The sequence below is a fragment of the Peribacillus sp. FSL K6-5616 genome (assembly GCF_038008245.1).
Classification (GTDB): Bacteria; Bacillota; Bacilli; order Bacillales; family DSM-1321; genus Peribacillus; species Peribacillus frigoritolerans.
In genome coordinates this window covers 3,678,704-3,736,374 of sequence record NZ_JBBOYT010000001.1, presented here as the reverse complement: position 1 = coordinate 3,736,374, position 57,671 = coordinate 3,678,704, and the positions used below count along the sequence as shown (strand labels likewise).

The following is a 57,671-nucleotide window of genomic DNA, read 5'->3' as shown; positions in this document are numbered from 1 at the left end:
TAAAAGGCACGGGTTTCTGTGCCTTTTAAGAATATCATGATCATATACAGGGGAGGCGAACCGATGTTGAACAAGATGAAGACGGACTATATGGGATGGATACTTCTCATCGGAGTCGTCCTGCTTTTTTTAGAGATTTCATTTACGGGTGGGGGTCTCCTTTTTTCCATCGCTTTTTCAATAGGATGTATCTATTTAGGCAGGAAATTCACAAAACGGACAATCGGGAAAATCCTATTTTTTATAGGGCTGATTTCCCTTATCATCACAGTCTTGAATATGTTCGTCTTTAGATTTTTCCTAATGGCGATCCTCATTTATCTTTTGCTTTTATATTATCAGTCCAAAAAAAATCCTGATTGGGTCAGTCCCATTTTAACCAATGATGATTCGGACGAAGAAAAGATCAATAAGGAACGACTGCTGAAAACCGATTATCTATTTAAAAATAAGTTGTTTGGTCATCAACAAACGACCGAACATGTATATGAATGGAATTCCGTGAATGTTCAGGGCGGGGTCGGTGATACGGTTATCGATTTAAGCAAAACGATTTTAACGAAAGGCGATGCTGTCATTTCCATCAGGAATATCATTGGCAATATCACTGTCCTTGTACCGTATGGCATCGAAATCAGGGTCCATCATTCTGTCATTGCAGGCAGAGCGCGGATTTTTGAAAATAAGCCTGAATCCAGGGTCTTTAATCAAATTTATTCCTACCAAACGGAAGGGTTCAATGAAACGGATCACAAGGTTCATATCATCACTTCAATCTTAGTTGGCGATTTAGAGGTGAAGCGGATATGAGCATACTGACACGGCAGATATTGACTGCCCTTGGTGTTGCTTTCGTTCTTTCCCTTGCTTTGCCGGCGATGGTTTTCTTCATCTTTCCTTTATCCGATTGGAGTTTATTGTGGGAGAAAGTGGTCATGGGATTACCCTTCGTCATATTTTTGCCAAGCCTGGTCATGACGGTAGGGCTGATTTATGGAGTCGTTTCGGGTATGTTTTGGAAGAGACAGCTTGAAAGGGTGGATGAAGGTCTGCATTTCCTTGAACAGGGCCGCTTACCCTCGCAACAGGAAACGTATCCAATTCAAGAGATGGCTAAAATGGCGGAACGGATGCAACTGATCCATAAGCAAATCAATGAGCAGACAAAATTATCGCAAAAAATGGCGAATGAAAAGGCCGTTGATCAGGAGAAACAGATCCAGGAAATCGTTTCCCAGGAACGAAACCGTTTAGCGCGGGAGCTGCATGATTCGGTGAGCCAGCAATTGTTTGCCGCTTCGATGTTCATGTCGGCCATCACCGAATCACAATCCGATATGGAAAAAACGGAAATGAAACAATTCAAGGTAGTGGAAGAAATGATTCATCAATCCCAGCTTGAGATGAGGGCGTTATTGCTTCACTTGAGACCTGTTGCCTTAAAGGGAAAATCTTTACATGAAGGAATGAAGGAGCTTCTTTTGGAATTGGCCCAAAAAGTGACGATGGATATAAATTGGAAGATGGAGCCTGTCACTCTGGATAAGGGGATTGAGGACCATCTGTTTCGGATTTTACAAGAATCGATTTCCAATACGCTGAGACATGCAAAAGCGAATTCGCTTGAAGTGCTATTGATCGTTCGTGATGGATTGATCATTTTACGAATAACGGATGACGGCATCGGTTTTAACGTCGAGGAGTCGAAAACGGGATCATATGGTCTCCAAAACATGCATGAACGGGCTGTTGAATTAGGCGGGACGATGCAAATTGTAAGTGTTCCGAATAAAGGAACGAAACTTGAAGTGAAAATCCCATTATTAAATGCTGGAGGTGATCATGATGATTAAAGTATTATTTGTCGATGACCATGAAATGGTAAGGATAGGGGTATCGGCTTATTTATCCGCACAGTCTGATATCGAAGTGATCGGGGAAGCGGACAATGGTTTGAAAGCTGTAGAACTGGCAATGGAATTGCGTCCGGATATCATTTTGATGGATTTGGTGATGCCGGAAATGGACGGCATAGAAGCGACGAAACGAATTATTGAAAAATGGCCAGAAGCAAAGATCATCATTGTGACAAGCTTCCTGGATGATGAAAAAGTGTACCCGGCATTGGAAGCCGGAGCGACGAGCTATATGCTGAAAACATCAAAGGCCAGCGAGATTGCGAAAGCCGTCCGTTCCACTTTCCAGGGTCAAAGCGTACTTGAACCTGAAGTGACGGGAAAAATGATGGAAAAGCTGCGTCGCCCAAAAATCACCCAGCTTCATGATCAATTGACAAACCGTGAAATGGAAATTTTACTGCTGATGACACAAGGGAAAACGAATCAGGAAATTGCCGATGAACTATACATAGCCCTGAAAACCGCCAAAGTGCATGTCAGCAATATATTAAGCAAGCTTGCCGTGCAGGACCGCACGCAAGCAGTGATTTACGCATTTAAGCATTCGCTCGTTCAAGAAGAAGAGTAAAGAGCGTCTATTTACCAATAGAGGAAAGTTTGTTATATTTAGGGAAATATCCCATCCTGTAAAGTTCATTCAAGGTTGCTGATTGCAGCCTTTTTTACGGATTGCAGGAAAAAAGTAGGTGAAATGATGTTAAGAGTGATTTTAGAATTATTTCGTATAATCACCATTATTTTCGTTATTGGAATGATAATGGGGCTCATCATTCATTCAATCTATGCGATTTTTGGAATAACCGTAGAGAATACCACGGGCGGATGGATCGTTGGTATGGCAATTTTTCCATTACTTTATGTACTCTATAAAAATCGGCTTCAATTTTCAGGTTTCTATAAAAATGGCAAACAAGTAAAACTCTCAAACAGGACAACTACTATACTGCTTTGCTCCTCTGTGTTAATGTTGACGGTTGCCCCTTTATTTCGCTAACGGAATGTAAAAAGAGCATGTTTTAATCAAAACATGCTCTTTTTTATACCGTTTTTTTAGATTATACAGCTTCCTCTGCGGTATCGAGCCTCGTTCCGTATATCCGATAAAGAACCAAAGCGAATACCATTCCTATAAAGGAGATGGAGGAAATGAACAAGTAAAGGGTCTTCCCGCCATATGCTCCATATATGGCGCCGCCTATATAAGAAGCGATGATTCCCGAAACCCCGAAGAATAGCAGCGCCAGTACGGTCTGGCCTGTGGCACGCCATTCCACCGGAACGATCCGATACAGATATTGGATGGCCGCCGAGTAGAAAATCGGGAAAGTCAATAGCTGCATGACTTGCAAATAAGCTAATAGCTGTGGATCGGTAATCCACGCAGAGACGAAATAACGGATAAAGAAAAACGCTGCTGCAAACGAAATGATGATGATTTCCTTACCTTTGCGCAGCCACCAAAAGCTTAGGGCGAATACAACGATTTCACTTCCCGCCGCCAAGAACCAGGTCAAGCCTACAAGCTTGGCACTTCCCCCAAGTTCACGGATATATACTCCAAGGAAGGTATCGTTCATCCTTGCTGGAACAGCACAGATAAAGACCAATAACAGAAAGAGAAGCGTCTCTTTATTGCTGAAAAAATGCTTAAGGCTGCTTAAGGTGACAGGTTTCCCTGAAACGGGAGCATCAGGCATCATCCAGCTGACAATGAAGCTGATCAAACCTATTCCTGCAAAAAGGAACGCAAGGCTGTTCGCTCCGAAATATGACATAACATAGCCGGTGATCAGCGATATGACCGCATAACCCAATGCACCATATGTCCGGATGGAGCCGTAGCTGATCCCGGATTTCTCTGCCATCGTAAAATTGAGGCTTTCCGTCAGGGGATCGATCGGCATCAGAAAGAAATATAGCAGCATGGCAAACAGGATAAGCTGAAGATAACTGCTTGAATCATAGAGGAAATAACCGATTACGCTCGAGAAAAAGATGAGTAACAACAGGACTTTTCGTATAGTCCTTGTTTTGTCGCTGATCATTCCCCATAAAGGCTGGGTAATGAGGGTGACAAAACCTCCTGTACCGATGATGAATCCGATTTGGGCTGGACGCAAACCTTGATCAGCCAGATAGACTGGGAGAAACGGAATGAAAATGGCAAGCAGTCCAAAATATAAAAAGTTAAAACCCTTTAATAATCGTATTGCTTTCATAAAAAATATGATACCTCACGTGTTCTATAGAGTGGATTGATTTCAGACCATGTTATTGTATCATTGATGACAAAATTTGAAAAAATAGTTTTAAAATAGATTCGGTTTCGAGGTTAAATCTCACTTTTAAAAAATGGATGTAAATGATAGAATTAACACTTATTGTTAATTAAAGAGGGTGGTAATCCATGGACCAGGACACAAAAGTGATTCAAGAGTTGCAGCAATTGAAGCAAAAAGTCGGTCATCTTGAAGACTTATTGACGCAGCAACATAATAAAAAGGAAAAAGCAGGACCATTTCGAATCTTCCTGGACGCAGTGGGCTCACTGCTATTTGGATTAATTGTTGTAGGGCCGGTTATAGTGATTGTCGTTGGGGTTCTGATGGTGGCTGCATCATGGTTAGGGATGGAGTTTTAAACGTTTAGGAGATTATGAATATATTGATTTGATTAGGTGACCAGTGGGAATGGATAGGGAAATGTTTTTTTCTATATATTGTAATTTTATTTGCATCGAATGCACGATTTAAGTATTGCATCTTTTCTTAAAAGGGGGATTTTTAAAGTGAAAGTGGTGCTACCTTTTGCAATAGCCATGATTGCACTTACAGGGTGTTCTGCAATAGCCGATAACGGAACCAGTGAATTGAAATGGTATAAAACCAAAGAAGAAACGATTAATCATGGCATTAAAGAAGAAAAGATAAAAAAAGAAGACATCATTGGAGAAGTTAGTGAAAACGGAGAAACATTTGTTATTTATAAGAAACAATTTGAAGAAGGCTTGGGAGTAGGGGTATCAAGCATTAGTGAGCAAGAAGGAAAGTTTGCTTGGTATGACCCTGATCAAGATGTTCTTGTTAAAAACGATAAAGTCAAAAAGTATTCCTCCCAGATCAGTTGGGGAACAACAACACAATCAGGAAAGGATTTTACAATTTACACTGGATTAAGTGATGATCAAAGTCCTATCGTTAAAACACGAACTAGTGAAGTAAGCCCTGCAATAGACAAGAAAAGTGGGATTTATTTCTATATAGAACCTGCTAAATAAGTCATAAGAACATTTGTAGAATTTACGAAACCACTGGTAAATTGAGGGTATCCATAAAGGGCACTCTTTGTCTTTAGGAAACCTTGCATATACGCTTCGGTTCTTCATTTTCATCTTATAAGACTATCTAACACTTGATTCTGCAGCCGCAGGATGTTCCTTAAGTGCTATTGAATTTGTATATTATTTGTCCGCCAGTATCCTCTAATTGGGTCAAGTGCTTTCACGATTTCCCCTAATTTGTTTCTTTTGAAAATATTATCCTAAGAAAGTTATTGACAAATTTACCTTGAGTCCGTATAGTATGGGATATTATTAAAAATATTCAGATATAATTTTTCAAACGCAATGAACAGGAGTAGTAAAAGCTCATTATTCGGTGAAGAGAGCTGCGGGTTGGTGCAACGCAGTCCAATGATACTTTGAACTTGCCTGGGAGTGGTAAAGCGAAAGATAGGAATGATTCCATTCTTTTGTTTTAACGATTAACCTTCGTTACAAGGTTTTAAAGCAGGGCTCTTTAAAGAGCCAATAAGAGTGGTACCGCGGTAAGCTTAAGGCATATCGTCTCTTTCTTCATTTGATTATGAAGGAAGAGACGATATGCTTTTTTTGATTTTTGGGAGGTAAGGATATGGAAACGGACAAACGGAATTTACAGAGGACAATGACTTCAAGGCATATTACGATGATGGCATTAGGCGGTGCCATAGGGGCAGGTTTATTTAAAGGAAGCAGTTCAGCCATCGATATGGCAGGCCCTTCCGTAATCATTGCGTACTTGATAGGTGGAATCATCCTATTATTCATCATGCAAGGTTTAGCTGAAATGGCGGTCCGCAATAGCGGTGCACGAACATTCAGGGATTTGGTCCAATCGATCTTAGGAAAGTATCCTGCCTATTTCCTGGATTGGATTTATTGGAAAATGTGGGTGTTGAATATAGCGGCCGAATCAGTGGTTGCGGCGATTTTCCTTCAATATTGGCTGCCCGGATATCCAATCTGGATATTGGCATTAGCTGTTTCGGTTTTGGTTACTGCGGTTAACTTGCTGTCAGTAAAGGTTTTTGCTGAAACGGAGTACTGGCTTGCTTTAATTAAGATTACGGTCATCATTGTGTTCATCATGGCTGGATTATTGTTGCTGCTCGTTACTTTTGGTGATCATACCGCGGTCGGTTTTTCTAACTTGACCGAACATGGCGGTTTCTTTCCGAATGGATCGACAGGTTTGATCACGGCGATGCTGGTGGTAATCTATTCATATGGCGGTACGGAAATCATCGGGGTCACATTAGCTGAAACGAAAAATCCTGAAAAGGTGGTTCCAAAGGCCGTTCGCAGCACATTGGTCAGGATCATTTCTTTCTATATCATTCCTTTTTTCATCATCGTTAGCTTAATTCCTTGGAACGAAGTAAACGGGGTGAAGGAAAGTCCATTTGTAATGGTCTTTCAAATGATCGGGATTCCAGGTGCCGACCATATCATGAATGCCGTTGTTCTATTAGCGATCATATCATCGATGAACTCCGGGTTGTATGGTTCATCCCGCGTTCTGTATACACAAGCCGTGGATGGTCGCGTTCCGAAAATCTTTTCCCGTCTATCCAAGAAGAAAGTACCTGTTCCCGCAATATTGATGTGTACTTCCGCTTTATATGGCGGTGTATTGATTTCCTTATTCGCTGGAAGCAAGACCTTCGATTTCCTAATGGGTTCGCTTGGATATACCGTATTATTCATCTGGTTGATCATTGCTTTCGCCCATTTGAAATCACGTAAACAACAGTCCGGAAAAACAAGTGCCTATTCGGTAAAATGGTTCCCGTATACGACTTGGGCTGCGATCATCGCTTTAATAACGATCCTGATCGGAATCATTTTCACGACATCCATAGTCGTTACGATCATTACACTTTGCATCTACATCTTCATTTCCTTAACGTATATATGGAAAAAACGCCATAACAAAATCTAGAGATGGCGGAGTGATCACTTTTGCCTTCCCGCATATAAGTTTCATATTGAGCCGTGGTATATGCCATGGCTTTCGTTATGTATTCTTAGTCGGATGAAAAGTAAGAGATATCCATTTTACTAGTTCATGGGAATCATTAACTTTAGCGATTAACGAGTTAATCTAGTGAAAAATGTAGTATAATAATCTTTGGAAAAAAACCAATATATTGAAAGCCGGAGCGAGCTATGAAAAACAATTCCATACTATCCTTTCACCCGTTATATTATTTATTACTTTTGATGATTACTAGTTCCATCTATTCAATCATCAATCAATCTTCAGGTCATGCTGTCGATGTTACGACTATAATAGATGGGGAGATTCCCTTTATTAAAGAATTTGCCGTTCCTTATTTACTTTGGTATCCGTATATTTATGGATTGCTGATTTACTATTGCTTCGTTGACCGAAAGCGCTATTTCGTCGGATTAGGCAGTTTGATATCGGGGAAACTTCTCTGTTTTCTTGTATATTGCCTTTGGCAAACGACAGTTCCGCGTCCAGAAGTCGTGGGCAACGATATCTTTGCCCAGTTAATGCTGTTCATCTATAGTCATGATCAACCTGTCAACTGCCTCCCCAGCATACATGTACTGACCACATTCATCATGATGATTGTCGCCCATAAGCGGAAAGAAGAGCACAAATGGGAGTATGCCAGTGTCACTGCATTCGGAACACTGATCATCCTTTCCACGCTATTTACGAAACAGCATGCTGTATTGGATGTACTCGCAGGAACCCTCCTTGCATGCGGGGTATATGCAGCCGTCCAGTATACGTTCCATGCGCTACCTGGTTTTCAGGCCAATCATTACGCAGCGAGGCAAATTAAAAAGTGACCACAGGAAAAGCCACTGTAAGAATATTCGCTCCCGTGAGTTGATATATTACAGCGGCTTTTTTTATTGAATGGTTGGGCATTTATGTAAATTATATATGGTATTATGTTTTTAATCGAATGGAAACAGTGGAGGGAGGAAAAGAATGCCGCACCATCTTGATCGAATGGCTGAAGACTTGGTTAAAGCAAAGTTGGAAAATTATTGGCCGGGTTTTGAACTTGTTGCCTATGCAATATATGACAGGAGTAATGTTTATCTATTCAATCATCCTAAATTCAGTAACAATTCACCATGTACATATCATATTTTAAAGTGGGATACCGAGTTTACTGCTGACACAATCATTATGTATGAAGAATATCCCACAGCAATTGTTAATATGGATCACTATAAGGAATATGAAGATTTGTTTTCAATAACGGTTCATGAATTGTTTCACGGCTATCAATATATAAAGGATGAAAAACGGTTTCCCGATGAAATGCTGGGAATCACATATCCGCTGTCAAAAGAAAATGTGGAATTACGAAATCAGGAACGTACAAATCTTTATTGTGCAATGTTGGAAAATAACATAATAAAGAAGAAACAATACCTTAATGCCTTCATTGCCATAAGGGAAAAAAGAGCAGCCAAGATTGAAGAGTACCTGACATATGAAAATTTGATTGAAACCATCGAGGGACCTGCGTGGTATGTCGAATTGAAGGCTTACTCGGAAAAAAGCCCGCTTGATTACGATTCGGTTTTAAAAAAGTATGCACAACAACTAACAAACAAATATGAATCTACTTCTCGGATTAGAAGAAGTTGTTATAGTTCCGGTTTATTTATGTGTTTGTTACTGGAGGAGCTTTCACCAGGCTGGATGGAAAGTTTTTTTGATAGAGAAGAAACATTATATGACCTATTAAAACAGCAGTGCGGTGACTATATGGAGCATTCAATGGCTGATGTGAAAATAAGTCCTGAAACAGAGGAAGTCATTAGCTTTGCTATGGAAAAGAGAATGAAAGCATTTGAAGAGTTTAATGAACAAGCAGGCATTCATTTATATATTGAAGGGAAAATAACTGCTGATTCTTATGACCCGATGAATATGATCCCATTAGAAGATAGACTGTTACATAAGAGCTTTATAAAAGTAAGGATGAACAATGAGGATTTTCTTATTCAACAACCGGTTATTGCCCATGTTGATCATGGAATTCAAAATATAAATAAATTACATCTGATAATGGAGAATGAACCCTCTGAAACCAATGATTCGCTAACCATTGATGGCATTGGAGAAATAAAGGGAAGATATAAGAAACAAGAAAATGTCTGGCATGTACTTATTTAAAATGAATTTTATCTTAACTGGGTTTCAAGCATCAATCCCTTATTACTCCTATGTAAAAAAAGCATCGAACCTCCAATGGCAGGAAGTCCGATGCTTTTTTTTTACATTTCAGCTTCAATTTTCAAAGATGATTCTTCGCTGAACTGTTCTTTATCCAGGTCGCCCGTTATTTTACTAGTCAGAATACCGGAAGTCATGCTTCCGCTGACATTCACGGCCGTTCTTCCCATATCGATCAATGGCTCGACGGAAATCAACAGGCCGGCCAAAGCGATTGGCAGGTTCATTGCAGATAATACAAGGATGGCAGCGAATGTTGCTCCTCCGCCTACACCTGCAACCCCGAAAGAACTAATGGCCACGATGGCAATCAACATGGCGATAAAGGAAGGATCTAGCGGGTTGATCCCAACCGTTGGAGCGATCATGACCGCTAACATGGCCGGATAGATTCCGGCACAGCCGTTTTGACCGATCGACAAGCCGAAGGATCCGGCAAAGTTGGCAATACCTTCGGACACCCCTAGTTGTTTCTGTGTTTGGATGTTCAATGGCAGAGCGCCAGCACTTGTTCTTGAAGTGAAGGCAAACGATAATACTGGGAAAGCTTTTCTCAAATATACGATTGGATTCAATCCTGCAAGCATCAGCAATAGCAAATGGATGAGGAACATGACAATCAGGGCGACATAAGAGGCACCTACGAATTTCCCTAATTTCAGGATGGCATCCAAATCACTCGTAGCTACCGTCTTCGTCATGATCGCCAAGATCCCGTAAGGTGTTAAACGCAGGATCAATGTTACTACGCGCATGATGATGCTGTGCAATGTATCTACTATTTTAGCAAAAAATTCAGCGTGTTCAGGCTGTTTCCTTTTGACTCCTAAATAGGCAATCCCAAGAAATGCAGCAAAAATTACAACGGAAATGGTTGATGTCGGACGTGCACCCGTTAAATCAAGGAACGGATTGGACGGAATCAATTCAAGAATTTGCTGCGGCATCGTTTTATCCTGAATCGTACCGTATGTTTCCGATATTTGATCCCCGCGGCTTAGCTCCGCTTCCCCTTGCTCAATTTGAACGGCTTCCAAATTGAAAACAGTTGCCGATGTGATCCCGACAGCTGCTGCAATCGCAGTCGTTCCAAGCAGGATTCCGATGATCAGGACACTGATCTTTCCAATATTGCTAGTCAGTTTCAATCTTGTGAATGCGGATAAGATTGAAATGAAGACAAGCGGCATGACGATCATTTGCAGGAACTTGACATAGCCGGAACCTACAATGTTAAACCAATCGACCGATTTAACGATCGCCTCTGACTGAGGTTCATAGAAATACTGCAAAAGAAGTCCGAATACAATTCCTAAACCAAGTCCAGTAAAGACCCTTTTTGTAAAGGAAATATGCTTCTTATTCATGTAAAATAAAACGCCTAAAAGAACGAGCATTATGGCAAGATTTAAAAACACATAACCAATCATATATATTCCTCCTAATTCCGATTAACCAAATGAGAATAATAAATATCTGAAGCCTATGATACATCATCCGTTGATTTTTTACCAGAAGAAAATAATTTATTTTTGACTTTTCAAGTAATTCATGTATTTATCTTTATTCAGGAACTGGATTTGAGGGAACAATAAAGGGATGCTGGATCAAGCTAGGGTATAAATCTTCATCTATCTATTTATCAGGAAGGATAAGCCCTTTGTTTTCTTGAATGATAGATTAGGCCGCATAGGCTTAGCGTTTTTTTTGAAAGGGTGGAAGAATGATGGATATATACATTGACAGGCTTAATGAACGGGATGCACAAGCGTTATTTGCATATGAATGCAATAATAGAAGGTTTTTCGAACAAACGGTCCCAGGACGGGGTGATGATTATTATAGCTTTGGAACGTTTGGAATCAGGCATAAGGAATTATTAAAAGAACAAGAAGAGGCCATCTCCTCTTTTTATTTGATTAAGGATGGTTCAGGCATAATCGTCGGCAGGATTAATCTTGTGGATATCGACCCCGTCAATGGTACGGCTCATGTCGGTTATAGAATCGGTGAAGCGTTTACGCAAAAAGGGATTGCGAATGAAGCTTTAAAGCTATTGGTGAAGCTGGCGCCGGATTTGAATGTGACGCAAATACAGGCCAAAACGACAAGTGACAATATCGCCTCCCAAAAGGTTTTGGTGAAAAACGGTTTTGAACGGATTTCGATTAATGAGGAAATTAGTGCGGATTCGGGTCAAAAGCTAACATTCTTCCATTATAGTAGGAACCTTTAAATCCATTTTCTTCTATATAATAGAACGCACTCCATTTTTTTTATTGTGAAAAGAGGGGGAGTATACTATACTAACGTTGTATTTAATGTTTGGAAAATTTTGCGAAGTTCATATATTTGCCGCTGGGTGCCTTTGTGTGAACAAAGGGTAACAGGGAATCGGGTGCAAATCCCGAGTGGTCGCGCCACTGTAACCAAGGAGTTTTCTTTCAGGATGTCACTTGACCGTCAGTCAGGGAAGACGAAAGGAAATGTTGATCTGGAAGCCAGGAGACCTACCTAGTAGGCATCACCGATTTTTCCTTCGCTGAGAGGAGAGGTGTTCGAGAGTAAGAAAAGGCGGACTTAGGTCCTTCCTTATTTTTTTGCCTATACTCGTAACTCCATTCTTTGTTAAAAGGATTGGAGTTTTTTTGTGTTTTTTTTGAAGGAGGAATCATCATTGGAAGAGTCATTGGTTAGAAGCTCATTGAAAGAGAATGAGGATATGCTTGACCATTTTGAGAGAAATGCCAAGCGCAGGTTTCGTTTCCTGCTATTTTTCTTGCTTTGCATCCTTTTATTATCGATTACATTCGCTGTTACCCTTGGGCCAGTTAAGATGTCAGCAATGACGGTTTGGAAGATCGCCTTAGGGCATCTGCCTTTTATCGGTGATTCCCTGGAAGGGAATGGGAGTATCGCACAAGAGCGGATCATTTGGGATATCCGTCTGCCCCGTGTATTGCTCGGTGCGGTGGTAGGTGCGGGGTTATCCGTAGTGGGTGTCGTCATCCAGGCCTTGGTGCGCAATTCACTCGCAGATCCGTATATCCTGGGCATTTCATCTGGTTCTTCCGTTGCGGCAACCCTTGTCATTCTCTTTGGGGCGCTGCCTATATTCGGTCAATATGCGTTGTCATTCGGTGCCTTCCTGGGGGCCATGGCTGCGATGCTTTCCGTTTATTTATTGGCTCAAGTGGGAGGGAGAATCCAAACGACAAGGCTGTTATTGGCGGGTGTAGCCATTTCGATGATCATGTCTGCCGTCACTAATTTCATTGTCACACTCGCACCAAAAGATTCCGGCATCCGTGAAGCGATGTTTTGGATGATGGGCAGCTTAGCGGGTGCAAAATGGGAATACATACCGATTCCAGCGGTTGTAGTGCTTGGGGTTTCCTTGTTCCTTATCGTCCAATCCCGCTCCCTCAATATCTTATTGATGGGCGAAGAGGTCGCCGCGACGCTCGGGGTCAATATGGAAGCCTTCCGTAAAGTTCTGATTATCATGACTTCCCTTGTTACGGGGACTGTTGTTGCTGTAAGCGGCTCGATTGGGTTCATCGGTCTGGTCGTACCGCATTTGGCCCGGCTATTGGTCGGGACAGACCATAAACGTGTTCTATCATGCAGCATATTGATTGGCATGATTCTCGTCATTTGGTCAGATGTATGTGCCCGGCTGGTCCTGGCACCTCAAGAACTTCCGATTGGCGTTGTCACCGCACTTTGCGGAGGGCCATTCTTCATTTGGCTTTTGCGGCGAAGTTCATATTCATTTGGAGGTGGGGGAAAGTGAAATTAGCCATTGAAGAAGTGTCCTATTCAATTCTGGACACACCTATCATTGAGGATATATCCCTGCATATAAAAACTGGCCAGTTCGTTGGGCTGATCGGCCCGAATGGGAGCGGGAAATCCACTTTATTAAAAAATGCTTCCCGGATATTGGAGCCGCATACGGGATCTGTTCACCTCGACGGCCGAGACCTTTACCGGCTTACACAGAAACAAACAGCCCGGGAAATGGCGGTTGTCAGCCAGGAAACATCCCTGACCTTTGACTTTAGTGTACAAGAGATGGTTTGGATGGGACGCCACCCCCATAAGCGGTTATTTCAGGGAGATACGGAGAAAGATAGACGAATCGTCAATCATGCATTAGCTCGCGTCGAAATGAATGGATTTGAAGAAAGGAGTTTCATGAGCTTGTCGGGTGGGGAGAAACAACGTGTCCTTATAGCGCGTGCCCTTGCCCAGGAGGCGAACATCATCATCCTGGATGAACCAACGAATCATTTGGACATCAGGCATCAGCTCCAATTGCTGGACCTTGTAAAAAAGCTGGACGTTACTGTCTTGACTGCCCTGCATGATATAAATTTGGCAGCCATGTATTGTGATTATATATATGTCATCCAAAATGGCCAAGTGATCACATCCGGAACACCAGAAGCTGTCTTGACGACAACAATGATAAGGAACGTGTTCGGCGTGGAAACGGAAATCGGCATACACCCGGTCACGGAAAAGACGCATATCACCTTTTTAGCACATATATAAAAAACAATGGATTCGAGGGGAAATATATGACTGGTTACCGAAAGATTTTGTTAAGCATCAGTTTATTGGCAATGATGATATTGGCCGCTTGCAATAACTCCGAGGAAGCTTCAAAGGACGGAGGCAAACCGAGTGAAAAAGGTGGAAAAGAAACGGTGGTCATCACGAATCTGGATCATGAATCCACCTATGCAGAGGCCCCGAAACGTGCGGTTTCGCTAAATCAGCATGCGACGGAAATCATGCTTGCATTGGGGTTGCAGGATTCAATGGCAGGTACGGCTTATTTGGATGACGAAATTTTGCCAAAGTATAAAGAGGCCTATGAAACGGTGCCTGTGCTTTCCAAGGAATACCCATCAAAAGAAGTTTTCTTTGAAGCAGAGCCGGATTTTGCATATGCAGGCTGGAAAAGCGCCTTTACGGAACAAACATTAGGAACCGTCCAAGAGCTGAAAGAAGCCGGAATCAATACATATATCCATGAGTCTTCCAATACGTCAACACCGACTATGGAAGATGTGTATAAAGATATTGAGAATATTGGCCGCATCTTTCAAGTGGAAGAAAAAGCAGCGGAAGTCATCGGAGAGATGCAACAGGATATAAAAGAAACCACAGCAAAAATCGAAACGGCAGGCAAACCCAAAAACGTTTTCGTATATGACAGCGGTGAAGAAGTACCGAGAACGGCAGCGAAAAATAATTACATGACAGGGATCATTTCCATGGCTGGCGGCCAGAACATTTTTGGCGATACGGAAGGGGGATGGCCTGAGGTCAGCTGGGAAGAAGTCGTCGATCGGAATCCGGATGTCATTGCCATCATTGATTACGGCGACATCCCCATAAAGCAAAAAGAAACATTCTTATTAAATAAAAGTGAACTGGCGGATGTACCGGCCATTCGAAATAAAGCAATCATCGTGCTTCCTCTTTCAGCGGGCGCGGAAGGGATTCGTGCACCCATAGCCTTACGGAATGTAGCGGAAGGACTATATCCCGATAAGTTTTAAAAACCGACCAGGCGGATGATGAACAAAAGACCCGAATAATCGACATGAATGAAACATGTCCTTGTTCGGGTCTTCCTATATCAATTAGAAGGATAATAGGATTGGTATCTTGAATAATTTGTATGGCAGATCATAATTCGTAAAAATAAGGTTATAGGAGAAGGAGAATCTAATATGATAGAAGGTTTATATGAAGCCCATTTACCAGTCAAGAACCTGGACATCTCTATGGATTTTTATAAGAAAATAGGCTTGAAACTAGCTTGGAGGGATGAAGATACTGCCTTCTTTTGGATCGAGGAAAACAAAAGCTGGGTCGGCTTATGGGAAGGGAAGGAATATCAAACTCCATACCACCCTTCACTAAGGCATATCGCCTTTCGGGTAACTTATGATAATATGAAAAATGTATTAACTTGGCTCAAATCCTTGCAAATTGAAGTCGTCCCCTTTGGAAAAAGGACAACGATTGAACCATTTGTGCGTCCGAACCAAGGAAACGCTTCCGTCTATTTCAATGATCCCGATGGCAATAGTCTCGAACTTATGTGTTCGATAAAAGTCCCTGATGCATATAAGCATATGACCGAAAAACTTTCGCTTGAAGAATGGGAAGAACTATTAACCAGGTGAACTTTGTAAAGGGAAATTTCCCCCGCCCAGTCTCAATCATTAATTTTCTATATAAGTATGAGCAATCAATATGGAAAGGCCTAGGGTATAAATGTAGATGTTTAAAATTAGAGTGAACTTATTAACTCAAATGACATTGCTTATCATATTCGTTGTTTTCATCAGTACCTTACTTGTGAGCATTCTATTCTCTACACTGCTGGAAGACATCGTCGAAAACCATATGGGTAAGCAAGCAATGACGGTTGCCAAATTAGCGGCTCAAAATCCAACGATCATCCAGGGATTTAACGATGAACAGCCCTCAAAGGTGATTCAACCCGCATCAGAACTGATTCGTCAAACAACAGGGGCCGATTATGTAACCATTGCGAATCATAAAGGACTGCGATACTCTCATCCCAATCCAGAATATATCGGAAAGCCCACGGCTACTAGTAATGATGCAGTACTCAATGAACACAAAGCAATTATTTATCAAGGAAATGGGATATCGGGACCAGCGATTAAAGCTAAGGCGCCTATCTGGAATGATAAAGGGGAAGTTATCGGTGTTTCATCTGTAGGGTTTTTGGTAGAGAATGTGCAAGATCAGCTATCCAATTATAAAATGAAGATTATTCATTTGTCACTTATCCCAATCAGTGTAGGAATCGTGTGGGCAATATTTATAGCGCGACGCTTAAAAAAGCTTATTTTAGGTCTGGAGCCTGAGGAAATTTCCTTTCTTTTTCAAGAAAGGGAAGCGACACTTGATGCCATCCGATATGCTACCATTACGATTAATATTGAAAAACAGGTTACTTCCATGAATAAAAGAGCACGTGAATTGTTTCATGATCATCAGCTTATGGTGGGAAAGCGGATTGTAAATGGACATTTAGAAAAACTCATCAAAATTGTAATCAGCACAAAAGAGGGACAGTTCAATCGCAAGTTACTCTTAGGCCAACAGCTATATATTTTGGATTTATCCCCTATCTTAAATCATAAGGACGTCAGGGGTATCGTTTTAACAATAAGGACAGTATCCGAAATTGAACAATTAACGGATGAATTTTCAGAAATCAAGGCCTTTTCAGAAAATATGCGGGCACAAAATCATGAGTTTTTAAATAAATTAAATACCATTTATGGATTACTTAGTTTAAAACAGTATGATAGGGCAATGAACATCATCTCTTCTGAAGTGAGAGAGAGGCAAGATATCATTTCGTTTCTTATGTCATCGGTAAAAGATCCTTTAATCGCCGCCTGTTTACTTGGAAAGATAAACCGTTCAAAAGAATTGCAGGTTTTCTTGGAAATCGAGCAGGAAAGCAATTTAAACAGTTCATTAAAACCTGAGGATTCCCATCACTTGGTTTCCGTTATTGGTAATATCATCGATAATGCGATGGAGGCAGCAAGGCAAAAGAACAAAAATAAGGGAAAGGTCAAAGTTTCGTTTACGGATTTAGGAAACGAAATCATATTTGATATCGAGGATAACGGTCCTGGTATCCCTCATGCAATGGAGGACATTATTTTTACAGATGGTTATACGACTAAAAATGGGGAAAATCATGGGATCGGTTTGGCCATTGTGAAAAACTCCATTGGTCTTTTAAGCGGTGAAATTTATATTGATCGCAGTTATTTGGGCGGGGCAAGATTTACACTCGTCTTCCCGAAGGATATAAAAGGAGAAAAGGAGGCGTGAGAATGTCCAAAGGGCCGATTACAGTTGTCATTGTTGAAGATGACGAGAATGCAGTGAATATATATAAACAATTTACGAATCAACTAGATCAATTTACTGTCATTGCTACAGCCAGCACAGGCAAGCAAGCACTGAATATACTGCATGCCGCACAACCAGACCTGATTTTATTGGATATCTTTTTACCTGATATGAATGGAATTGACCTTCTTCGGGAAATTAGGAGGGAATACCGGGGAATTGATGTAATTCTGATCACCGCCGCGAATGATACCGAAACAGTCAGTGAAGCGATTAGGGGAGGGGCTTTTGGTTACCTTATAAAACCGATCATTATCGATAAGCTTCTTGCGACGCTCAACCAATACGACATGACGAGACGGCAGCTGCATAATAGCAATTTAGTAAATCAAGATAAAGTGGATACTCTTTTTCGGACCATAAGTAATTCAAATACAGCAAATGATGTCCAAATAAATTCTCTTCCCAAAGGAATTGACAAACATACCCTGAAAATGGTCAGAAGCAAGATTCAAAACGTCAATGGCAGTTTAAACGCGGATGAACTGGGTCAACTTGTTGGAATAAGTTATTCAACCATGCGCAGATACCTGGAGTATTTAGTCTCCTGTAATGAAATGGAAGTTGAGGTTTTGTATGGAAGTGTCGGAAGGCCCGAAAGAAAATATAAAATAAAACACATGTAAATCCCAGTTGATGAAATTCGTTTTCATCAATGGGGTTTTTTCTATTTTAGGCGTGAAAAAAATGAAAAAAACTCTTATTACTTTCTTTATATGTGATTAAGGCTTAATGGATGATAGTCTCTAAAGAAAGCGCTATCAAAACAAGATGGTGATAAACAGAAGGGGGCTTGAAGATGTTATCCATTTTAGGATTTTCGATGATTGCAGTATTCATGTATTTAATTATGTCGAAGCGACTATCGGCACTAGTGGCCATTATGCTCGTTCCCATCATATTTGGAGTGATTGGAGGATTTTTTACAGAGCTGGGACCCATGATGCAGGAGGGTGTTGAAGGGATAGCTTCAACTGCCATAATGATTTTGTTTGCGATTTTATATTTTGGAATAATGATAGATTCCGGCTTATTTGATCCGCTTATTTCTAAAATATTGAAAATAGTAAAAGGAGATCCTTTAAAAATAGTTGTAGGAACCGCTATTCTCTCAATGACCGTCGCATTGGATGGGGACGGGACAACTACTTACATCATTACTGTCTCAGCGCTTTTACCCCTTTATAAGCGTCTGGGCATGAACAAAATCATATTAGCCACTGTTGCGATGTTATCCATGGGTGTAATGAATATGACACCGTGGGGGGGAGCTTCCGCTATGGCGATGGCATCGTTGAACCTTGACGCATCGGAGTTGTTCTTGCCTATGATTCCTGTCATGGGATTTGGCCTAATTTGGGTTCTTGTCGTGGCTTTTATATTGGGAAAAGGGGAACGAAAGAGATTGGGCGTAGTGGAGATCCAGCATGATCACAGAAATGAAGGGAACTCGGCGGCCAATTCCGAGTTAGCGGCAACAACGGTTTCCCGTGATTATCGCAGGCCGAAATTAGTCTGGTTCAACTTCATTTTAACGATTGTGCTGATGGCATCATTAATCATTGATTTTATGTCTTTGACCATTTTATTCATGATTGCTTTTGCCATCGCGTTATTGGTCAATTATCCTGATTTGAAAGATCAGCAGGATAGAATCGCCGTTCATTCGAAAAATGCATTGGCCGTCGTTTCTATTGTCATTGCAGCCGGGATTTTTACCGGCATCATGTCTGGAACGAAAATGATTGATGCAATGGCCCTTACGTTGGTCTCATTAATCCCGGAATCTTTCGGACCATTTTTACCGGTTATAGTTGCGTATGCCAGTGCCCCTTTTACTTTCTTTATGTCAAATAATGCTTTCTATTTTGGCGTACTTCCCATTATCGCACAAGCCGCTGATGCTTATGGAATTAGCGCGGCAGAAATAGGGCGCGCCTCATTAATAGGGCAGCCAATACACGTATTGAGTCCTTTGGTAGCTGCAGCACATTTGCTAATAGGTTTAGTTGGCACTGACTTCGGTGATTTACAGCGGTTTGCCGTGAAATGGGCATTAGGGACTGTCACGGTCATGACAATAGCGGCGATAATCCTGGGAGTCATTTAGTAAAAGGAATGGTTACTCTATCGTGCAGATCGGCAAATCGATATTTTATAATGGAGGATTTTCAATGTGGATCATCACACTCTATAAACGCAGGGATATTGTAATGTATGAATTTGAAACAGAACAAGCAGCAAGGGACGTTTTCTGTAATATACAGGGCAATAAGATTCTTTCAGAAGTTATTTACTTTAATGACCCAGGTTTAGCATGATGATAGCAATGTCCTTCAAGACTATGCTTACATTGTTTACCCCGAAAAGCTTAGGCTTTATTGGGGTTTTCCCATTATTTTAAACTTTTAACAATGATTCTTGTGGTAATCTTCGCCAGATTCATGACAGTATCCAGTCTTGTTTCATTTAGAGACTGTTTGGGCAAAAGGGGGTCTAAATAATTTACGACGGCCTTTAGGTGATAATCACCCAATTCAGGTAAGGATCTTTTCATCGCTTCACCAGGGCTAAAAGGACCTTTTGTCAGAATAATAGAACCGATTTGATGATAACCGCCTAAACAAGCATCGATACCAAAAATAAAGGGATTTTTAAATTGCTTTTTTATTTCTTTCAAAACACTTTTCAAATTAAGGGCGTGTACAGGTTCTGCGAGTGTTCCGAAGACATGATGAGGGATTTGGTTTTCTCTTAGCATCGTCCCTACTAAAGGCCCGAATGAATCTCCTGTGGACCGATCTGAGCCAATGCATAAAAAGATGATCTCTTTGGACGTTGACCGAAGAACTCCTGCGATCCGAAAAGACATTTCGTCCATTTCTCCCTCTGTATCCAACGTATAGTTGCAATCCTGCATTTCTTTTTTTGTCTCCCCATTTTTCCTGCCACCAAAAGGATACATGCCTACACCCCCTAGAGTACCGTGATCTTGAATAAAGTATAACATGATTATGGAAATCACTTGCTCCCCTCTAATGATTAATTTCAGATTTCTTGTTTATTTGTATTTTGTTAATATATAGATTAATTGGGTTTTTTGATAAAATGAAAACAAGAAAATATACTGTATGAAACTTTTGATTTTAAAAAAGGCAGAGCCAGTGTTTTATAGAAGGAAGTGTAAGAATGCAATTAACGAATAACGATAGTATCCATAATCAATTACGTGCAGACTGTGAGAATTGTTTTGGTTTGTGCTGTGTAGCCCTGCCTTATGCAAAGTCTGCTGATTTTGCATTTGATAAAGATGGAGGTACACCATGTTCAAACCTTCAATCCGATTATCGTTGCGGCATCCATGAAAATCTCAGAGCAAAAGGGTATAAAGGCTGCACGGTATATGAATGCTTCGGTGCCGGTCAAAAGGTATCCCAGCTTACCTATGATGGAAACGATTGGAGGGACAACCCCGCATCAGCAAAGGAAATGTTCGAAGTTTTTCCAATTATGCAACAACTGCATGAAATGCTTTGCTACTTAAATGAAGCACTTAATTTAGAAGATGCCCAACCTCTTCACCGGGAATTGCAGGCCGCTTTTGAAGACACGGAATATCTCACTAAACAAAGTCCAAAGTCTATCATGAACCTGAATGTACCAGCTCATAGAACGATCGTTAACGATTTACTCCTGCGCACAAGTGAAATGGTACGTGCAAAGGTTTCATTTAAGAAAAATAAGAAAAAGCCGAACAAAATAGGCAGGGGAAGTGACCTGATGGGTGCAAAGTTGAGAGGCGCTGACCTTAGAGGAGCGAACTTAAGAGGGGCTTTGCTTATTGCATCCGACCTCAGGGAAGCCGACATGAGAGTGGCGGACCTGATCGGTGCAGACTTTAGGGACGCCGATTTAAGCGGTGCCGATCTCACCGGAAGTTTCTTCATCACACAAGCACAGATCAACTCGGCTAAAGGCGACACGAAGACAAAATTACCGCACTCATTAATGATTCCCGATCATTGGAGGTAGAAGGATGTTTCATTCATGAGTAAAGCGCGAAACTCACGAGTAAAAGTGCCAAACTCACGAGTAAAAGTGCCAAACTTACGAGTAAAAGCGCGAAACTCACGAGTAAAGCGTAAAACTCACGAGTAAAAGCGCGAAACTCGCGAGTAAAAGCGCGAAACTCACGAGTAAAGCGTAAAACTCACGAGTAAAAGCGCGAAACTCGCGAGTAAAAGCGCGAAACTCACGAGTAAAGCCGAAACTCACGAGTAAAAGTGCCAAACTTACGAGTAAAAGCGTGAAACTCACCAGTAAAAGCGCGAAACTCACGAGTAAAAGTGCCAAACTCACGAGTAAAAGTGCCAAACTTACGAGTAAAAGCGTGAAACTCACGAGTAAAGCGCCAAATTCACGAGTAAAAGTGCCAAACTCACGAGTAAAAGCGCGAAATTCATGAGTAAAGCCCAAACTCACGAGTAAAAGCGCGAAACCCGCGAGTAAATGCGTAAAACTTACGAGTAATGGGAAATTTACTACATAGTGCATGAACATCAATAGCGGACAAGTAAATTGGATTTGACTTTAATCCGAAGCTTTTACAAAGAGAGAACTCTACCAACAGCGATTCTTCATTAGGAAGGATCGTCTTTTAAATTTGGGCGGGAAATTTTCATTTTTCCTTTGACTCTGACGTTGCGTGATACCTTAATGTAAATGATATCGAAAGGAGGTAAGAAGCAGTGGCAATGAAAGTGAAGGAGCTAGCCGATTTGGTTGGCATTAGTGTGCGGACACTGCATTATTATGATGGAATCGGGTTATTATCGCCGGAGGAAATAACCGATGCAGGTTATCGGCTTTATTCGAATGATAATCTTGAGATGTTGCAGCAAATCCTGTTTTTCAGGGAACTTGGCATGCCATTAAAGGAAATAAAACAAATGGTAAACAGCTCTTCGTTTGATAAACAAGATGCGTTAAAGCAACATCAAAAAATGTTACTGGAGAAACGCAGTCAGCTCGATAAATTAATTAAGACGGTCGAAAAATCGATCAAACATATGAAAGGGGAAATTCAGATGACGAATAAAGAGAAATTTGAAGGATTTGACTTCAGTCAGAATCCATATGAAGAAGAGGCTCGCAAGCTTTGGGGGGATAAAGCTGTCGATGAGTCGAAGGCTAAAGTGGCGGGCATGTCCAAAGATGCACAGAAAGTTGTATCGGAGATCTATTTAAAACTTGCGGCAATCCGAGATGCTTCGCCTAAGTCGGAGGAGGCACAAGAGGCCATTAAAGAATGGTATGATTGTTTGAACAATAACTTCGGCACATACTCGCTGGATGCTTTCAAAGGATTAGGTCAAATGTACGTGGACGATCAACGCTTCACCAAAAATATCGATCAATACGGTGAAGGATTGGCAAAATTCATGTGTGATGCGATGGGGCATTTTGCTGATGCTAACAAAAATTGAATCTCAAGATTAAGAAATTTCAAAATAAGAAGGTCGCTCCGGCAACCTTCTTATTGGAGCTGGATATCAGGCAATAGCCAACCCCTATGGTCTATACCCGTATGAAAAATTGAATATGAATATGAAAAGTAAAAAAACGGCCAAAGATGGAATGAAACTAATTAGCACCCATCCCTTCGCTTCCTTACTTTTCACACTTGTGAACCATTTAAAATAAATGAACAGGAGAATGATTAAAAAGGACCATGAATAATAACCAGTCATCGTGTCAACCCAGGCTGAATTTTTATCCCAGTAGGCGTCAGGCACAGGAGTGATATTTTCATACCGTTCATCAATTTTATTTTTTGTGGTAATGAAGATATAGGAAATGACAGAGTAATAAACGACAATGGCGGCTTTTACCAACCAGGGTATGAATCTATTGGAAACGATTAAAAAGATGATGGCCAGAAACACGAATAACTCGATATATAGCTCCAAAATAAAAACACCTCCATTTTATATAGTATAATGATTATGTAAAAATTCCCATTATATTATGGTAGACTGCGAGGTACTGGTTAAAATGGAACTTTGGAAAATCAGTCAAAAGGTTTCGGAGCTAAGCGATGTGATTCCTTATTATTTTTTTAGTCTAGTTTCTTCCTGTCTGTCGCTTTCCACGGTGTTGGTTGTATTCAGCCTGGGTACCTGGGGAGTGATTGGCATTATCGTGATTTCTTTTTATGTCGTTATCCCTTATTTATTATTTGCTGTTCCGGTACAGGTCCTTTTCAATAAACATCCTAAAAAATTCAGTTTAAACTATTTTTGCCTTTATATTTTTTTCTCTTTGCCGGCCGTATTCATTTATAGTTCGGTGCTTAATTTTGACTTCAGCATGGATATTTTAACTACAAAGAATTTCTATGCAATCAGCCTTTTAGCGGCACTGTTTTTATGGTTTTGGGATTTCGGTCTTTTTACAAAAAAAAGCTCTCAGACAAACAAAAGGGACCGGTTAAATGGTCCCTTCCAACATTATTTCTTTAGCAAGTTTACGATTTCTTTAGCTTTTTCTAATGTAACTCCTTCGATGATACTGTTGTTTTTTCGAACAGCCGTACCGAAATGATAGTGACCGGTATGCAGTTCGGAATGGATAGAAAGGATATTATCCTTATTCAATCCGCTTCCAACCAGTATGGCTATGTCGCCGCAGACTCTTTTCATTTGTTGAATCGTTTTCATGCGGCTAGGGAAATCCCCATGCCCGCCTGAGGTCAATATCGTAGTGATTTCTGGATATTGTGCTAGCATTTCAGCTGAAATGACAGGGTCGTGCGTATCATCGATGGCTCGGTGGAATGTAATCTCCAAACCTTCACATACGGTCAATAGTTCTTCGAGGTATGGTCGATTGATTTCATTTTTTTCATTTAATGCACCTAATACGACCCCGTTCGCTCCCAGTGATCGAATGATTTGGATATCTTTTTTCATGATTTCCAAATCCTTTTGCGTATAGCAAAAAGACTGGCTGTGAGGCCTTACCATCACGTTGACTGGTATCTTCACTGAATTGACGACAGCTTCTATCAGGGCGTGGCTTGGAGTTAATCCACCCTCGGCCAAAGAACTGACAAGCTCGATTCGGTCTGCGCCCGATTCTTCGATTATTAGGGCATCTTCTATCGTTGTGGCAATGAATTCAATGTACATTGGATTTTCCTTTCCTGCATGCAAGTGTTATATGAATATTAAATCCATTAAAAATCGTAAAGTCAATTCATTAATAGTTTTCCACAAATGGAATATCTTTATTTCTCAAATTTATGAAACGAAATGAACATTCAAACGTATAAAAAAAGAATATATTCAATGGTATATTTGTTCGGCGGGGTAATTAAATGAAAATCATCATGACGGAGGTTATTTAATTGGATAAAGAAAGTAAGGAAATAAAGAAATCGAGATTTTACAAAGTAGGGATGGGGTTCCTTATCATTTCCCTTCTCACTTGGATCATTCCTGTCGCAGCTCCTTTTACGCCATTTTCGACTGCGGTTAAGGCTGGGGTCATAACAGGTGCGATTGTCTTTGCGGAAGTGATGTTTTGGGCAGGCGCGCTTTTGGTCGGGAAAGAAGTGGCCGCTAAATATAAAGGCTATTTAAACCCGAAAAATTGGAGAAAAGAAAAAGGCTGAAGCGGTTTTTTATAAAAAAGGGCTGGGAGTGAAGCTCAAATGGAAACTGAGTTGTTGAAAGTTTTCGATTCCAATCGCATTCAAACCGGCGTGGCTTCGCGAGAGGAAGTACATAGATTGGGACATTGGCATGAGGTTTTCCATTGCTGGTTCGCAAGTTCGGAAGCGGGCGTGGATTACCTATATCTTCAGCATCGTTGTGCGATGAAAAAAGATTATCCGAATCTATGGGATATTACGGCTGCCGGCCATTTATTGGCTCATGAAACGGTATACGACGGAGTAAGGGAGATTAAAGAAGAGCTAGGCATTGACGTTTCCTTTGACGAGTTGGTTCCATTAGGGATTATTGAATACCATCAAACGAAAGAAGGTTTCATCGATAAAGAACTGGCAAACGTCTTTCTATATGAACGTGCACATGGCTTCGATGATTTCACCCTGCAGCCAGAAGAGGTTTCCGGGATGGTGAAGGTTGTGCTGACTGACTTCGAAGAGCTTTGGACCGAAGCGAAGGACAAAGTGAATATTAAGGGATTTGAAATGAATCACGAAGGCCGCAGGATGATGATCGATCGATTTGTAGGACGGAGTGAGTTCGTTCCGCATGATCGTTCCTATTATGATAGCATCATTAGATTGATCAAAGAAAAACTCGCTAAATGAAAATAAAGCCCTGACAAAACGATTCGGGTTTTGTCGGGGCTTTTCTTTTTTCTTGAAAAATCATTAAGTATATCGACCTGTATCTTTCCTGATCAACGGTAGTCTATTGGCTCGTTTTGTTCCAGCTTGATACGCATAAGTTCTTAGTTGTTACCTTATTTTGTCCTGAATGGCTCATAGGGATAATGACTTTGTCTCTGTGATGATTCAGCTGATAAAGCGAGACACACCAGACTGTAATGATGATGCCGGGCTGCAACGTAAGGGCGGGGATGTAGTTTTTCATGAACTAGGGAATTTATCACTTGTAAGAATATTACAAAATTGTAAGATGAACAGTGTATAAATTTTGTTAAGGGGATGAGTGAAATAATGAAAAAAATGGTTTTATGCATTTCATTTTTTGTAGCTTCTTTAGTCCTTTTTGGCTCCCTTGATTCTTTTGCGAGCAAAGCTTCAGCAGAAACACACACCTATGATGGAAAAAGTCCTTACTATAATGGTTGTGCGAATAGCGCTGTCACGAAGAAGTCGGTGAAAATTTATGCCAATGGCGGTTCTGCCAATTTGGAGTTGAAATTCAGCACTGTGTGTAAAACCGCCTGGGCGAAGATCACTCTAAGCAGACCGGCTAAAGCAGATGGTGAGGCAACGGCATTGGTTGTCCGCAATACTGATAATAAACAATTCAGCTGTGCATCTCCTGGAGGAAATGGTGAAATAAATAAAGGTCAAACGTCATGCTATACACCGATGGTATATGATTTAGATCCGCGAAAAGCAAAAGCGGTAGCCTTTTGGCCATATACAGCAGGTGAAACCGACTGGTATTAATGAAAAAAGAAAAACCTTCATCTAAATTTTTGCAAAGAAAGGATGAATGAATTGAATAAAAAGCTTAAAATGATAGGTTTATCCATGGTGATGACACTGTCGATGTTTATTGTCGACTTTGGATTTGGAAAAAATCAAGCACTGGCCGAAACACACACCTATGATGGAAAAAGTCCATACTATAATAGTTGTGCAAATTCGGCGGTAACGAAGGATAAAAAATGGATCGATTCCAATTCGTACGTAGAATTGAAATACAGCACTGTGTGTAAAACCGCCTGGGCAAAAGTGACCGTAACACGCCCCGCCGTATACAATCATGAAGCGGATGCAAGAATCGTCCGAAGTACTGATGGTAAGGCCTATACATGCTCAAGTTCCGGGGGCAATGGTGTTGTGAATATCGGGCAGACCTCATGCTATACACCAATGGTATATGATTATGACCCGCGCAAAGCACAGGCCCAAGGGATCCATGCGATTCCAAATAGTGATGCCTATAATAAAGCGGTGACTATTTGGTACTAAAAAACAAAAACGCAAAAAAGCATCCTTATAGCCGGATGCTTTTTTTGCGGTCAGATTGTGCTTCCAATTGAAGTAGATATCGTTTCATCTCCGTACCTCCACGGTAGCCGGTAATGGCCCCGTTTTTTCCGATAACCCTGTGACATGGCACCGTGATCAGAATTGGGTTGGCGCCAATGGCCGTACCAACCGCCCGAATAGCTGCAGGTCTTTGGATGATTTGGGCAATATCGGAATAGGAACAGGTTTGTCCATAGGGTATTTGATTCAGCGCTGCCCAAATTTCTTGTTGAAAGGGGGTGCCTTTTATATCTGCGGGAAGAGAGAAAGTCTGCCTGGTTCCTTCGAAATATTCTTGTAGTTCTTTTAGATAGGGATTTAATGCTTTTTTATTTTCAACAAGGTTCGCATTTGGAAAGCGTTTTTGCATCAAGGACTTCAGTTCTTCATACGTTTGACCGGGAGAGCCTACATAGCAAAGCCCTTTTTCCGTCCTGGCCACATATAATTGCCACTTATCATAATGCAATATGGACCAGTCAATGGTTTGTTTTTTATCATTCTTCATTTGCTTCACGCTCCAAAGCTTGAGTTTTGAGATAAGCATTCCTATATCCTGAAGGGGTATTCCCCATTTTCCTTTTGAATAACGTCATGAAATAGGGCGTACTGGAGAACCCGGTAGCGAAGCCTATTTCAGTTATCGGCAGTTCGGAGGTTTCCAGCAGCCTCACCGCTTTTTCAAGGCGAAGCCGCTGAATGTATTCAGTGGGCGATATTCCCTTCACTCGCTTGAATGATCGTTGTAAATGATACGGGCTGCCGTGGGAAATATCCGCCAATTTGTTCAAAGTGAGGGGTTCGCTGTAATGGGTGTCGATCCATTCGGCTATTTGTTCAACCCATTCTTCTGTCGGCACATTCAGTCCTTCCGGTTTACATCGTTTACAAGGCCGGAACTCCTCTTCCAAAGCCATCATGGCATTTTTGAAGATCTTCACGTTTTCCTTTTTAGGCACCCTTGATTTACAGGAGGGCCTGCAAAAGATGCCTGTCGTAATTACCCCGTATAAAAAATGATCATCATATGCTGCATCACAATCTATAATAGCTTTCCAATACTCATTCGGGAAATCTGCTTTTTTCGGATTCACTACATTCACCTCTCCATTTAGTATACAAGAAAGGGTTGATATACAAACATTTTGATAATATAAAAGCAAGATAACGTAATTGTTCAATAAATTTTGTTAAAATTAGGGAGTTAAATGAAAGAGCAAGATAACGTATCGGTTTGTCATTAGAATAAAGCTAAAGGAGGGAGCAGAATGAAAGAGACATTATCAAATGATGAAGGCATGAATGAATTGAGAATTCATGCACCAAAAGAGTTTAGTTTTTCGGAAAATCTTAAATATTTATCAAGATCCTCCAATGAATGTCTGTTCGATATTGTTGATCAAAAGATTTATCGAGCACTGGTTGTCGAAAACGAGACACTTTTAGTAGAAATCAGTGCGGTGGATGAAACGGAGCTGAACGTTCGTTTTCCAGGACGAACTGCACCGATGGATAATCAGGTAAAGAATGCTGTTTCCCAATACGTTCGTCACTGGTTCGATCTTGAGACAAATCTGCTTCCTTTTTATGAATTGGCCCAAAAGGACCCTTTATTGCAAAAGCCGGTAAGCCAATTCTTCGGCTTGAGAAATATGGGCATCCCTGATTTATTTGAAGCGGTTGCCTGGGGAATACTTGGTCAGCAGATTAACTTGACTTATGCCTATACCTTGAAACGGAGGCTTGTGGAGGGATTTGGTGAATATGTTGAATTCGAAGGAAAGCAATATTGGCTGTTTCCGACACCTGATGCGATCGCGAAATTGACCGTCGAAGATTTTTCCGATTTAAGGATGACCGTAAAGAAGTGTGAATATTTAATAGGTGTTGCTCAACTGATTGCAGAAGGGGAACTTACTAAAGAAAAGCTATTGAATGCAAAGGATGTAAAAGAGGCTGAAAAAATGCTGACCAACATACGGGGAATCGGTCCGTGGACAGCGAACTATGTCTTGATGCGCTGTTTGCGTTTTCCAGCAGCCTTTCCCATCGATGACGTCGGGCTGCATAATTCCATGAAACTGCTCATGCAAACAGAAGCAAAACCAACGAAAGCGGAAATCCGGAAACTATCGGAAGCGTGGGCCGATTGGGAATCCTATGCAACCTTCTATTTATGGAGATTGCTATATTGAATCTACTTCGGAGAAAAACCAGCAAGATTCGTCGATATATCATCATTTCCTGAGAAATACTAGCAAGGTTCGTCGATATATCTCCATATTTGGAGATAAAACAATAGAATTCGTCGATATATCTCCATTTTCGGAGATAAAACAATAAATTTCGACGATATATCTCCATATTCGGAGATAAACAGTAGAATTCGTTGATATATCCCCCGTATTCGGAGATAAAACTATAGATTACGTCGATATATCTCCATTTTCTAAGTTAAATTTAATTTCCAGCCCAAACACGTTGGGTCCATATTTCATAACTTATTACATTCAATCTTATAGAGGTGAATGACCATGTATATGTACCCAACGTATCATTATGAAGATCAAGCTTATCTTGAACGGCAGTTTCCCGGTCTACCCGGATTTCCGGGCATACCTGGTTTACCTCAATTTCCGGGTCAGCCAGGACCACCGCCGGGTTCGCAAGCACCGACAGCCCCTCCGCCAGCATTTATCCCCCAACAGCAATCGGCTTCAACATTTGCCGTAGATCCGGGTGCGATTTCGTTTTGTCTGTTCAGGAATACTTTTATATGGCTAAACAATGGTGCACGTTTCTGGTATTATCCCATTTTCGTCGGTCCGCGTTCTGTTGCCGGCTTCAGGTGGAATGGCAGGTTCTGGACGGTTTTTGGCATTGATACAAGACAAATCAAATCATTTAGCTGTTTTTGAAAAAATGCTCAAAGGAGATGTTTCCTTTGAGCATTTTATGTTTCTGATTGTTTTGCTTTCAAGACAGAAGCAGCATTGTCCAAAGATAAACATCATTAAGATTACAAGGTGGAAAACAACTGCTACTTGAACTTCGCACCATCATCGGCGTGTTCATCTTTCTTAAAATAGGAAATAAACGGCCAACAATGTTCAATATTTAATAGAAATGGTAAAATCATTATGCTCCTATAAAAATTAGTGAATGAAAATGAAAATAGAGGATGCTGTTGAATATGAGGAAAGTATCGCTGGAAACCAAGATTCTCGGGTTAGTTCTATCGTTGAGCCTGTTTTTGATCCTGTTATTGACGACTACTTTTTCCTATATGGAAGGAAGGCAAATAGCGAAGGATAAAGGTCAATTGGCGTTGGAGCTTTCAAAGACGATTAGCTTCATGCCTACCGTTACAGAGGCTTTTGAGACGGATGATCCCGCTGGCATCATCCAGCCGATTGCCGAAAAGATCCGCAGGGAAACAGGTGCTGAGTTCATCGTTGTAGGGAATGCAGAGGGAATTCGCTATTCCCATCCGCTGGCTTCCGAAATTGGGAAGCGGATGGAAGGCGGGGATAATAGCAGGGCCATTCGGGAAGGCGAATATTATGTCTCCGAAGCGGCAGGATCACTCGGTCTTTCCATTCGGGGGAAGTCACCGGTATTCAATGAGGATGGAAAAATAATTGGAATCGTCTCCGTCGGTTTTTTGGTGGACGATGTCCGCGCCCAAATTTTCAAGGATTTGTCCAAGGAGATGATTGTATCTTTAGTGGCCATCATGATCTCGATCATTGGCAGTTATATGCTGGCAAGGAGCATACGTAAAGATACACTGGGGTTGGAACCATTTGAAATCGCCAATTTATATAAAGAAAAAAATGCAGTGCTTCAATCGGTGAAAGAAGGGATTCTGGCCATTGACCAAAATGGGCTGATTACCTCGATGAATCAGCCGGCAAAAAAATTGCTGGATATTAAAGAGTCCGTTCGCCATTTGAACGTCGATGGCCTATTTCCTTCGAAATATTTATTCGAGGTGCTGAAGTCCGGTGAACCGCAAGTGGATAAGGAGATTTCATGGGAAGACAAATCCGTTATCGTCAATTGTACGCCGATTTTCGATAGTGAAGGGGTAAGCGGTGTTGTCGCTTCGTTCCGTGATCGAACGGAAATTGAGGAAATGGTCAACACATTATCGGAAGTGAAGATGCATTCAGAGGATTTAAGGGCACAAACCCATGAATTTACCAATAAACTATACGTCCTATCAGGATTGATACAATTAGGGGAATATGATGAAGCAATCGATATGATTCAAAGCGAAACATCAGAATTGCATTCCCTGAACCGTGTCGTGTTCGAACAGATAAAGGATACAAAGGTACAAGCCCTGTTACTTGGCAAGATCGGGAAAGCATCGGAGAAGAAGATCATCTTTGAAATAGACGCACAAAGCTACCTAGAGAAACTGCCGGATCATATAAAATTGTCACAACTAACATTGATTCTAGGCAACATTATCGATAATGCACTTGAAGCGGTTTCAAGCATGGAGGAGCCGCTCGTGAAATTTTTCGCCACAGATATCGGAAATGATATGGTATTTGAAGTGAGTGATAACGGAAAAGGAATACCTGAGGATGCCATCGCCCATATTTTCGATCGGGGTTTCACTTCGAAAAACAGCGGAAGTCCGAGTGGTTATGGACTTTCGAATGCTGATCATGTCGTCAAAGAGCTGGGCGGCATCATCGAGGTTCAAAGCGAGGATGGGAACACCATATTCACCGTTTATCTTCCTAAAGAACAGTGAGGAGGGAAAGAATGCAGAAGATAAGAGCAGTCATCGCAGAAGATGATTTTCGTGTAGCGGATATCCATGAAAAATTCTTGAAAAACTTTGATGAAATAGAAGTGGTCGGAAAAGCTGTCAATGCCAAAAAAACGCTTCGGATCTTGGAACAAAAAAGCCCGGATCTGCTTTTGCTTGATGTTTATATGCCAGATCAGCTTGGTACAGACCTCCTTCCGGACATACGGAAAAAATTCCCGAATGTGGATATCATCATGATTACCGCGGCAACGGATAAAGAACAACTGGAAAAGGCGCTTCACTATGGTGTGGAGAATTATTTAATTAAACCAGTGGAGATGAAGCGCTTCAACCAAGTTATCGAAGAGTATCTGAAGAAAGTCCATCTGATGAAATCCAAACAAGAGATAGACCAGGATTTTGTGGATCTCATTTTGAAAAAGGGTTCATCCGTTTTGGAATCGAACGATGGGCAGGACCTGCCGAAAGGGGTCGACGAAATCACTTTGGCGAAGGTGATAGAGGTACTCGAAGCAAGCGATATCGGTTTGTCGGCTGAACAAGTGAGCGGACAGATCGGTGCTTCCAGGACAACCGCGAGACGCTATCTGGAATACTTGATTTCCGTTAAGAAATGTAAAGCGGAAGTCGTATATGGGGTAGTGGGGAGACCTGAGCGAAGATATTATAAAATTCAATAGAATTAAGTGAGAGACACCTTCAAGATTGAAGGTGTTTTTTTTATGATGCATCGTTTGAAAGATTATGAAAAAAGCAATATATGTCAAAAAAACGATATGTTAATCTGTTATCCTTTTCTTAAGGAGGTTCGGAAATGAGATATAGCCCCATCATCCAAAAAACGATTGAATATATAGAGAATAGCTTACAAGCCGAATTGTCCTTGGAGAACATCTCTCGATTCGCAGGTTTTTCGAAGTTTCATTATCATCGTATTTTTCACAAGGAGGTTGGTGTGACCGTATCGGAATATATTCGATATCGAAGAATTGCCAATGCAGCTAACATGCTGCTTTATACCGATGAAAAAATAATCGATATTGCTTTATATTACCGCTTTGAAACACAGGAATCCTTTACTCGTTCATTCAAGAAATACTATGACCTGCCGCCAGGGCAATATCGGAAACTCGTAAGTAAACTAACCTTGCAAAAGGAGGAAATGACGATGAAGAACGAACAATTATTAAAAGGCTGGAATGTAAGCGGGAGTCATCCATTCAATTATCAAATGGGAATTGACCGGGAGACATTCCATAAAGGCCAGGCATCAGGATTCCTGAAATCCGTCACTACCGAATCCAAGGAGGAATTTGCAACGATGATGCAGCAATTCAAGGCGGAAAATTACCTTGGTAAAAGAATGAAACTGTCGGGTTTTTTAAAATCAAAAGGTGTTGATGGATTTTGTGGTTTATGGATGAGGGTGGATAATGCGCTTCAGGATGTTTTACAATTCGACAATATGGGGGATCGGCCCATCGTCAACGATACGGAATGGAACCATTACTATATTGTCCTGGATGTACCCGAAAACAGTGCCATCATTTCATTCGGGGTCCTTCTTTCAGGACGCGGCCAAGTATGGATCGATGAATTGGAATTCGAGGAAGTCAGTATCGATACACCAACGACCAATATAGACTACGGCTGCGACCTATTGGACGGACCGGCAAATTTATCATTTGAAGAATGAATGCGCCTAAATAATTGCTGAATTCCTTAAAGAACGCGCCATTCAACCCGGGGAGTGGCGCTCGGTTCATCCTCGAAAAATCGCTTCCGTGAACACAATGAACACAATTAACAAAATAGTTTTAAAACACAATAAATTGAGAACGCTTACAAATGAAGCGGTTTCATATACACTTTATCTTATTAGAAGATAGGAGTGATAGATATGCTCGCTTTATTAGGATACTTGATGATAGTAGTGTTTATGATTTTAATTATGACAGGGCGACTTTCAGCCATGATAGCTTTGATTGCAGTACCAAGTGCCTTTGCACTTATTGGCGGGTTTGGCGGTAAAATGGGTGAGATGGCGCTGGAAGGCATCAAAGACGTTGCGCCAACGGGAATCATGATTTTATTTGCGATCCTTTTCTTTGGCATTTTGATTGATGCTGGGGTTTTTGACCCGATCATCAATACGATTCTTAAGGTTGTAAAAGGAGATCCGGTGAAAATTGCCATCGGCACGGCAGTCCTGGCTTTGCTGATTTCCTTGGATGGAGATGGTACGACTACATATATGATAACGATTTCAGCCATGCTTCCGCTATATAAACGGATTGGAATGAGACCGCTAGTATTGGCCGGTATTGCCGTTTCGTCATCTGGAGTCATGAACCTTCTTCCTTGGGGAGGCCCTACAGCACGGGTGATGACCGCTTTAAAACTTGAAATGTCCGATGTTTTCACCCCTGTCATTCCTGCGATGATTGGCGGAGTACTATTCGTCCTTTTCATGGCATATTGCCTGGGTAAAAAAGAAAGAAAGAGAATCGGGATCATTGAAGTCGATTATCATGCTGTGGCACAGCACGCGGCTGCAACGGAAGATGCTTATCTTAAACGGCCTAAATTGATCATATTCAATTACGCATTGACTCTTACACTGCTGGTTGCGCTGATTATGGAACTTATGCCTTCAGCGGTTCTGTTCATGGTAGGTTTCGCGATTGCCATTACAGTTAACTATCCGAAACTCAGTGATCAGAAGGAACGTGTAGCAAACTATGCCGACAATGCTTTATCTGTTATTTCGATGATTTTTGCAGCAGGTGTTTTCACTGGAATCCTTGCCGGCACGGAGATGGTCGATGCCATGGCAAACTCTTTGATTCAGCATATTCCAGATCAAATGGGCGCACATTTTGCTGTCATCACAGCCATCATCTCAGCACCTTTTACGTTCTTCATGTCTAATGACGCATTTTATTATGGGGTGCTCCCATTGCTTGCTAAAGCGGGAGCTGCTTATGGAATTGACCCTGCCCTGATCGGCAGAGCTTCACTATTGGGGCTTCCTGTCCATCTACTAAGCCCGCTTGTTCCATCTACCTATCTATTGGTTGGAATGGTAGGGGAAGATTTCGGTGCCTTGCAGCGCACTTTCCTGAAATGGGCATGCGGATCGACGCTTGTCATGATAGTGGTTTGCGTCCTATTGGGAATCATCCCGCTATAAAGCTCTAAGAGTCCCGTTCGTCACGTTGGCGAACGGGACTCTTTTCTGTCTGCATCAAGCGCTGAATAAATCTGGAAAAGTGAGATACATTATGTTTGTCTTCTCTTTCGCGACAAAGTTAGCTTTTTCTTTTATTGAATGAGGGATGTACGTACCTTAAGATTAAAGGAAACTATATTAATAAGAAGGGAAGAGAGCAAAAATGGCTCACTTTAATATAAAAGTTGCAGTTCAAAAGTTCGGTAACTTTCTAAGTTCAATGGTCATGCCGAATATATCAGCTTTCATAGCATGGGGGCTAATCACTGCCCTATTCATCCCATCTGGTTTCCTGCCAAATGAAAGCCTTGCCAAAATGGTTACACCGATGGTTACGTTTTTATTGCCGCTTTTAATTGGGTATACGGGCGGTAAGCTAATCCATGACCACCGCGGCGGTGTAGTCGGTGCCATTGCGACAATGGGCGTCATCGTCGGATCTGACATCCCGATGTTCCTTGGAGCCATGATAATGGGACCGTTCGGCGGTTATGTCATCAAGAAATTCGATCAATTGATTGAAGGGAAAATAAAAGCAGGTTTTGAAATGCTTGTTAATAATTTCTCGGCGGGGATTATTGGCGGCTTATTGTCCATTCTATCCTTCTTGGCCATCGGGCCTGCTGTTGACGTATTTACAGGCTGGCTTGTAGCAGGAGTCGATTGGCTTGTCGGTACAGGTTTACTGCCGTTGACAAGTATTCTGATCGAGCCTGCCAAGGTCTTGTTCTTGAACAATGCCATCAATCATGGTGTACTATCACCAATTGGTGTAGAGCAAGTTAAACAAACAGGGGCTTCCATCCTGTTCCTTCTGGAATCGAATCCAGGACCAGGTATCGGCGTACTGCTTGCTTATTGCTTTTTTGGAAAGGGAACGGCGAAGAAATCGGCGCCAGGAGCTGCCATCATTCATTTCTTCGGCGGGATCCATGAAATTTATTTCCCTTATATCCTAATGAAGCCGATGTTATTCTTAGCCGTCATTCTTGGAGGCATGAGTGGAGTTTTCACTTTGGTCCTACTGGGCGGAGGATTGTTCGCTCCAGCATCTCCAGGCAGCATACTTGCCATTACAGCGGTAACTCCGCATAATGCAGGTGCATATATTGCTAACTTTGCAGGCGTCATCGTAGCCGCCCTTGTTTCATTCATCGTCGGTGCATTCATCCTGAAAACAGGAAAGCAATCTGAAGAGAATATTGAAGATGCCGCGAAAAAAATGCAAGAAATGAAAGGCAAGAAAAGCTCTGTTGCCGATGTATTCGCTTCAGATCCTGGAACGATGCCAACAAACGTCAGCAAAATAATATTTGCCTGCGATGCCGGGATGGGATCAAGTGCGATGGGGGCTTCGCTGCTTCGCAAGAAGGTGAAGGAAGCCGGATTGAATATTACTGTTACAAATACGGCAATCTCAAACATTCCTGTTGATGCACAAATCGTCATTACACAGGAAGAGTTAACTCCAAGGGCACAGAATAAAGTGCCGAATGCCTATCATGTATCCGTCGATAATTTCCTATCAAGCCCTGAATACGATTCATTGCTTGCACGGCTTCAGGATGACGGTACCGATGAGCTGCATGAAATCGTCGAAGATGCGGAAGAGAAGGTTCCCGGTGTTCGTGAACACTCAATCGAGCCTGGCATCGACGAGGATGAGCAGGAAGGTAATGAATTGCTTCGCGAAGAAAATGTCTTCCTTAATCAACAATTCGCCAATAAGGAAGAAGCGATCCGCTTTGCGGGAAGAGCTTTGGTCAATGCAGGTTACGTTAAGGAAAGCTATATTGAAGCGATGATTGCCCGTGATGAATTGACTTCAACATATATGGGGAATGATGTAGCCATTCCGCACGGAACCGAGGAAGCTAAGAAAGATGTCCTTAAATCCGGATTTACCGTTTTACAAATTCCTGATGGTGTCGACTTTGACGGCCAAAAGGCAAGATTGATATTCGGCATTGCCGGCAAGGACGGGACACATCTTGAAATTCTATCTGGCATTGCAGTTACATGCTCTGACATGGAGAATATTGAAAAGATGGTTAAAGCCACATCAGCCAGGGAATTGATGGATATTATAAGTGTAGAAAATAATTAAATACTCTTAACAAAGAATAGAAAAGCGTTATACGCTTTTCTATTCAGTATTTTCTCGTGTTACTCCACCAGAAATGAGTTGGTAGCATGTATATTACTTCAAGGGAAAAATCAATCATAGAATTGATCATAAAAACTTCAGGAAAACATACAGCCTTATCCATTGCGACACAATTGAATGTTAGTGTCCGGACGGTTCAACGCGATCTGAAGTCCATAGAAAAAATCCTGCAATCATTCGAGTTGCATTTAACACGCAATACACATGAGGGACTGTCCATCGACGGGAAGAATGAACAAGTCTTTCGGCTTGTACAGCATCTGATGGGCAATCATCCGATCGATCAAACGCCACAAGAAAGAAAACTGCATCTTCTTTTAGCTTTACTGCAGGAAGAATCGTATAAAACTCAAGTTCTTGCGGGGGATCTCGCTATAAGCATTACGACTCTTACAACCTATTTGGACGAACTGACCGAATGGTTAAAGAATTTTAATATCGTGATTACCAGAAAAAGGGGAGTCGGAATAGAGCTAGCCGGCACCGAAGAAAATAAACGGAAAGCCCAGGCAGCCTATTTCTTGCACTTCTTTAATGAAGAGCTGATTGAAAGTTTATTTTTGCTGCAAGAAGGAAAATTCCCAGAAGCGAAAATCCTCGACTATTTCGATCCCGAATATCTTCTGGCTATCGACGGGGTGCTGAACTCAACTTTTAACAGTGCCCACTCCCGATTGGCGGATAGCGGGTATATAGGGTTAATTGTACATATTTATGTAACCCTGCAAAGGAATGAAAGCCAATATTTTTTGGAGAAGGACTTCAATAAAATAAGCGAACTTTCCGATGAGAATAATCTCATGAATAAAATAGGCAAGGAACTCAGCACCATGCTGGAAGTTTCTTTTACCATCGATGATATAAGCTACCTTGCAGCCATCCTTAAAGGCTCCAAGCTTCATGCGGCTGATGCCGTTCCCTATGACAGTGTATTGCTTGGCCAGCTGATAAGAAACCTGATAAAAGATGTTTCGGCACAACTGCAAATCGATTTGACAAAGGATTTCCCATTGTATCAGGGGCTCCTTGCCCATATGGAACCATCGCTTTTCCGAATCAAACAGGAAATGGGATTGTACAACCCATTAACCGAAGATATTAAGCGAAAGTACCCGGTTCTCTTTTTGGCAGTGAAGACCAGTCTGGAAAAGGGATTTAAAGAAATAAAAGAATTTCCTGAAGATGAAATAGCCTTCATCGTCCTTCATTTCGGATCTGCATTAGTGCTGCGGGAGGAAGAAATATCAATAAGGGCACTCATCGTCTGCCCGACAGGTATCGGTACGTCGAAGATGCTTGCAAGCCGGATCAAAAAGGAAATCATCGAAATCGAGACTGTAGAAATCAAGACGATTAAAGACATCCAGCAGCAGGGCAGTCTGAAAAACTATGATGTGATCATTTCTACCGTCCGGCTTCCGTATATCGATAGTGATTATATCCTTGTATCCCCTCTATTGAGTGAAGAGAATATTTTGAACATCAGGAATTATTTAAGGAAGAATATCGAAAACTTCACGAAGAATAAGCGTTATGGCATTCAGTCATCCCATAAGGATACCGTGACCAAAAAAGAGGATGGCGAACTGAAAGAAGTGCTGCAGGAATTGAAAGATGCCCAGCAGAGCATCGAGTCGATCATGGATAATTTCCGGTTTTATCGGCTGCCGCATCGGAAAGGACATCCAGAAATCATCGAAGAAATGGTGGGGATGGCTGAAACGGAAGAGCTGCTGATGGGTGCGGATGATGTGGTCAGATCCTTGAAGGAACGGGAAAAAAAGGGCGGTTTAGGCATTCCCGGCACGGGAATGGGCCTTTTCCATACGAGACATAAGAATGTAAAAGAACTGATATTCCAGGTGGCCCACCTGGAGGAATATCGTCTGGTCAAAGGTATGGACGGTAATGACGTCCATATGAAAAATTTACTGCTGATGCTGGCACCTGAAGAATTGAGTGTGAAGCAGCAGGAAATCGTCAGCTTAATAAGTTCAAGCTTAATTGAAAGCAATGAATCCATCATGATTTTTTCATCTTCGGACGAAGAAATGATTAGAAGAAGGCTGGAAGCCATATTTTTGGATTATTTATATACTAACTTGATAAAGGGATGATTGTAATGAAACAAGCAGTACATTTCGGTGCAGGAAACATTGGAAGAGGATTTATCGGAGCACTTTTTTCAAAATCTGGATATCATGTGACATTTGTAGATATAGCTGATCAAATCATCGATCAGTTAAATGATAAAAAGCAATATCAAGTCAAACTGGCCACTGATCAACAAGAATCAGTCACTGTGAAAAATGTTTCGGGTTTAAACAGTTTAAAGCAGGAAGAGGAAGTCATTAAAGCAATTTCCGAAGCAACCTACCTCACCACTGCTATCGGTCCCAATATTTTGCCTCATATCGCTCCTTTAATTGCAAAAGGATTGGCATCAAGAGTGAAGGAAACCGATGAAAAACTATATGTGATCGCTTGCGAAAACCAAATATCGGCAACAGACCTATTAGAAGGCTACATTTTGGAAAACCTGGATCAAGCTACTAAGGAAAAACTAGCCGATAAAGTATACTTCTTCAACTCAGCAGTCGATCGCATCGTTCCTATCCAAAATAACGAAGGATCACTCGATGTTTTGGTGGAACCTTATTATGAATGGGTCGTTGAAACGAAGGAAAGCATACCTGCCGTTGAAGGGATGACAATTGTAAAAGAACTCGCCCCATTCATTGAGAGAAAACTGTTTACCGTTAATACAGGACATGCCGTCATTGCTTACCTCGGTTATCTCAAAAATAAAAAATCAACCATAGACCAGTCATTGGAAGACGCAAGCATTGTGGAGCAAGTCAAGAAAACCCTAGGGGAAACGGGCGCCTATTTAATAAAGCAATACGGCTTGGATGCAGGTGAGCATCAGCAGTATATCGAAAAAATCATTAATCGTTTTAAAAACTCCTACCTTAATGACTCGGTGAATAGAGTCGGACGTTCACCGCTGCGTAAACTCGGGCCAAACGACCGTCTCGTGCGTCCTGCCGTAGAAGCAAAGAAAGCCGGCCTATCCTATACTAATCTGGCGAAAGCGATAGCGGCCGCTTTACTCTTTGATTTTAACGAAGATGAAGAAGCCCTTAAACTGCAAACGATGATCAAAGAACACGGTGTAGCTTCAGCACTTAAGGAAGTTAGCGGATTGGACGAGAATAGCGAAATAACCGAAGAAGTCATCAACCACTACAACAACTTGAAATAAAAGCAGAAGAACTCCTGAAATCTTTTTCAGGAGTTTTTTACTTAATCAAAAAGCCAACCTATAGAAGGAACTGGCATCCGATAATCTATAAAACTCAAAAAAACCTTGTAAACAGTAATCATTACGTTTTATAATGGAAGACAGTCAAGACAAGAGAGAGTGTTTTAAAGTATAAATCGTAATCGTTTTGATTTATTTGACGAAAAGGGCTGAAGGAATGGATTGAAAAAGGAGGATTCGTGCAATAAATCGAGAATTTGGTGCATTTTTTAATAATTTGGTGCTATTGCAAGAGATTTAGAGCTGTTATTCACGAATTTAGAACAAATACTCGTGAGTTTGGAGCAAATACTCGTGAGTTTGGAGGAAATACTCGTGAGTTTGGAGCAAATACTCGTGAGTTTAGAGCAAATACTCGTGAATTAGAGCAAATACTCGTGAATTTAGAGCAAATACTCGTGAGTTTGGAGCAAATACTCGTGAGTTTAGCACATTTACTCGTGAATGGATGTTTACTCTCGAGGAGGGTTACATAGTTTGATTTCGGATAAGCAATCGGCGATGTGTTACGTCGTTTGTCATGATGGTAAAGCTGTAATCTAAATCGTAATCAATACGATTTTAAAACAGCCAATAAAAATAGTTGAGGTAATGGGGGAAATATATCGTGTTCAGAAAATGTAAATTGATTTTTATTGCATGTTTATCATTCTTTCTTTTGGCTGCTTGTTCCACCGAGTCTGCGAAGGATCAAGCAAGAGGGAAGAAAGAAGTGAACTTGCTTTTTAATTTTGCGACTAGCTCGCTTGATCCGAATGTTGATACTAGTTATGTGTCGCTTAGGGCTGGCATCACTGAGACATTGGTCCATCTCAATGATGAGGATTTGACCATCGAACCTTGGCTGGCGAAGAGCTGGGATAGCAAGGATGGTCAATTATGGAATTTTGAATTAAGGGAGGGTGTGACGTTTCAGAATGGAAAGCCGATGGATGGCAAAGCGGTGAAGGCTTCCTTGGAGAGGGCGATGAAAGATAGTCCGGCGATCAAGAATGCTTTGCGGATTGAGTCGATTGAAGCGGACGGGAATGCGCTGACCATTAAGACGGAGGTTCCTTTTCCTGAGTTTCCTTCTGAATTGGTTCATCCAAATACATCGATTATTGATGTGAAGGAAAGTGACTATATAAACAAGCCGATAGGAACCGGGCCATTTGCCGTTTCGAAATTCATACCAGGTACGGCTGTTGATTTAATCCGATATGAGTCTTACTGGGATGGAGCCGCAAAGCTTGAGAGAGCCAGGTTTTCGTTTAATGAAGATGCCAATGCACGGTCTCTTGCCCTTGAATCGGGAGACGCTGATATTGTTTTCCGTCCGGAAGTGGAAAGCCTGGAAAATTTAGAGGCGAAAGATGGTGTGAAGGTTGAATCGACATCGACTTTCCGCGTACATCAAATGACGATGAATTTGGAACGTAAAGCATTGCAGGACATACACGTGCGGAAGGCGGTTGATGCCTTGATCGATCGTTCATCCATTGCGGAAACGATTTTACATGGTCATGCAGAAGTGGCGACGGGGCCATTCCCATCCACTTTCTCTTTTGCTCCGGATTATCCGAAAAAAGCCAATGGAATGGAAGCCGCTAAGGCGTTTCTTGATCAGGCGGGATATAAGAAAGTGGATGGTGTCATGCAAAAAGACGGTAAACCGTTAACGTTTACACTACTTACATACAGTTCACGTGCCGACCTGCCGTTAATTGCCCAAGTTTTTCAATCGGATGCCGGTCAGTTGGGGATTGATGTGAAAATCAAGCAAATAGAAATCCCTGAAGAGTATATGGCTTCCAATCGCGATTGGGATTTAACGACCTACAGCAATTTAACGGCTCCGAGAGGGGATGCCGGTTATTATTTAAATGCTACTTATCATCCAAAGGGTGCCTTGAACTTCAGTGGGGCTGATGATGATCGCCTGACGTCCCTGATTGATGAGCTGAACGTGACGGTCGGGCAGGAGGAGCGCTCGGATTTAGCTGAGGAGATTGCGATGTATGTGGATGAACAAGTGTATAATTCATTCATTTTACATCCGAATACACTTGTTGCTTATGATGCCGATAAAGTTAAAAACTGGATCACTTCGAGAAGCGAATACTACATGCTGACGAATGAATTGGATGTGAAGTGAATGCTTCGCATCTTAGTCCGCCGATTCATTGAGGTCGCGATTTTTGTTCTTGTGATTACATTCATTTCTTTCCTTTTTGTTAGGCTTGCTCCAGGCGACCCGGTTCTCTCGATACTCCAAGTGGATGATGTGTCGGTCACAAACGAGCAAGTCAATGAGCTTCGTGAAGAATTAGGGTTCAATGATCCGCTGTTCGTGCAGTATGGCAATTGGTTTGCGGACTTTATCCGGTTGGATTTCGGGCATTCCTACCTGACGAATCAGCCTGTGATGGAAATGATCATGAGCGGGCTGCCTGCAACACTTGAGCTGGCGGTTGGTGCATTGCTTGTCATGCTTGGTATAGCGATTCCGTTAGGTTCGCTTGCTGCCTTGTACAGGGGGAGCTGGATCGATCAATTCAGCCGGGCCGTTTCTTTATTGGGGGCAGCCATTCCTAGCTTTTGGCTGGGGCTGCTTTTGATAGATTTATTTGCGGTACGATGGGGAGCCCTTCCAACGATGGGCAGGGACGGGTTTCGTTCTTTTATTCTGCCGTCGGTCACGCTGGGGCTGGCCATCACAAGTGTGTACGTCCGTTTGCTGCGTTCGAGTTTGATAGATTCCCTCAGTCATGATTTCATCAGGGCTGCCCGATCTAGGGGGATTTCAGAGATGCGGATATTCTTTGCCCATGCATTTCGTTATAGCTTGCCCCCGGTCATTACCGTATTCGGCGTCAGCCTTGGCAGCCTGATCGGCGGTGTAGTCGTGATTGAAGTTATTTTTGCCTATCCGGGCATAGGTAAGATGGTCGTGGACTCGATTCGGTCGCGGGATTATCCAGTCATCCAAGGGTACCTGCTGGTCATGGCCATCATTGTATTCATGGTTAATAGTGCCGTTGATTTATCTTATCGTTATTTAAATCCGGAGCTAAGACTGAAGGAAAGGAAACATGGAAAATGGAGTTAGTTATCAAAGAAAAATCCAAAAGGCGCTGGGGAATGCCCGTCCTATTTACGGTGATGGCGACAGTCCTTGCCGTTGCGGCTTACACCTTTCTTATTCTGAAACATGATCCGGCACTGGTCAATCTGGAAGAAAGGCTATGGCCGGCGAGCATGGAACATCCGTTAGGGACGGATCATCTAGGGCGTGATGTATTGACGCGCCTTCTGCTTGGCGCACAGCTGACGGTTGGCTACGGCCTCTTATCTTTGTTTGCCGCAGTTATCATCGGCGTCCCGTTCGGGATGATTGCCGGTTTTAAAGGAGGTCTGATCGATCGGGTCTTCATGCGCATTGCCGACGCGTTTCTCGCCTTCCCAGATACGATCGTTGCCATTGTTCTTAGCGGTTTATTAGGTCCGGGAATCGAAAATCTCCTCTTGGCGATCGTTCTGGTGAAATGGGTGAATTATGCCCGGCTTGTGCGAAGTACGGTGATCACCGAACGTCAGAAGGAATATGTCACAGTTGCTAAAATCAATGGATTAAGTTCATTTGGGATCATGCGGAAGCATCTATTTCCGCACCTAATCGGGAATGTGCTTGTCCTTTCTAGCCTCGATTTAGGAAAAATCATTTTGCTCATATCTTCCTTATCATATATCGGGCTCGGTGCGCAGCCGCCGGCACCGGAGTGGGGAGCCATGCTGAATGATGCCCGTCCATATTTTCAATCCAATATGTTGCTGATGATTTACCCAGGGCTCGCCATTATATTTGTCGTTCTTCTAACCAACATGCTCGGTGATTATTTGCGCGATGCATTCGATGTGAAAAAGGAGGTGGGATCATGAGCATTTTATCCGTGAGGCAGCTGCATATCATGGGAAAGCAAAATCATATCGTCAAGGATCTTTCATTAGATGTGCAGGAGGGTGAGTGGTTCGCACTTGTCGGACAAAGCGGGAGCGGCAAAAGCATGACGGCCATGGCAATATGTCAGCTGCTTGCACCCAATCTTCAAGCAAAGGGGGAGATATGGTACGGGGAAAAGAATTTATTAACCCTATCTTCCTCAGAAATCAGGAAGGTTCGCGGAAAGCGCCTGGCCTATATTTTTCAAGATTACCAGGGTTCATTCACACCATTCCTTACCATCGGTCAGCATTTCGACGAATATCAGCGAACACATTTGAACCTTTCCAAAAAGGCAAGGAGGCAGCAAGCGGTCAATGCGCTCATATCGGTGGGCCTGAATGAAGATATCTACGGCAGATACCCTTTTCAATTAAGCGGCGGTCAGCTTCAACGCGTATCCATTTCAATGGCCCTGCTGCTTGAACCTGATATCTTGATAGCGGATGAACCGACCACAGCCTTGGACAGTGTATCTTCCTTTAAGGTTTTACAGCTATTATCAAAGCTCCAAAAAGAAACCGGATGTGCAATCTTGTTCATTACTCATGATTTACGTCATGTCAGGAAGTATGCGGACCGCATTGCGGTTATGAAAGACGGGTCCATCATAGAGACCGGTGATAAAAATCAGGTATTGAATCATCCGCAGCATGCTTATACGAATGAACTGATTCAATCATCGCCATCATTGAGGAGAATTCCATTTAAGCTTGAAGGAGTGTCAGGATGAGTTTATTAGACGTGCGAAATGTCCATAAAAGCTATGATAACGGAGTGGAAATACTAAGGAACGTGAATTTCAGCATGGAAAGGAAGGAATGCCTCGGGTTAGTGGGGGAGAGCGGCTGCGGAAAAAGCACACTGGCAAGACTCATCCTTCAGATTGAATCTTTTGACAAGGGCAGCATCCTATTTGAAGGAACCGAGCTGCAAAACAAAAGCGAACGCAGTTTAAAACCGTATCGCAAGAACATCCAGGCCGTTTTGCAAAATCCTGCATCGGCTTTAAATCCAAAACTAAGGATAAAGGATTCACTAATGGATCCATATCTTCAATTTGGCAGCCAGGTCAATTTGAAATATTTTACGTATACAAGTGAAGCGAACTTTATCGGACAGCTCCTGGAAACGGTGGAGCTTCCAAGGAGTTTTGCTGAACGTTACCCGCATGAGCTAAGCGGCGGACAAAAGCAGCGGGTGACCATTGCACGTGCAATCAGCATCGAACCGGCCCTCATTATATTGGATGAACCGGCTTCAAGCCTGGACGTGCTGTCGCAAGCGGCATTGCTGAAATTGTTAGGCGGGCTGCGGGAGACTTTGGACACCTCCTACCTTTTTATTTCTCATGATCTATCGGCTGTACAGGAGATGAGCCAACGGATCATGGTGATGAAAGGGGGTGTTATTGTGGATTCATTCGAAAAAGAACAGCTTTTTTGCAGCGATCGCCATTCATACACAAAAGAACTGATTTCGATGTTTGAATAATGAAGTTTGAGTTTTAAATCGTAATGATTTTGATTAAGTCGCAGTTTGATACTTAAGGAGGAAGTAAGGTGAACCATCGATCATATTTGGCCTTGGCCATTCCTCTGACCATATCGACGATAACGACGCCATTGATAGGCGCGGTGGACACCGCTGTTGTGGGTCAGTTGCCAAACCCTGCTTATTTAGGCGGCGTAGCTATAGGTACGGTTATATTCAATACCTTATATTGGCTGTTTGGTTTTTTACGTGTGAGCACTTCGGGATTTGCTGCACAAGCACTTGGGGCAAACGACGGAAAGCAAGGCGTTTTAGCCTTTTTAAGGCCTTTTATACTGGCGATTGTTGCAGGGGGAGGTTTCATCCTGCTTCAGGGGCCAATTGAACAGGTTTCCTTAACACTGATGAATCCCGATGCTGATGTGCGAAGATATGCGGCAGAATACTTCAGCATTCGAATATGGGGAATCCCATTCACTTTAATGAATTACGTCATATTGGGATGGCTGATGGGGATGTCCAAGATCAAGGTTTCGCTAGTTTTACAGGTGTTCATGAACCTGATGAACATTGCCTTGGATTTCCTATTTGTTCATGGATTCCAGTGGGGTGTGCCAGGGGTAGCGATAGCGACCCTCCTTTCGGAAGTGACCGCCTTTTTCATTGGACTGATCATTATTGTGAAAGCGTCGCCGCATCGAATGGAAATGCCCCCGTTGAAAGAGATGTTCGATCCTTCATCCATTAAGAAAATGATGTCGGTGAATCGGGATTTATTCATCAGGACGCTTTGCCTGTTGGCAGTTTTTAATATCTTCACGGCAAAGGGGGCCTCATATGGGACGGAGATATTGGCGGCGAATGCCGTACTCATCCAAATTCACTATATGATGGCTTACTTCTTTGACGGGCTCGCAAATGCTTCAAGCATCCTTGTTGGAAAAGCGATTGGTGCGAGAGATAAGCACTTATATAAAAAGACCCTGATCCTGTCGTTGCAGTGGGGTGTTCTGTCCTCCATATTGCTCGCTGTCAGTTACTATTTATGCGGTAATGCCATCCTAGCACTTTTCACAAGGATACCAAGTGTCATCGAGCTGGCAAACATTTATGGAATCTGGCTTATTTTGTTTCCTTTAACGGCCAGTGTAGGCATCGTTTTCTACGGTGTTTTTACTGGGGCAACAGAAGCTGCCCCGATTCGTAACTCGATGATTTATTCCTTGATTGCCTTTATGATAACACTTTATATTTTTGTCCCTGCCTATCAAAACCATGCATTATGGCTGGCCTTTACAGTATTCAGCCTAGGACGTTCGGTATTTTTGGCATTGTATATACCACGGTTAAGCGAAAAAATATTTCCAAATAGGAGTGTGCGCCTTGAAAACGATCAAATGGTCTAGAAATCAGGAGAAAATCATTCATACATATATGGATACTTATAAAATTTTACTAGAAGAAGATGATTTATCACCAAATAACGAAATCATCAATCGCGTTTTGGCCGAACTGGTTTCGATGATATCGAAACCTTTGGACCAGCATGTGGCAGAAGAAATTCTTAACCATGATGAAATCCGATCGATTCGGGATACCATGCTTGGAAAGCTGGCGATTGCTGAAACATTGATGGAGAATCATTATGCCGAATTATTCGTTGGCAGTGTGAACTCCCTGGATGACCTCCGTTCTTTCATTTATTGGGATAACTACAAAGAACTGATTCAAACGGAAATCAATGAATTGAATAAGGTGAAAAATGATATTCGATCATTTGCATTTGTAGGGACGGGGCCTCTGCCATTAAGTCCTTTGCTGCTAAAACGGGAGTTGGGTGCGAAAATGACATGTCTCGATATTGATGAACAAGCCCATTCACTTGGCCGGCGCATCGTCCAAGAACTGGATAAAGAAGGGGATTCAGACTATATCTTGAATGATGGCGCCCTTCATGACTACACGGAGTTCGACCTGGTGTGGATTGCCAGCCTGGTTCCTAATAAAGAAGAAATAATGGAACGGATATATCAGACAAACCCTGATGCAACCGTCGCAATACGGTCGGTGGACGGCATTCATCAATTAATATATGAGCCCGTTGATGCAACAAAATTCAGTAAGGTGGCATGTGAGGAAGTCGGGAGAACCATTGCGGATTCTTTCATCATCAATTCAACCATTTATTACACATTTAAATAGTGGCACCATGGAACGAGTTGCTTCGGCAATTCGTTTTTATTTAGGGGAAAAAAGAAATTCCAATAAACTTACTTGACATTATAAGCTTATGAAAATATAATTACTTACATAAAGTAACCAACAAAAAGGAGAATTCATACATGAATAAAAATGATGCAGCCCACGTTTTTTTAAGGGTGATATTAGGTCTTACTTTTTTCATTCACGGCGTTTCAAAGTTCCAAGGGGGCTTAGGAAATACGGCGGGATTTTTTGATAGCCTTGGCATTCCTGGCTTCATGGCTTACATCGTTGCAGGAATCGAATTGATCGGAGGACTTGCGGTTATACTGGGTTTGGGAACACGAATCGTTTCCGTCCTATTTGCGGTCATTATGGCGGGGGCGATTTTCACGGCTAAATTACCTGCCGGTTTTCTAGGAAACGGGCAAGCGGCGGGTTACGAATTGGACTTGGCACTGCTTGCGATGTCTGTCTATCTAGCATGTGCCAACCGCACGGTTCTTTCTTTGGATAACGTGATTTTCAATAAAAAAGGGAAGTGACAATATGGAGAAATTTCACCAAAAACCAATTACATTTGTTGGCGAAGTCAGTATAAATGTTCTGGATTTGAATAAGGCCATTCTGTTTTATCAAGAAATCATAGGTCTTCAAGTATTGAAGAAAACCGACCGGCAAGCTGTTTTGACGACAGACGGAAAAACCCCGTTGCTGATACTTGAGCAGCCTGCGGATGTGATTCCGAAAGAAGGGCGGACGACGGGCTTATATCACTTTGCCCTGTTGCTGCCGAGCCGTGCCGACTTATCGATTTTTTTACGCCATTTACTTCAAACGAAATATCCATTTGGAGCGGCGGATCATGAAGTGAGTGAAGCGCTGTACATTACCGATCCGGATGGAAATGGCATCGAAGTATACTCTGACCGGCCATCAGCTGATTGGAGATGGGCTGGCGGGGAGGTCGAAATGGGCACGGATCCGTTGGATGGGAATGACCTGCTGAAAGAAAGCGATGGTGAGTGGAGCAAACTGCCTGCAGGTACCTTGATGGGGCATATACATCTGCATGTAGCGGATTTACGTAAAACGGAGGAGTTTTACATGCAAGGTCTTGGGTTTGCCGTCGTGAATCGATATGGAGGAGCGCTCTTTACTTCAACCGGCGGATATCATCATCACATCGGATTGAACACATGGAATGGCGTTGGTGCCCCTGCCCCGAAGGAAAATAGTGTGGGGCTAAACTGGTATACACTCGTTTATGCAGATGAAGAAGCGAGAAACAAAGTAACGGAGCAACTGGAAGGAATCGGGGCTGTCGTCACGGAAAAAGAAGGGTTTTTCGCTGTAACAGATCCATCAGGCAATGAGATTCATTTAGTGGTCTAAATGATAAGAATAATATAGAAAGCAATGGTGAGAGGATAATGGGATTCTTAAGCAGATTATTTGGAAATAAAGAAGCCGCTGCAGAGGAGAATGGGAAAATGACAAAAGTGTTATTCGTGAAAGTGAACGATCGTCCTGCAGATCAGGCAATCAGCTCGAAAATGTATGACTCATTCTTACAAACATATAAAGAGACACACCGTGCCGATGAAGTAACCGAGCTGGATTTATTTAAAGAAGATCTTCCTTACTATGGAAATACGGCGATTACCGGACTATATAAACGCAACCAAGGTCTTGAACTGACAGCTGAAGAGGAAAGTGCCGCAAAACTGGTTGACCAATATTTAAATCAATTCATGGCCATGGATAAAGTGGTATTCGCTTTCCCTCTATGGAACTCAACGGTTCCTGCACCGTTAATCACCTATCTTTCTTATTTGGCACAAGCAGGAAAAATGTTCAATTATACGGCGGAAGGTCCTGTCGGGTATGCTGGAGATAAAAAAGTCATGCTATTGAATGCCCGCGGTTCTGATTATGGATTAGAAGGAATGGCTTCCGCTGAAATGGCCGTGAGTTTAGTGAAAAATATCATTGGGCTATGGGGAATCAACAATCCGGAAACCGTGGTCATTGAAGGCCATAATCAGTATCCGGATCGGTCACAAAAAATCATCGCGGATGGTTTGGAAAAGGTTGCAAAAGCGGCTGAAGCATTCTGATTGCAAAGCGAAAAGAATAGCAGGCAAAGAAAGGCCTCCATATTAATGGGGGCCTTTAGACTGTAGACAAATTCGTGGAAAGCGACTTTGCCTGCATTTTTTTATTTGAAAAACATTTCAGCTGATTTCAGAAATCCGCTCCCTTTCCGCCGACTGTCTGCCAAGCCTCCTCGACGCAAGCGTCTGCGGGGTCTTGGCTAGCCAGTATTTCGGCAGGGGTCTCGCAAATTTCTTCAATGAGGGTTAATCCCATATAAATGAATACAAAATCATGGAGTATAACCAACTCTTGTTTTTAATTCATTGTAATCATTTCCTCGTTAAATTCTTGTTAGGGATTCGGAATGTGACCAACCTAAAGTTTTTATAAAAAACATTCCATTTGATTGGAGCGGGTGTTCGAGACTCCTGCGGGAAAAGCGAGTCCAAGGGAGACCCCACAGGCGCAAGGAGCGCCGAGGGCGGACCGCCCGCGGAAAGCGAGTGCCTGGAGTGGAGATCAACTTCCTAAACCCGCTCCCCTTCCGCCGGTAAACAAAAGGCCCTCCATATTAATGGGGGCCTTCTTTGTGCAGGGATGATGTTATTTGACCTGGTACTTTTTCAAACGGTATTGAAGGCTTTGGCGGCTAATATTCAGGGCCTTGGCTGCTTGGGAGATATTCATGCCATGTTCCTTCAATATCTTCTCCAAGTATTGCTTTTCAGTATTGGCGATATAATCATCAAGAGATAAGGTCGATTCCTGTAAATCTCCATTTGCATGAGTCTCTTTTCTTCCGGGATGAATGTCTTCCAAATGGGCTTTCTTCCTAAATAGAGCAGGAAGGTGGGTGATGGCAATCTTTGTATCGCCAGGTTCCATTAAATTCATGGCCCCCTCAATGATATGTTCAAGTTCCCTTACGTTCCCGGGCCAGTCGTAATCATAAAAAAGCGAGTAGACTTCTTCGCTGATCCCTTCTATATTCAATTCGAACAGCGCATTGAATTTCTCGATGAAGGATTGCGCCAGCAAAGGAATATCCTCTTTCCGTTCACGAAGAGGCGGGATGAATAACGAAACGACACTTAATCGGTAGTATAAATCCTTTCGTAAATGGTCATTTGAAATGGCATCTATCGGATCTTCATTTATCGTTGCAATGACCCTAACGTCAATTTTTTTATCCTTTGTATCCCCAACGCGGCGAATCGTCCTTTCTTGAAGGGCCCGTAATAATTTCGCTTGCATGTTCGGATTTAATGAGTTGATTTCATCTAGCAGGATGGTACCGCCCTGTGCCTGTTCGAATAATCCAGGCCGTTCAATCGATCCGGTGAAGGCGCCTTTCTTTGTGCCGAAGAGTATTCCTTCAATTAGACTATCTGGCAGGGCAGCACAGTTTTGGCTGATGAAAGGTTGTGTCGAACGGCTGCTGCCATTATGGATGCTTTGGGCGAAGAGCTCTTTTCCGGTGCCCGTTTCCCCAACGATGAGGATGGAGGATGCCGTCCTGGTCGAACGCTTGCTCTTTTCTATGACTTCCAGGAAATTTTCACTCGTTCCGATGATGCTGTCAAAGGTATATTTGGTATCGCCCTTATTCAATATATTATCTTTAATGATTCTTTCCAGATTCGTTATATCCTTTGCCACTTCAATGGCTCCGATGATATTTTGCTTTTGATCCAAAATCGGAAACGTATTATTGATTGTAGTAATTTCCTGACCAAGATTATTGAAATAGGTCTGCTTCGAGTTCTCGGTTGTCTTCCCCGAATGAAGTGCCCTTATTAATGTACTCTCCGTTTCTTCCTTGAATTTAAAGATTTCGTGGATCTTCTTCCCTAACACTTCTTCTGAATCCATTCCTTCGATTTCTGCCATTTTCTTGTTATATACAATCGTCCGCCCTTTTATATCGATTATATGTATCCCTGTATCGATTACATCCACAAGCGAATAGAGGATGGATTGGAAACCATCTATTTTAATGATTTGATCTAAATTCATGAATGCCTCCCGTTTTTCTTCTTTTCTTAGAGTTATTGTAGAGGAATTGAAGCAAAGGCGCAAATAAAATTTGCACAGCAAGATTATTTTGCATTGAAGTGCAAAAATATTTTGCGGAAAAAGTGCAAAAATGCTGTTTTTTATGGTTTTTCTAGTTGGCATGAAATTTGCATTAATAAAAAGTGTAAGATTTAAGCGACAAAAATAGGGATTAGAGCAAAAAATAATGGCATACTATGTCAATTTTGCCCTTAAAGTGCTGAATTTCATTGCGTTTTTAAAGAAAAAACATAATTTTTTCGAAAAAATGAAAAGTTGGCACGGAACTTGCTTGTTAAATAAGGGAGAAGTAAAAACATAAACTTAGGGAGATGAGACATAATGGTCCAACCATATAAACACGAACCATTTACTAATTTTAAAATCGAAGAAAACAATAAAGCTTTTCAAGCAGCATTGAATGATGTAGCTAATGATCTAGGGAAGAAATATCCGCTGATCATTAATGGTGAAAAAGTGTTTGCTGATGAAGTCATTACCTCTGTAAACCCAGCAAATAAAGAAGAAGTTATCGGAACCGTATCCAAAGCGAATAAAGATCTTGCTGAGCGAGCGATGCAAGCGGCAGATAAGACATTCCAAACTTGGAGAAAAACGAAAGCGGAAGTGCGTGCAAACATTTTATTCAGGGCTGCAGCGATCGTTCGCAGAAGAAAACACTATTTCTCGGCTCTATTGGTTAAAGAAGCAGGGAAGCCTTGGAATGAGGCGGATGCAGATACAGCGGAAGCGATCGACTTCATGGAATACTATGCACGTCAAATGCTGAAGCTTAAAGACGGCATGCCAGTGGAAAGCCGTCCGATTGAACACAATGCTTTCAATTATATTCCGCTTGGTGTCGGTGTCATCATCTCACCTTGGAACTTCCCGTTTGCGATCATGGCAGGCATGACGACGGCTGCTCTTGTTTCAGGTAATACAGTCTTATTGAAACCGGCCAGTACAACACCGGTCATTGCAGCTAAATTCATCGAAGTGCTGGAAGAAGCGGGCATGCCTGCAGGAGTTGTGAACTTCATTCCAGGAAGCGGTGCCGAAGTAGGCGATTATTTAGTAGATCATCCTCGTACACGTTTCATCAGCTTTACCGGATCTCGTGATGTCGGTATCCGTATTTATGAGCGTGCGGCAAAAGTACATGAAGGCCAAATCTGGTTAAAACGTGTCATCGCTGAAATGGGCGGTAAAGATACGATCGTTGTTGATAAAGAGGCTGATCTGGAATTGGCGGCACAATCAATCGTCGCTTCTGCATTCGGATTCTCCGGTCAAAAATGTTCTGCTTGTTCACGTGCTGTCATAGTGGAAGATGTATATGACCAAGTCTTGAATCGTGCCATTGAATTAACGAAAGAAAAAACGATCGGGGAACCAACAGATCTAAACAACTTCATGGGTCCGGTCATCGATCAAGCAGCTTTCGATAAAGTCATGAGCTACGTTGAAATCGGTAAAGAAGAAGGGAAAATCGTTACAGGGGGAGAAGGAGACAATTCAAAAGGTTTCTTCATCCAGCCAACTATCATTGCCGATGTGGATGAGAACGCTCGTGTCATGAAAGAAGAGATCTTCGGACCGGTGGTTGCATTCTGTAAGGCAAAAGATTTCAATCATGCAATCGAGATTGCCAATAACACGGATTATGGATTAACGGGTGCAGTCATCTCTAACAACATTGAACATATCGAACAAGCGCGTGAGGATTTCCACGTAGGTAACCTGTACTTCAATCGCGGCTGTACTGGTGCCATTGTAGGATACCAGCCATTTGGCGGATTCAATATGTCAGGTACGGATTCAAAAGCGGGCGGTCCTGATTATCTAGTTCTTCACCTTCAAGGTAAAACAACATCTGAAACGCTATAAATTTTAGGGGGAATCAACATGACAACTTTAACGGAAAAATTAATCGAGCAAACAGAACAATATGGTGCAAACAATTATAATCCACTTCCAATCGTCATTTCGAAGGCAGAAGGAGTTTGGGTGGAAGATCCTGAAGGCAACAAATATATGGATATGCTTAGTGCCTATTCAGCAGTGAACCAAGGCCACAGGCATCCGAAAATCATCGAAGAATTAAAAAAACAAGCTGATCGCGTAACATTGACATCCCGTGCATTCCATAGTGATAAATTAGGACCATGGTATGAAATGGTTTCACGCATTACGCAAAAAGACATGGCACTGCCTATGAATACAGGTGCTGAAGCCGTTGAAACAGCCATCAAAGCTGTTAGACGCTGGGGCTATGATGTTAAGGGAATCGCAGAAAACCAAGCTGAAATCATTGCTTGTATCGGGAACTTCCATGGCCGTACGATGGCAGCCGTGTCCTTGTCATCCGATGATGAATATAGAAGGGGCTTTGGACCGATGCTGCCAGGGATCAAGCTTATCCCTTACGGCGATCTTGATGCATTGAAAGAAGCGATTACACCGCAAACGGCTGGATTTTTAATCGAACCGATTCAAGGTGAAGCTGGAATCATCATTCCGCCACAAGGATTCTTAAAAGAAGCTTACGATTTATGTAAAGAAAATAATGTCCTATTCGTTTCTGATGAAATTCAGTCAGGACTTGGACGTTCAGGAAAAATGTTCGCCTCTGACTGGGATGGAGTAGTTCCCGATATGTACATTTTAGGTAAAGCGCTGGGCGGCGGGGTTTTCCCAATCTCTTGCGTAGCTGCGAACCGTGAAATCCTTGGCGTATTCAATCCTGGTTCCCATGGTTCTACATTCGGCGGCAATCCATTGGCATGTGCGGTTTCCATCGCTTCATTGGAAGTCCTTGAAGAAGAGAAGCTTGCGGAACGTTCATTGGAGCTTGGGCAATACTTTATGGATAGTTTAAAAGAAATCAAGAATCCAATGATTAAAGACATCCGCGGCCGAGGCTTATTCATCGGAGTCGAATTAACAGAAGCAGCAAGACCTTATTGTGAGCAGCTTAAAGAAGAAAAACTGCTATGTAAAGAAACACATGATACAGTTATCCGTTTTGCTCCGCCATTAGTGATTACTAAAGAAGACTTGGATTGGGCAATCGAACGCATTAAAAAAGTTTTATCCTAATATACCTATGAGGTGAATTCCATTGAGTACAACAATCAAAGAAGAAAAAGAAACTGCCAGCTTGCTTGATTCAACACAGGTCGTAATCAAGGAGGCACTGGATAAGCTTGGCTATTCTGAAGAAGTGTTCGAGCTTTTGAAGGAACCTCTGCGGATGCTGACCGTCCGGATTCCTATTAAGATGGATGACAATTCGACGAAGATTTTCACTGGATACCGTGCCCAGCACAACGATGCTGTCGGTCCGACGAAAGGCGGAATCCGTTTTCATCCTGAAGTCGATGAGGAAGAAGTCAAGGCGCTTTCAATGTGGATGAGTTTGAAATGCGGAATCGTGAATCTGCCGTATGGCGGAGGAAAAGGCGGCATCATCTGTGATCCGCGCCAAATGTCAATCGGTGAATTGGAAAGGCTTAGCCGTGGATACGTTCGGGCAATCAGCCAAATAGTGGGGCCGACTAAAGATATCCCGGCCCCGGATGTTTATACGAATTCACAAATCATGGCATGGATGATGGACGAGTACAGTAGAATAAGGGAACACGATTCTCCTGGTTTCATTACAGGTAAGCCACTGGTACTGGGCGGTTCACACGGCAGGGAAAAGGCGACTGCACAAGGTGTCACCATCTGTATCGAGGAAGCGGCTAAGCGTAAGGGCATAGAATTGAAAGGTGCACGCATCATCGTCCAAGGGTTTGGGAACGCAGGAAGCTTTTTGGCCAAATTCATGCATGATGCAGGTGCAAAAGTGATTGGCATATCGGACGCATATGGTGCCATCTATAAACCTGAGGGTCTGGATATCGATTACTTACTTGATAAAAGGGATAGCTTTGGAACGGTAACGACACTATTCGATCATACAATCACAAACCAGGAGCTTCTGGAACAAGATTGTGATATTTTAGTGCCTGCTGCCATTTCCAATCAAATCACCAAAGAAAATGCACATCTTATCAAAGCCCAAATTGTCGTCGAGGCCGCGAATGGACCTACCACATTGGAGGCAACCAAAATCTTGACGGAACGCAATGTGCTTCTCGTACCTGATGTATTGGCAAGTTCAGGCGGTGTGACAGTTTCTTACTTCGAATGGGTTCAAAATAATCAAGGTTATTATTGGGAAGATGAAGAGGTCCAAACCAAATTAAAAGCGTTATTGGTCAACTCATTTAATCAAATATATGAAATGTCCGAGACGAGAAAAGTGGATATGAGGCTGGCAGCGTATATGGTGGGTGTCAGAAAAATGGCAGAAGCCTCGATATTCCGCGGCTGGGTATAAGCTATAGTCTAATAATGGGGAGTGGAGGAGTGATTCCGTGTTAAAACCGATTCATACCATCGAGTGTGCTCAAGATGGGACCGTCGAACAAGTTTACGTTCAAAAGGATTCCTATGTTTATGAATGGGAAAGGCTCTTTTTAGTGAAGACGGAAGATGGGAAATTGATTGATGTTTCAATAGGTGCCAGTGGTCACATTACTGAAATTAATGTTTCGGCAGGGGATCCTATTAATAGAAAGCTTCCTTTAGCTTTGCTCCAAGACGATTTTGTTATAACTGGCTCTGATTGATTATAGGAAAGAGGGTGTTCCAAAGGCGGAAGCGATTTCTGCTTTGGGATGCTCTTTTTTTGTTGTGATCATTTATAAGGCGGTGACAAAGCCAGGAAAAAGTTTGAAAAGAAAAAACGATGAGGGCTCGATCGTGGTGAGAAGAACATGAAGGACAATCCCACTTACGAAGATTCATCCCACACTTCAATCAGATCGTAAGGTCGATAAGTGGTGGGTAGTTCAACCATGCTGTTCGAAAGATTTTGGGATAGGGCCTGATCTACCTGGAAAAAGGAAAAAAGAACTAGATTAACATAAGGACTTTTAACCAAGATAAATACATGCTCCTTCGCTGGCCATACGTCTTAACAGGGTATGGTTCCGCGAAGGTATTTTTGATTTGGAAGGGCATATTGTCTTATTCCCGTTCA

58 protein-coding genes, 1 pseudogene, 1 riboswitch and 1 other annotated feature are annotated in these 57,671 nt (G+C 42.2%); of the genes and pseudogenes, 50 read left to right on the top strand and 9 right to left on the bottom strand.

Features of this window, described 5'->3' with window-relative positions:
• Window positions 1–63: 63 nt before the first annotated feature.
• Genes liaF through MHB45_RS17955 form a run of 3 tightly spaced genes read left to right on the top strand, consistent with a single transcriptional unit; the run spans window position 64 to window position 2,487 of the window.
• Window positions 64–810: a cell wall-active antibiotics response protein LiaF gene (gene liaF / locus MHB45_RS17965; protein WP_048679504.1), complete on the top strand. Its 747-nt coding sequence runs from the start codon at window positions 64–66 to the stop codon at window positions 808–810.
• Window positions 807–1,853 (top strand): sensor histidine kinase, encoded by a 1,047-nt coding sequence (locus tag MHB45_RS17960; RefSeq protein WP_048679500.1) that lies wholly within the window; start codon window positions 807–809, stop codon window positions 1,851–1,853. The genes liaF and MHB45_RS17960 overlap by 4 nt, the downstream gene beginning before the upstream one ends.
• On the top strand, window positions 1,846–2,487 hold the full coding sequence (locus MHB45_RS17955; protein WP_048679497.1) for a response regulator transcription factor: 642 nt from the start codon (window positions 1,846–1,848) through the stop codon (window positions 2,485–2,487). The genes MHB45_RS17960 and MHB45_RS17955 overlap by 8 nt, the downstream gene beginning before the upstream one ends.
• Before the next feature lie 487 nt (window positions 2,488–2,974).
• Here the strand turns inward: MHB45_RS17955 and MHB45_RS17950 are convergent, their stop codons facing one another.
• Window positions 2,975–4,138, bottom strand: a complete 1,164-nt coding sequence (locus tag MHB45_RS17950; RefSeq protein WP_072273444.1) for an MFS transporter — start codon at window positions 4,136–4,138, stop codon at window positions 2,975–2,977.
• 188 nt (window positions 4,139–4,326) lie between these two features.
• Between MHB45_RS17950 and MHB45_RS17945 the strand changes: the two genes are divergently transcribed.
• The 5 genes from MHB45_RS17945 to MHB45_RS17925 all read left to right on the top strand — a co-directional run bounded on the left by MHB45_RS17945 (window position 4,327) and on the right by MHB45_RS17925 (window position 9,412).
• Window positions 4,327–4,560 carry a hypothetical protein gene (locus MHB45_RS17945; protein WP_072273443.1) on the top strand — a complete coding sequence of 78 codons (234 nt, stop codon included), beginning with the start codon at window positions 4,327–4,329 and terminating at the stop codon, window positions 4,558–4,560.
• A gap of 147 nt (window positions 4,561–4,707) precedes the next feature.
• The gene (locus MHB45_RS17940) at window positions 4,708–5,196 is read left to right on the top strand and encodes a hypothetical protein (RefSeq protein ID WP_072273442.1); all 489 of its coding nucleotides are present in this window, start codon (window positions 4,708–4,710) and stop codon (window positions 5,194–5,196) included.
• 339 nt (window positions 5,197–5,535) lie between these two features.
• Window positions 5,536–5,771, top strand: a binding site (T-box leader).
• Between the two features lie 59 nt (window positions 5,772–5,830).
• Window positions 5,831–7,180, top strand: coding sequence for an amino acid permease (locus tag MHB45_RS17935; protein WP_048679485.1), 1,350 nt, complete (start codon window positions 5,831–5,833; stop codon window positions 7,178–7,180).
• 227 nt (window positions 7,181–7,407) lie between these two features.
• On the top strand, window positions 7,408–8,064 hold the full coding sequence (locus MHB45_RS17930; RefSeq protein WP_072273441.1) for a phosphatase PAP2 family protein: 657 nt from the start codon (window positions 7,408–7,410) through the stop codon (window positions 8,062–8,064).
• A 145-nt stretch (window positions 8,065–8,209) separates the two neighbouring features.
• Window positions 8,210–9,412, top strand: a complete 1,203-nt coding sequence (locus tag MHB45_RS17925) for a hypothetical protein (protein WP_161922246.1) — start codon at window positions 8,210–8,212, stop codon at window positions 9,410–9,412.
• Window positions 9,413–9,513: 101 nt separating this feature from the next.
• Here the strand turns inward: MHB45_RS17925 and MHB45_RS17920 are convergent, their stop codons facing one another.
• Window positions 9,514–10,902, bottom strand: coding sequence for an L-cystine transporter (locus MHB45_RS17920; RefSeq protein WP_072273439.1), 1,389 nt, complete (start codon window positions 10,900–10,902; stop codon window positions 9,514–9,516).
• A 296-nt stretch (window positions 10,903–11,198) separates the two neighbouring features.
• Between MHB45_RS17920 and MHB45_RS17915 the strand changes: the two genes are divergently transcribed.
• The 9 genes from MHB45_RS17915 (at window position 11,199) to MHB45_RS17875 (ending at window position 19,785) form a co-directional block, all read left to right on the top strand.
• A complete protein-coding gene (locus MHB45_RS17915; protein WP_072273438.1) occupies window positions 11,199–11,708 on the top strand; it encodes a GNAT family N-acetyltransferase in 510 nt (169 codons plus the stop codon).
• A gap of 108 nt (window positions 11,709–11,816) precedes the next feature.
• Window positions 11,817–12,004: riboswitch (cobalamin riboswitch) on the top strand.
• Window positions 12,005–12,194: 190 nt separating this feature from the next.
• Window positions 12,195–13,268 (top strand): FecCD family ABC transporter permease, encoded by a 1,074-nt coding sequence (locus MHB45_RS17910; protein WP_048679542.1) that lies wholly within the window; start codon window positions 12,195–12,197, stop codon window positions 13,266–13,268.
• Window positions 13,265–14,032, top strand: coding sequence for a heme ABC transporter ATP-binding protein (locus MHB45_RS17905; protein ID WP_048679474.1), 768 nt, complete (start codon window positions 13,265–13,267; stop codon window positions 14,030–14,032). The genes MHB45_RS17910 and MHB45_RS17905 overlap by 4 nt, the downstream gene beginning before the upstream one ends.
• 26 nt (window positions 14,033–14,058) lie before the next feature.
• On the top strand, window positions 14,059–15,048 hold the full coding sequence (locus MHB45_RS17900) for an ABC transporter substrate-binding protein (protein ID WP_048679471.1): 990 nt from the start codon (window positions 14,059–14,061) through the stop codon (window positions 15,046–15,048).
• Window positions 15,049–15,222: 174 nt separating this feature from the next.
• Window positions 15,223–15,681, top strand: a complete 459-nt coding sequence (locus tag MHB45_RS17895; protein ID WP_072273437.1) for a VOC family protein — start codon at window positions 15,223–15,225, stop codon at window positions 15,679–15,681.
• A 97-nt stretch (window positions 15,682–15,778) separates the two neighbouring features.
• Window positions 15,779–17,383, top strand: coding sequence for an ATP-binding protein (locus MHB45_RS17890; protein ID WP_048679467.1), 1,605 nt, complete (start codon window positions 15,779–15,781; stop codon window positions 17,381–17,383).
• A 2-nt stretch (window positions 17,384–17,385) separates the two neighbouring features.
• On the top strand, window positions 17,386–18,090 hold the full coding sequence (locus MHB45_RS17885) for a response regulator (protein WP_063594537.1): 705 nt from the start codon (window positions 17,386–17,388) through the stop codon (window positions 18,088–18,090).
• 173 nt (window positions 18,091–18,263) lie between these two features.
• Window positions 18,264–19,574, top strand: a complete 1,311-nt coding sequence (locus MHB45_RS17880; RefSeq protein WP_048679459.1) for a CitMHS family transporter — start codon at window positions 18,264–18,266, stop codon at window positions 19,572–19,574.
• 64 nt (window positions 19,575–19,638) lie between these two features.
• The gene (locus tag MHB45_RS17875) at window positions 19,639–19,785 is read left to right on the top strand and encodes a hypothetical protein (RefSeq protein ID WP_176702874.1); all 147 of its coding nucleotides are present in this window, start codon (window positions 19,639–19,641) and stop codon (window positions 19,783–19,785) included.
• Window positions 19,786–19,859: 74 nt separating this feature from the next.
• Here MHB45_RS17875 and yyaC read toward each other — a convergent pair whose 3' ends face one another.
• Entirely contained in the window at window positions 19,860–20,429 is a 570-nt protein-coding gene (gene yyaC, locus MHB45_RS17870) for a spore protease YyaC (protein ID WP_048679455.1), read from the bottom strand.
• Window positions 20,430–20,653: 224 nt separating this feature from the next.
• Here yyaC and MHB45_RS17865 point away from each other — a divergent pair, with 224 nt between their 5' ends.
• Window positions 20,654–21,496: a pentapeptide repeat-containing protein gene (locus MHB45_RS17865; protein WP_072273436.1), complete on the top strand. Its 843-nt coding sequence runs from the start codon at window positions 20,654–20,656 to the stop codon at window positions 21,494–21,496.
• A 59-nt stretch (window positions 21,497–21,555) separates the two neighbouring features.
• A pseudogene (locus MHB45_RS28340) lies at window positions 21,556–21,609 on the top strand (hypothetical protein); the annotation flags it as partial.
• Here the strand turns inward: MHB45_RS28340 and MHB45_RS17860 are convergent.
• Complete coding sequence (locus MHB45_RS17860; protein ID WP_161922247.1) at window positions 21,593–22,018, bottom strand: hypothetical protein; 426 nt, start codon at window positions 22,016–22,018, stop codon at window positions 21,593–21,595. The pseudogene MHB45_RS28340 and the gene MHB45_RS17860 sit on opposite strands and share 17 nt — an antisense overlap.
• A 194-nt stretch (window positions 22,019–22,212) precedes the next feature.
• Here MHB45_RS17860 and MHB45_RS17855 point away from each other — a divergent pair, with 194 nt between their 5' ends.
• Window positions 22,213–22,950 (top strand): MerR family transcriptional regulator, encoded by a 738-nt coding sequence (locus tag MHB45_RS17855; protein ID WP_202186345.1) that lies wholly within the window; start codon window positions 22,213–22,215, stop codon window positions 22,948–22,950.
• Between the two features lie 84 nt (window positions 22,951–23,034).
• On the opposite strand, the gene MHB45_RS17850 is transcribed toward MHB45_RS17855, so the two are convergent.
• Complete coding sequence (locus MHB45_RS17850; RefSeq protein WP_340908027.1) at window positions 23,035–23,433, bottom strand: hypothetical protein; 399 nt, start codon at window positions 23,431–23,433, stop codon at window positions 23,035–23,037.
• 58 nt (window positions 23,434–23,491) lie between these two features.
• Between MHB45_RS17850 and MHB45_RS28335 the strand changes: the two genes are divergently transcribed.
• On the top strand, window positions 23,492–24,067 hold the full coding sequence (locus MHB45_RS28335; protein ID WP_375543404.1) for a UPF0715 family protein: 576 nt from the start codon (window positions 23,492–23,494) through the stop codon (window positions 24,065–24,067).
• Here the strand turns inward: MHB45_RS28335 and MHB45_RS17845 are convergent.
• Window positions 23,974–24,654, bottom strand: a complete 681-nt coding sequence (locus MHB45_RS17845) for a copper homeostasis protein CutC (RefSeq protein ID WP_202186343.1) — start codon at window positions 24,652–24,654, stop codon at window positions 23,974–23,976. The two genes, MHB45_RS28335 and MHB45_RS17845, sit on opposite strands and share 94 nt — an antisense overlap.
• A gap of 218 nt (window positions 24,655–24,872) precedes the next feature.
• On the opposite strand from MHB45_RS17845, the gene MHB45_RS17840 reads away from it, so the two are divergent.
• The 4 genes from MHB45_RS17840 (at window position 24,873) to MHB45_RS17825 (ending at window position 27,167) form a co-directional block, all read left to right on the top strand.
• Window positions 24,873–25,139, top strand: coding sequence for a transporter suffix domain-containing protein (locus tag MHB45_RS17840; RefSeq protein WP_034309540.1), 267 nt, complete (start codon window positions 24,873–24,875; stop codon window positions 25,137–25,139).
• A gap of 39 nt (window positions 25,140–25,178) precedes the next feature.
• Window positions 25,179–25,805 (top strand): NUDIX hydrolase, encoded by a 627-nt coding sequence (locus tag MHB45_RS17835; protein ID WP_340908026.1) that lies wholly within the window; start codon window positions 25,179–25,181, stop codon window positions 25,803–25,805.
• 372 nt (window positions 25,806–26,177) lie between these two features.
• Window positions 26,178–26,639 (top strand): DUF2690 domain-containing protein, encoded by a 462-nt coding sequence (locus MHB45_RS17830; protein WP_053087385.1) that lies wholly within the window; start codon window positions 26,178–26,180, stop codon window positions 26,637–26,639.
• An 84-nt stretch (window positions 26,640–26,723) separates the two neighbouring features.
• Window positions 26,724–27,167, top strand: a complete 444-nt coding sequence (locus tag MHB45_RS17825; protein ID WP_170946930.1) for a DUF2690 domain-containing protein — start codon at window positions 26,724–26,726, stop codon at window positions 27,165–27,167.
• Between the two features lie 25 nt (window positions 27,168–27,192).
• On the opposite strand, the gene MHB45_RS17820 is transcribed toward MHB45_RS17825, so the two are convergent.
• Entirely contained in the window at window positions 27,193–27,735 is a 543-nt protein-coding gene (locus tag MHB45_RS17820; RefSeq protein ID WP_048683150.1) for a methylated-DNA--[protein]-cysteine S-methyltransferase, read from the bottom strand.
• Window positions 27,725–28,321, bottom strand: coding sequence for a bifunctional transcriptional activator/DNA repair enzyme AdaA (locus MHB45_RS17815; RefSeq protein ID WP_053087386.1), 597 nt, complete (start codon window positions 28,319–28,321; stop codon window positions 27,725–27,727). Before MHB45_RS17815 ends, MHB45_RS17820 begins: the two co-directional genes overlap by 11 nt.
• 174 nt (window positions 28,322–28,495) lie before the next feature.
• Here MHB45_RS17815 and MHB45_RS17810 point away from each other — a divergent pair, with 174 nt between their 5' ends.
• The 21 genes from MHB45_RS17810 to MHB45_RS17710 all read left to right on the top strand — a co-directional run bounded on the left by MHB45_RS17810 (window position 28,496) and on the right by MHB45_RS17710 (window position 50,541).
• Window positions 28,496–29,422, top strand: coding sequence for a DNA-3-methyladenine glycosylase family protein (locus MHB45_RS17810; protein WP_340908025.1), 927 nt, complete (start codon window positions 28,496–28,498; stop codon window positions 29,420–29,422).
• A gap of 339 nt (window positions 29,423–29,761) precedes the next feature.
• Entirely contained in the window at window positions 29,762–30,145 is a 384-nt protein-coding gene (locus MHB45_RS17805) for a collagen-like protein (RefSeq protein ID WP_375543403.1), read from the top strand.
• Window positions 30,081–30,275 carry a hypothetical protein gene (locus tag MHB45_RS17800; protein WP_340908167.1) on the top strand — a complete coding sequence of 65 codons (195 nt, stop codon included), beginning with the start codon at window positions 30,081–30,083 and terminating at the stop codon, window positions 30,273–30,275. The genes MHB45_RS17805 and MHB45_RS17800 overlap by 65 nt, the downstream gene beginning before the upstream one ends.
• A 145-nt stretch (window positions 30,276–30,420) precedes the next feature.
• Window positions 30,421–31,998 carry an ATP-binding protein gene (locus MHB45_RS17795; protein ID WP_072273434.1) on the top strand — a complete coding sequence of 526 codons (1,578 nt, stop codon included), beginning with the start codon at window positions 30,421–30,423 and terminating at the stop codon, window positions 31,996–31,998.
• 11 nt (window positions 31,999–32,009) lie between these two features.
• Window positions 32,010–32,699, top strand: coding sequence for a response regulator (locus tag MHB45_RS17790; protein ID WP_048683166.1), 690 nt, complete (start codon window positions 32,010–32,012; stop codon window positions 32,697–32,699).
• A gap of 134 nt (window positions 32,700–32,833) precedes the next feature.
• Entirely contained in the window at window positions 32,834–33,715 is an 882-nt protein-coding gene (locus tag MHB45_RS17785; protein WP_048683171.1) for a helix-turn-helix transcriptional regulator, read from the top strand.
• A gap of 204 nt (window positions 33,716–33,919) precedes the next feature.
• Window positions 33,920–35,212, top strand: a complete 1,293-nt coding sequence (locus MHB45_RS17780; protein WP_048683174.1) for a CitMHS family transporter — start codon at window positions 33,920–33,922, stop codon at window positions 35,210–35,212.
• Window positions 35,213–35,414: 202 nt separating this feature from the next.
• Window positions 35,415–37,358 carry a PTS mannitol transporter subunit IICBA gene (locus tag MHB45_RS17775; RefSeq protein ID WP_072273433.1) on the top strand — a complete coding sequence of 648 codons (1,944 nt, stop codon included), beginning with the start codon at window positions 35,415–35,417 and terminating at the stop codon, window positions 37,356–37,358.
• Between the two features lie 86 nt (window positions 37,359–37,444).
• Window positions 37,445–39,535, top strand: a complete 2,091-nt coding sequence (locus tag MHB45_RS17770; RefSeq protein WP_048683181.1) for a BglG family transcription antiterminator — start codon at window positions 37,445–37,447, stop codon at window positions 39,533–39,535.
• Window positions 39,536–39,540: 5 nt separating this feature from the next.
• Window positions 39,541–40,683 carry a mannitol-1-phosphate 5-dehydrogenase gene (locus MHB45_RS17765; protein WP_072273432.1) on the top strand — a complete coding sequence of 381 codons (1,143 nt, stop codon included), beginning with the start codon at window positions 39,541–39,543 and terminating at the stop codon, window positions 40,681–40,683.
• 260 nt (window positions 40,684–40,943) lie between these two features.
• Window positions 40,944–41,219: a hypothetical protein gene (locus MHB45_RS17760; protein ID WP_048683189.1), complete on the top strand. Its 276-nt coding sequence runs from the start codon at window positions 40,944–40,946 to the stop codon at window positions 41,217–41,219.
• Window positions 41,220–41,350: 131 nt separating this feature from the next.
• Entirely contained in the window at window positions 41,351–42,880 is a 1,530-nt protein-coding gene (gene nikA / locus MHB45_RS17755; RefSeq protein WP_048683195.1) for a nickel ABC transporter substrate-binding protein, read from the top strand.
• Complete coding sequence (nikB, locus tag MHB45_RS17750; RefSeq protein WP_253349814.1) at window positions 42,881–43,834, top strand: nickel ABC transporter permease; 954 nt, start codon at window positions 42,881–42,883, stop codon at window positions 43,832–43,834.
• A complete protein-coding gene (gene nikC / locus MHB45_RS17745; protein ID WP_048683204.1) occupies window positions 43,825–44,664 on the top strand; it encodes a nickel transporter permease in 840 nt (279 codons plus the stop codon). Before nikB ends, nikC begins: the two co-directional genes overlap by 10 nt.
• Window positions 44,661–45,458: an ABC transporter ATP-binding protein gene (locus MHB45_RS17740; RefSeq protein WP_048683210.1), complete on the top strand. Its 798-nt coding sequence runs from the start codon at window positions 44,661–44,663 to the stop codon at window positions 45,456–45,458. Before nikC ends, MHB45_RS17740 begins: the two co-directional genes overlap by 4 nt.
• Window positions 45,455–46,219, top strand: coding sequence for an ABC transporter ATP-binding protein (locus MHB45_RS17735; RefSeq protein ID WP_048683213.1), 765 nt, complete (start codon window positions 45,455–45,457; stop codon window positions 46,217–46,219). Before MHB45_RS17740 ends, MHB45_RS17735 begins: the two co-directional genes overlap by 4 nt.
• 68 nt (window positions 46,220–46,287) lie before the next feature.
• The gene (locus MHB45_RS17730) at window positions 46,288–47,625 is read left to right on the top strand and encodes an MATE family efflux transporter (RefSeq protein ID WP_048683215.1); all 1,338 of its coding nucleotides are present in this window, start codon (window positions 46,288–46,290) and stop codon (window positions 47,623–47,625) included.
• Window positions 47,603–48,421, top strand: coding sequence for a nicotianamine synthase family protein (locus MHB45_RS17725; protein WP_226990446.1), 819 nt, complete (start codon window positions 47,603–47,605; stop codon window positions 48,419–48,421). Before MHB45_RS17730 ends, MHB45_RS17725 begins: the two co-directional genes overlap by 23 nt.
• Before the next feature lie 140 nt (window positions 48,422–48,561).
• Window positions 48,562–48,966, top strand: a complete 405-nt coding sequence (locus MHB45_RS17720) for a DoxX family protein (RefSeq protein WP_048683218.1) — start codon at window positions 48,562–48,564, stop codon at window positions 48,964–48,966.
• 4 nt (window positions 48,967–48,970) lie between these two features.
• Window positions 48,971–49,816 (top strand): VOC family protein, encoded by an 846-nt coding sequence (locus MHB45_RS17715; RefSeq protein WP_048683220.1) that lies wholly within the window; start codon window positions 48,971–48,973, stop codon window positions 49,814–49,816.
• 38 nt (window positions 49,817–49,854) lie between these two features.
• Window positions 49,855–50,541: an FMN-dependent NADH-azoreductase gene (locus tag MHB45_RS17710; protein WP_048683221.1), complete on the top strand. Its 687-nt coding sequence runs from the start codon at window positions 49,855–49,857 to the stop codon at window positions 50,539–50,541.
• Window positions 50,542–51,124: 583 nt separating this feature from the next.
• Here MHB45_RS17710 and MHB45_RS17705 read toward each other — a convergent pair.
• Window positions 51,125–52,537 (bottom strand): sigma-54 interaction domain-containing protein, encoded by a 1,413-nt coding sequence (locus MHB45_RS17705; protein ID WP_048686810.1) that lies wholly within the window; start codon window positions 52,535–52,537, stop codon window positions 51,125–51,127.
• A gap of 381 nt (window positions 52,538–52,918) precedes the next feature.
• On the opposite strand from MHB45_RS17705, the gene pruA reads away from it, so the two are divergent.
• From pruA to MHB45_RS17685, 4 genes are read left to right on the top strand one after another with little or no spacing between them, the layout of a single operon-like run.
• On the top strand, window positions 52,919–54,466 hold the full coding sequence (gene pruA, locus MHB45_RS17700) for an L-glutamate gamma-semialdehyde dehydrogenase (RefSeq protein WP_340908024.1): 1,548 nt from the start codon (window positions 52,919–52,921) through the stop codon (window positions 54,464–54,466).
• A gap of 18 nt (window positions 54,467–54,484) precedes the next feature.
• The gene (locus tag MHB45_RS17695; protein WP_340908023.1) at window positions 54,485–55,678 is read left to right on the top strand and encodes an ornithine--oxo-acid transaminase; all 1,194 of its coding nucleotides are present in this window, start codon (window positions 54,485–54,487) and stop codon (window positions 55,676–55,678) included.
• A 22-nt stretch (window positions 55,679–55,700) separates the two neighbouring features.
• A complete protein-coding gene (locus MHB45_RS17690) occupies window positions 55,701–56,966 on the top strand; it encodes a Glu/Leu/Phe/Val family dehydrogenase (RefSeq protein ID WP_048686806.1) in 1,266 nt (421 codons plus the stop codon).
• A 37-nt stretch (window positions 56,967–57,003) separates the two neighbouring features.
• On the top strand, window positions 57,004–57,258 hold the full coding sequence (locus MHB45_RS17685; RefSeq protein ID WP_048686804.1) for a hypothetical protein: 255 nt from the start codon (window positions 57,004–57,006) through the stop codon (window positions 57,256–57,258).
• Window positions 57,259–57,671: the final 413 nt, after the last annotated feature.

What these genes read in the sequence shown, in the direction of transcription:
- liaF (WP_048679504.1), top strand. Translation starts at nt 64, where the DNA reads ATGTTGAACAAGATGAAGACGGACTATATGGGATGGATACTTCTCATC.
- MHB45_RS17960 (WP_048679500.1), top strand. Translation starts at nt 807, where the DNA reads ATGAGCATACTGACACGGCAGATATTGACTGCCCTTGGTGTTGCTTTC.
- MHB45_RS17955 (WP_048679497.1), top strand. Translation starts at nt 1,846, where the DNA reads ATGATTAAAGTATTATTTGTCGATGACCATGAAATGGTAAGGATAGGG.
- MHB45_RS17950 (WP_072273444.1), bottom strand. Translation starts at nt 4,138, where the DNA reads ATGAAAGCAATACGATTATTAAAGGGTTTTAACTTTTTATATTTTGGA.
- MHB45_RS17945 (WP_072273443.1), top strand. Translation starts at nt 4,327, where the DNA reads ATGGACCAGGACACAAAAGTGATTCAAGAGTTGCAGCAATTGAAGCAA.
- MHB45_RS17935 (WP_048679485.1), top strand. Translation starts at nt 5,831, where the DNA reads ATGGAAACGGACAAACGGAATTTACAGAGGACAATGACTTCAAGGCAT.
- MHB45_RS17930 (WP_072273441.1), top strand. Translation starts at nt 7,408, where the DNA reads ATGAAAAACAATTCCATACTATCCTTTCACCCGTTATATTATTTATTA.
- MHB45_RS17925 (WP_161922246.1), top strand. Translation starts at nt 8,210, where the DNA reads ATGCCGCACCATCTTGATCGAATGGCTGAAGACTTGGTTAAAGCAAAG.
- MHB45_RS17920 (WP_072273439.1), bottom strand. Translation starts at nt 10,902, where the DNA reads ATGATTGGTTATGTGTTTTTAAATCTTGCCATAATGCTCGTTCTTTTA.
- MHB45_RS17915 (WP_072273438.1), top strand. Translation starts at nt 11,199, where the DNA reads ATGGATATATACATTGACAGGCTTAATGAACGGGATGCACAAGCGTTA.
- MHB45_RS17910 (WP_048679542.1), top strand. Translation starts at nt 12,195, where the DNA reads ATGCTTGACCATTTTGAGAGAAATGCCAAGCGCAGGTTTCGTTTCCTG.
- MHB45_RS17900 (WP_048679471.1), top strand. Translation starts at nt 14,059, where the DNA reads ATGACTGGTTACCGAAAGATTTTGTTAAGCATCAGTTTATTGGCAATG.
- MHB45_RS17895 (WP_072273437.1), top strand. Translation starts at nt 15,223, where the DNA reads ATGATAGAAGGTTTATATGAAGCCCATTTACCAGTCAAGAACCTGGAC.
- MHB45_RS17890 (WP_048679467.1), top strand. Translation starts at nt 15,779, where the DNA reads ATGTTTAAAATTAGAGTGAACTTATTAACTCAAATGACATTGCTTATC.
- MHB45_RS17885 (WP_063594537.1), top strand. Translation starts at nt 17,386, where the DNA reads ATGTCCAAAGGGCCGATTACAGTTGTCATTGTTGAAGATGACGAGAAT.
- MHB45_RS17880 (WP_048679459.1), top strand. Translation starts at nt 18,264, where the DNA reads ATGTTATCCATTTTAGGATTTTCGATGATTGCAGTATTCATGTATTTA.
- MHB45_RS17875 (WP_176702874.1), top strand. Translation starts at nt 19,639, where the DNA reads ATGTGGATCATCACACTCTATAAACGCAGGGATATTGTAATGTATGAA.
- yyaC (WP_048679455.1), bottom strand. Translation starts at nt 20,429, where the DNA reads ATGTATCCTTTTGGTGGCAGGAAAAATGGGGAGACAAAAAAAGAAATG.
- MHB45_RS17865 (WP_072273436.1), top strand. Translation starts at nt 20,654, where the DNA reads ATGCAATTAACGAATAACGATAGTATCCATAATCAATTACGTGCAGAC.
- MHB45_RS17860 (WP_161922247.1), bottom strand. Translation starts at nt 22,018, where the DNA reads ATGCACTATGTAGTAAATTTCCCATTACTCGTAAGTTTTACGCATTTA.
- MHB45_RS28335 (WP_375543404.1), top strand. Translation starts at nt 23,492, where the DNA reads ATGGTAGACTGCGAGGTACTGGTTAAAATGGAACTTTGGAAAATCAGT.
- MHB45_RS17845 (WP_202186343.1), bottom strand. Translation starts at nt 24,654, where the DNA reads ATGTACATTGAATTCATTGCCACAACGATAGAAGATGCCCTAATAATC.
- MHB45_RS17835 (WP_340908026.1), top strand. Translation starts at nt 25,179, where the DNA reads ATGGAAACTGAGTTGTTGAAAGTTTTCGATTCCAATCGCATTCAAACC.
- MHB45_RS17830 (WP_053087385.1), top strand. Translation starts at nt 26,178, where the DNA reads ATGAAAAAAATGGTTTTATGCATTTCATTTTTTGTAGCTTCTTTAGTC.
- MHB45_RS17825 (WP_170946930.1), top strand. Translation starts at nt 26,724, where the DNA reads ATGGTGATGACACTGTCGATGTTTATTGTCGACTTTGGATTTGGAAAA.
- MHB45_RS17820 (WP_048683150.1), bottom strand. Translation starts at nt 27,735, where the DNA reads ATGAAGAATGATAAAAAACAAACCATTGACTGGTCCATATTGCATTAT.
- MHB45_RS17810 (WP_340908025.1), top strand. Translation starts at nt 28,496, where the DNA reads ATGAAAGAGACATTATCAAATGATGAAGGCATGAATGAATTGAGAATT.
- MHB45_RS17805 (WP_375543403.1), top strand. Translation starts at nt 29,762, where the DNA reads ATGTATATGTACCCAACGTATCATTATGAAGATCAAGCTTATCTTGAA.
- MHB45_RS17800 (WP_340908167.1), top strand. Translation starts at nt 30,081, where the DNA reads ATGGCAGGTTCTGGACGGTTTTTGGCATTGATACAAGACAAATCAAAT.
- MHB45_RS17795 (WP_072273434.1), top strand. Translation starts at nt 30,421, where the DNA reads ATGAGGAAAGTATCGCTGGAAACCAAGATTCTCGGGTTAGTTCTATCG.
- MHB45_RS17790 (WP_048683166.1), top strand. Translation starts at nt 32,010, where the DNA reads ATGCAGAAGATAAGAGCAGTCATCGCAGAAGATGATTTTCGTGTAGCG.
- MHB45_RS17785 (WP_048683171.1), top strand. Translation starts at nt 32,834, where the DNA reads ATGAGATATAGCCCCATCATCCAAAAAACGATTGAATATATAGAGAAT.
- MHB45_RS17780 (WP_048683174.1), top strand. Translation starts at nt 33,920, where the DNA reads ATGCTCGCTTTATTAGGATACTTGATGATAGTAGTGTTTATGATTTTA.
- MHB45_RS17775 (WP_072273433.1), top strand. Translation starts at nt 35,415, where the DNA reads ATGGCTCACTTTAATATAAAAGTTGCAGTTCAAAAGTTCGGTAACTTT.
- MHB45_RS17770 (WP_048683181.1), top strand. Translation starts at nt 37,445, where the DNA reads ATGTATATTACTTCAAGGGAAAAATCAATCATAGAATTGATCATAAAA.
- MHB45_RS17765 (WP_072273432.1), top strand. Translation starts at nt 39,541, where the DNA reads ATGAAACAAGCAGTACATTTCGGTGCAGGAAACATTGGAAGAGGATTT.
- nikB (WP_253349814.1), top strand. Translation starts at nt 42,881, where the DNA reads ATGCTTCGCATCTTAGTCCGCCGATTCATTGAGGTCGCGATTTTTGTT.
- nikC (WP_048683204.1), top strand. Translation starts at nt 43,825, where the DNA reads ATGGAGTTAGTTATCAAAGAAAAATCCAAAAGGCGCTGGGGAATGCCC.
- MHB45_RS17740 (WP_048683210.1), top strand. Translation starts at nt 44,661, where the DNA reads ATGAGCATTTTATCCGTGAGGCAGCTGCATATCATGGGAAAGCAAAAT.
- MHB45_RS17735 (WP_048683213.1), top strand. Translation starts at nt 45,455, where the DNA reads ATGAGTTTATTAGACGTGCGAAATGTCCATAAAAGCTATGATAACGGA.
- MHB45_RS17720 (WP_048683218.1), top strand. Translation starts at nt 48,562, where the DNA reads ATGAATAAAAATGATGCAGCCCACGTTTTTTTAAGGGTGATATTAGGT.
- MHB45_RS17715 (WP_048683220.1), top strand. Translation starts at nt 48,971, where the DNA reads ATGGAGAAATTTCACCAAAAACCAATTACATTTGTTGGCGAAGTCAGT.
- MHB45_RS17710 (WP_048683221.1), top strand. Translation starts at nt 49,855, where the DNA reads ATGGGATTCTTAAGCAGATTATTTGGAAATAAAGAAGCCGCTGCAGAG.
- MHB45_RS17705 (WP_048686810.1), bottom strand. Translation starts at nt 52,537, where the DNA reads ATGAATTTAGATCAAATCATTAAAATAGATGGTTTCCAATCCATCCTC.
- pruA (WP_340908024.1), top strand. Translation starts at nt 52,919, where the DNA reads ATGGTCCAACCATATAAACACGAACCATTTACTAATTTTAAAATCGAA.
- MHB45_RS17695 (WP_340908023.1), top strand. Translation starts at nt 54,485, where the DNA reads ATGACAACTTTAACGGAAAAATTAATCGAGCAAACAGAACAATATGGT.